Genomic DNA, 57,671 nt, shown 5'->3' with positions numbered 1-57,671 from the left:
GCCCGGAAAGTGATTGCCCGGCGTTCCGATCCGGGCAATTCCGGTGCAATCGCTGCCCAGATGGGCCGCTTAGAACGGGATGCGTTGCCTGCGAACTATTCTCGTCGCGGGAGGTGATTCTCTAGGTTGCACTCCTGTTCGAGGCGAAGGCTCGGCACGCGAAGGACGAGACGGAATTCCTCCGCGCGCCTCCTGCGATGGACGGCGCACGACGATCGCGGCTGTCCGAATGGCTGTCGCGAGTGCACCCCGTCATCCTCGGCTGGAGGCATTGTCGGATCGCAGGCGATCGGGGTCGGCGGCCACCCGAGCTGCCGCGAAGTGCTCGTAGTCCGAGCGCGACTGCAGGACGCAGAATTCATTGCCCTCCGGGTCGGCGAGCACGGTCCACCCGGTGATCTCCCGGCCCCAGTCGACGCGGGTGGCACCGAGGGCGAGTGCGCGATCGACGGTGCCGGCGCGGTCCTCCGGTCGGAGGTCGAGGTGCAGGCGGTTGTTCGCGGTTGGCGCCGGGGCGGCGGCGAAGAGCAGGACGACGCCGTCGCCGTCGGGCGGGCCGAGGCGTATCGAGTCGGTGAAGTTCTCGAGGCGGATGTAACCGAGAAGCTCGCCCCAGAAGGCGGCGAGGCGGGCGGGATCCCGGCAGGCGATTACTACACAGTCGATCCGAACTCCCCGCATCCTCACACCTCCGGGTTCGATTCGCGCCGACCATAACCCGTGATCAGCGCCGAACAGGTGCGCGCGAACTCGAGGCCGAGCGGGCGGTGGTGATCCTGGCGGTCCGGCGGGAACCGGACGCTACCGACGAGCCGCTAATCCCGGGGGCCGTTCCGGTGTCGCTGACCCGCGATCTGGTGGGGGCGAAGGAACACTCGGGGAACCACCCACTGCCAACGGATGAGCAGGTGCAGGACGCGGTCCGGCCGGTGGGGAAGCGACGCGAACTCCCTCGTCGTGGTCTACAGCACGGAGAATACGGCCTTGGCCTCGCGAGTCTGGTGGACGCTGCGCTGGGCGGGCGTGCCGGACGTGCGCTACCTTCGACGGCGGCCTCGAGGCATGGCAAGCCGCCGACGGGGAGCTGAGCTCGGAGCCGCCCCCCGAGCGAACCGGCACACTCACCGTCCGCACCGGATCGCCGCCGGTACTCGACACCGAGCAGGCGGGCGAGTCGGCGCGTACGGGCGTCCTGCTCGACGGGATCGTGCGCTGGTTCTTCGGCTGGGGGCGGTGGACGAGGCGAACCACACCTACATGTTCGGGGTCGGTGACCTGACCCGGCCGGGCATCACCCCGGAGCCGCTGCGGCGGGACGCGCTGGTGGCGCACCCGGACGAGCCCTCGCTGCTCGCGCTCTCCTCCGCCGTCGAGAAAGCGGCGAGCACGCCGGTGCCGGAGCCGTACCGGCGGCGCGCGCCACCGCCGCCGCGCTCATGACGGGTGGGGTCAGAGCCTGGTGCTCGACAGTATCGCGCAGGTCAGGGCACGGGCCGCGCTGTTCCTGCAGGTGCGGAGGCTTTCGCCGAAGGTGCGGACCGCGCGGTTCGAGCGGCTCGCGAGCTGACCGGCCGCCGAGCGATCAGCGGACAGCGACGAGTTTCAGTGGCGTCTCGAGCAGCGCCTCCGCTGACTCCGCCCAGGCCACGGTGGCGGTGGTGACGGGCGCGGGGTCGAAGCGGCCCGCGGCCACCAGGTCGAGCACCGCCGGTATCGCGGGGCGCGCGTGCGCCCGGCCGGTGTGGAAGGTGCAGCAGCGGTTGTACATGCCGAACACCGGCAGCGCGACGTCCTCGAACTGCACGCTGACGCTGGTGCACCAGCCGTCCCACCCCGTCGCCTCGATCGCCGCCCGCAGCGCCTCGCCGCCGCCGCGCGCCTCCACCGTGATCGGGAAGCGGCCCAGCTCCCGCCCCGGATCGCCGTCGAGGGCCTCGGCGCCCAGCGCCGCCGCGATCGCCAGCCGCTCCGATTCCCGGTCCACGTAGACGACCCGATCCGAACCGAGCGCGACCGCGAGCCCGGCCGCGTACAGCCCGATCGACGGCGCCGCGCTGCCGCCGACCACCAGCACCTCCGCGCCCGGCCGGTCCGCCAGCTGCGGGCCGACGGCGCGGTACGCGTCGGGGATATTGTCGCTGGCACTGGCCACGGTGGCGGGGTCGATGCCCGGTGGGAGCGGGACCAGCATGGCATCGGCATGCGGTACCAGGGCGAGGTCCGCCCAGAGCCCGCCCCAGCCCAGTCCGCCCAGCGTGCCTAGTCCGAAGGTGGAGAGCGGCGGGTGGCTCGCGCAGTTCCCGGTGCGCTCGCGGGAGCACGGCCCACACTTGCCGCAGGAGATCTGGAACGGCACCACCACCCGATCGCCCGGCCGCACCGCGCGCACCTCGTCTCCCACCGCAACCACCTCCGCGACGCCCTCGTGCCCGAACGGGTACGGGCCGGGCAGCGGGAACGCGCCGCGCAGGACCGCCGGATCGATATCGCACGTAGCCACCGCGATCGGCCGAACCAGCGCCTGATCCGGCTCGCTCAGGACGGGCTCTGCGGTCTCCTCCCACGCCAACGCCCCCGGACCATTCAGCAGCAGCCGCTTCATCCGTCGAGTATCACCGATCGCGTCACTTCTCGGCGGACTCGAGGAGTTCACACCACCGGCGGACGACCAGGTCCGTGTAGTCGTCGGCGGTGATGCCGAAGGCGCCCAGCGCATACCCGTCGTTCGCCTCGACCAGGGCGGTTCGCTTGTCTGCCAGCACACCGAAGTCGAGGCCGTAGGCGGCCGGCGCTGTCCCGGAGCGGTGGTAGGCGGCAACAGCGGAGCGCACGACGCCCAAGTCGAGCCGGACCGATTCGTCTCCGGCGTACCGGTCCACCGCCACGATCCGCTGATCGTTGACGTAGACGCGGTGCTCCGCGAGCCACTCGACGACCTCCGAGCACCACACCCGCTGCCGCCGGCTCACCGTGCCCAGCTCCGCGATGTCTCGCTCCGAGTAGCAGACGGCGCCGGTGAAACCCTTGCGCCGGTCGGCGGGCTTGACGAAGGTCGGTGGCAGGGAGCCGTCGCCGAGGGCGCGTTCGACCGCGCCGAGCGTTGCCGTCCACACCTCGCGGCGGCGGAACTCACGCAGGCTGCTCGGGTAGTCGTCGGGTGCGGGGATTGGTATCCCGAGCTGTCGCATGGCGCCGTGCATCGCATCCATGTCGCCCGCGATGAACGTCTCCGGGCTCAGCGGTAGCTGACGGCGCAGGATTCGCTTGATCGTGTAGTACCGCACCGGGATGCCGCGCCGCCGCAGGCACTCGTCCAGCAGCTGCTCCTCGTGCCGCATGGGTCCGCTGCCTGCGTACTGGAGGTAGGCGCTCGTGATCATGAGCCGCTCACTCGGTTTCTCGTCGCGCTGGTCGACGGCACGCACGGCGCCGATGCATACGGTCCGGACCCGAGGGGGCGTGAAGGATAGGCATCAGGCGGCATTCGTGCGCAGCCAGAGCACCGACCACAGGACCGCGCCGAGCACGCCGAGCACGATGCCGACCTGGGCGGTGGCGGGGCGCGGGTCGGCATTCCGCTTCTCCTCGGCCAGCCCGATCATGCCGAGCGGAATCGCCAGCGCCGCAGGGACTCCGCACGCGAGTAGCGAGAGGATTCCGAGCCATAAGGACGCCGTGGCGATCGGGTTCGAGCGGATCACGCGGGTGGGGGCGGCGGGTAGGGGGAGGGCGGGCCAGTCGATGGGCGGCAGGTCGGTGAGCAGGGCGTCGAGTTCGCGGACGGTGGTGGCGCCGAGCGCGGTGCCGACCCGCTCGGCGTACTCGGGCGGGCCGAGCCTGCCGTCGCGGAAGTTGCGGGCCAGGGCGGCGACCACGCGTTCACGGTCGGTGTCGGCGGCCCGGAGTTCGGGGTTGGTGTAGGGCGGCATCAGTCCTCCTCGGTCTCGCCGGCGGCCAGGAAGCGGTCCACCGCGTCGATGTCGTCGTCGCCGGGGTCGAGCAGCCGCTCGTTGAGGACCGGGATCGGGCGGTCGAGCCAGGCGGGGCCCGCGCCCTCGGCGGGGAGCAGGTCGTGCTTGGCGACGAAATCCTCAGCGAGGTGCCGTACCGATTCGCGCAGCGCGTTTAGCACCACGCCCTCGGCGACTCCGGTGAGCTCCTCGAGCAGCGCCCTGACCCGGTCGAGCTGGTCGGCGTCGGCGCTGTCGGCGCGGATGCGCGGCCAGACGGTGCGCTCGAAGATCTCGCCGAAATCGGCGGCGATCCGGTCGGTGTGCGCGCGCAGCCGCGCCATCTGCTCGAGCACCTCGGCGGGCGGGATCTCGAGTTCGGTGGTGCGCATCCCGGCGGTCAGCGCCCAGCGCCGCACCTGCGGGCGGCCGCGCCGCCAGCGCACCATGCCGAGCCGGGTCGCCCGGCGCAGCAGTGCGGGGCGCAGGTCGGCGGCCCGGATCATGGTGCGGATCTCGCGCAGGCCGAACGGCACCCAGTCCTCCGGGCCGCCGGGCAGCGCGAGCAGGTCGGCGACGGTCGCGCCCTGCTCCCTGGCGGCCAGCAGGTCCCCGATGGAGGTCAGCGAGAAGCCGCGCTCCTGGAGCCGCTGCACCAGTTCCATGCGCCGCAGGTGCGAGCTGTTGTAGCGGGCGGTGCGCCCGGCCCGGCGCGGCGGGTGCAGTAGGCCCTTGGTCTGGTACATCCGCACCGTGCTGGTGGGAACCCCGGTGTGCGCCGCCAGCTGCTCGACGGTCAGATCCGTGTCCTTCGTGCGCATGGGTCGAGAATGTCAGCGCGGAATCATCGAGTCAAGACTATTCGAGTAAATACTCGAATAGTCACCACCGTAGTGTGAGGTGACTGCGGGCTGCCCGGTGTAGCCGGGACCAGCGGTGTCGTCGGCGCCGAGGTAGGACGCCGAGAAGCGGAGCGTGGCCGGGCCGCGAGTGGTGACGAGGTGCCTGCGGCTGTCGTATCCGACTCCGGCCCTGCGCAATTCGGCGAGCACCGGGCGCGCGGCCGAGGAGCCGTCCCGGTGCCGGATACCGGCCGGGTCGAAATGCGCGGCGAGGGTTCCGCCGGGCGTCAGCCAACCGGCCATGGCGGTGAGCAGCGCCAGCTTGTCGCCGATGTAGTGCAGCCCGTGCACGCAGGTCACCAGGTCGGCGTCGCCGTCGGGGCGCCATTCGTGCGCGCTCGCGGTGACGAGCCGCAGCCGCGGGGTGCGCGGCGCACCCTGGAAATAGCCGACCAGGTCGATACCGAGCAGCGCGACCTCGGCCTCCGGATACTCGGCGGCGAACCGCGCCTCCGCCTCCAGCAGCGCCCGCCCCGACCCGCAGCACACATCGATCCAGCGCACCGGCGCGGGCAGCCGCTCGGCGAGCGACGCGAAGGGGTCGAGACCGAGATCCCGCGCGTAACTGTTCACCCCGGACAACCCGCGCTCGCGGTTCATCGCAGTGTTCGCCACTACCGAGGACCGTTCGAGCGCCGCGTGGTCGAGCAGCCGGGGATCGGTGCTCACGTCAGCGCGGCGGCCGGGTGATGCCGTGCGCCGGCTCGAACCCCGGGTCGGTGTCGACGAGCCGGTGGTGCGGGGTGCGGCGGTACACGGTCTCGGCGGTCGCCTCGGGATCGCGCGGCGGCGCGGGCACCGGCTCCGACGAGCGGTTGCGCTTGGCGTAGTAGAGCCCGGAATCGGCGGCGGCCAGCAGCGATTCGGCGCCGTTGCGGGCGATTCGGGCGGTGATGGTGCCGATGCTCGCGGTCACCGGAAGCCGGCGGCCGTCGGCGAGCACCGGGTCGCGGAAGACCGCGGCCAGCCGCCGCGAGACGGCGGCGACCCGCTCGGCGGTGGTGGGCGGGGCGATGAGCGCCACGAACTCGTCGCCGCCGATCCGGGCGATGAGGTGGTCGCCGTGCTCGCGGGTGTCGGCGTGCAGCCGGGCGGCGATCGCGGTGAGCACCCGGTCGCCGACGGTGTGCCCGAACCGGTCGTTGATCTGCTTGAACCGGTTGAGGTCCAGGAAGCACAGCCCCACCAGGGCGCCGTCGTCGGCGGTGGCGCTGTAGCGGTTGATGGTCTCCATCAGGTGCCTGCGGTTGGGCAGCCCGGTGAGCGGGTCGTGCCTGGCCTGGTGGTGCAGCTCGGCCTGGTGCCGGTACTGGTCGGTGACGTCGGCACCGACCGCGACCAGGTAGTCCGGGTCGCCGTCGGCGGTGCCCTTGGCGAGGGTGATGCCGATGTTCATCCAGCCGATCGAGCCGTCCGCGCGCACCAGCCGCTGTTTCAGCGAGACGGTGCCCTTCCCGGCCGGGATCAGCTGCTCGTAGAGCAGGGTGCGGATGTGGTCGTGGTCGTCGGGGTGCGCGAAGTCGTAGACCGAGATGCCGTCCAGCGCCTCCGGGGCGACGCCGATCATGTCGGCGAGGCTGCGGTTGGCCTCCAGGATGCGGCCCTCGGTGTCGCCGATGGCGATGGCGGCGGCCGAGTTGTCGAAGAGGATGCGGAGCCGCCGCGCCCGCTCGTCGGGGAGCACCGATTCGGTGCGCCGCGCCTGATGCCCCTGCCCCAGCGCCACCAGGTAGCCCGCCGCCACCTCGGCCCGGCCCATGCTGCCCGCGATGGCGAGCAGCACCGGCGCGGAGGCGATCGGCGCCGCCGGATCGGTGAGCCCGGCATCGACGAGCGCCGCGCCGAGCCCGGCGCCGACGGCGGGGGCGAACGGCTCGGCGCCGAAATCGCGGATCGCGTGCCCGGTGAGCACATCGAAGACGACCTCGGGGAGCGCGACCCCCGTGCTGCTCACCGCCTCCCGCCACGACCGAGCGAATACCGAGCGTTCGCCGCGCGTCACGTCAACCAGACCCTTCGAGCATCGCACGTGAACACCACCGGGAGATACCGCCGCGCTGCGGCCGGTGGAGTTCTCGCCCCCGGCGAGGCCGACCGGCGAGCAGCCAGAATAGCAGCGCGCGGGGGTGCGGAGGCGGGAATGCCGGTACGGTTCCGCGCTGCGGCACAGCGGAATAGCGCGGCCGCGCGGCGATCCCGGCATCCCCGCGGGGGACACCGGGATCGGCGGGTCAGCCCTTGACGACGGTGGTGCAGGCGAAGGTGATCTCGAAGGGGATGTTCTTCGGGCCGGCGAGGGGGTTGGTGAGGTCGACGCCGCCGATGCCTTCGCCGGTGACGGTGTAGGTGGTGCCGTTCTTGGTGAGCTTGGCGGTGCCGCCGGGGGCGCCTGCGCCGTAGCCGAGGGCGTAGGGGGTGCCGCTGTCGCCGCCCTTGGTGCCGGCGATGGCGACGGCCTGGACGGTGTCCCCGCCCTGGATGGTGGCCGAGACGCTGAGGTTGCCGTAGGTGGTGTTGTCCAGGTCGGTGAGGGCGAGGGCGAGGGTGCCGGCCTGTTCGGCGCAGGTGGTGTCGAAGCGGGCGTCGATGGTCTTGCCGTCGACCTGGGCGGTGGAGTTGCCGGTGGTGCTGATCGGGGAGGCGGGGGTGGTGGTGTTGTTGTCGCTGCAGCCGGTGACGAGCAGGGCGAGGGCGGCGGCCGCGGCGGTGGTGACGGCGGCGATGCGGTTGCTGCGCATGGGTTTCGTTCCTTCGATCTCGGGTGGTTCAGCCTCCGGTGAGGCCGTTGAGATGAAGGTAGGAGGGTTTCGCGCCCTACCGATCCCAGGTTTTCACCCTTCGAGGTAGGCGTCCAGCCGGGCCGCCGCGCGCAGCAGGGCGCGGCCGCGGGCGGTGAGCGCCCGCTGCCAGCCGTCGAGCGCGGCGGCGAGCTCCTCGGTTCCGCCCGCTGAGCGGACCTGCGCCACGACCGTGGCGATGTGGTCGAGCGGGTAGCCGCCGCGGCGCAGCAGGTGGGCGAGTTCGGCGTCGCGGACGTCGCTCGCGCGGAAGATCCGGTGCCCGGTCGCCCGGTCCCGGGCCGGGACGAGGATGCCCGCCCGCTCCCAGGTGCGCAGGGTCGCCGGGCTGAGGCGGAGGCGGTGGGCGAGTTCGCCGATGCTGCGGATGCTGGAGATTCCGGTGAGCTCCGGTTGTTCCGTGAGGGGGCCGATGGCGCGGCGGACCTGGTCGAGGGTGTCGCGGTCGCGGAGGAGGCGCGCGTGCCCGTCGGCGAGCACGGTCAGGGCGCGGTCCACGTCGCCGGCGTTGACCGCCGTCATGATCGTGCCGGCGGCGGCGTGGCCGGTGGCGGTGACGAGGGCGAGGTAGGCGCGGAGCGCGGCCGCGTGCCGCTCGGTGTAGATGCGGTAGCCGGTGGGGGTGCGCCCGGCGGGTGGGAGGAAGCCGTCACGCTCGTAGTTGCGGACGGCCTGGGTCGAGATGCCGTGTTCGCGGGCCAGGTGGGAGGGGCGCAGTGTTGTCACCGCTTGGAGACTTTACGCCGGATCCGCTCGATATTCGCGGCTCAACCTTCACCCGTTCGGTCAAGGATACGATTCAATGGCATGAGTCAGGACATTCGAGACTTCCTCACCCCGGCGTGCACGCTGCTCGGACTGGGGGAGCCGACCCATCAGGAGCCCGGCTTCGGGTTCCTCCGCAACGACCTCTTCGCCACCCTCGTGCGGGCCGGGTTCCGCTCCATCGCGCTGGAGACCGATCGGGTGGCCGCGCTCGCAGTCGACGACTTCGTGCGGGGCGGTATCGGAACGCTGGACGACGTTCTGCGCATCGGCTTCTCGCACGGCTTCGGTGCGCTGGAGCCGAACCGCGAGCTGGTCGCCCGCATGCGCGCCTACAACGAGGAACGCCCGGCCGGGGAGCGGCTCTCCTTCCACGGCTTCGACGCGCCGACCGAGAACACCACCGCGCCCAGCCCGCGCCGGTACCTCGAGTACGCGGCCGCCTATCTCGACATCGACTCGGACACCGCCGATTTCGGGCCCGACGACCGCTGGGACCGGCCCGAGGCGATCCTGGACGCCACCCGCTCGATCGGCGACAGCACCGAGGCCGCCCGGCTGCGCGCCCTCGCCGACGACCTGCTCGGCACCCTGCACGCCCGCGCCCCGGAGCTCATCGCGGCGACGTCCCGCGCCGCCTGGCACCGGGCCCGCATCCACCTCACCGCCGGGATCGGCGTGCTGCGCTACCACCGGCAGGCCGCGCGGCGGGTCGAGGAGGGCACCCGGATCTCCGGGCTGCTCGCCACCAGGGACGGCATCATGGCGCAGAACCTTCTCGATATCCGCGGCCTCGAGGAGGACCGCGGGCCGACGCTGGTGTTCGCCAACAATGCCCACCTGCAGCGCAATCCGAGCAGTATGCGGATGGCGGGGATGGAGCTCGGCTGGTGGTCGGCGGGCGCCATCATCGATGCGCTGCTCGGTGCGCGGTACCGGGTGCTGCTCGGGGCGCTCGGGAGCAGCGCGACGCTCGGGCTCGGCGCGCCGGAGCCGGGCACCTACGAGGAAGCGCTGCGGCGGCGGTTCCCAGCGTGGGGGCTGACCGCGACGGTCGCGCCCGCCCTGACCCGCACCGACACCCGGCCGGAGCAGGGGTACGCCCCGCTCGCGCAGCCGCTGATCGACGCCGCCGACGGCGTGCTGTACCTCGACAGCTGACCGGCATTGCCAGGAAACTCCCAGGGAACCGGGAGGTCATTGCCAAGCTGAGCCAGCACAATCCACGGATGCCCACCGCCGCGCCCGCGCCCGCCCGCCGGAACGAGCGGCTCGCGCTCGCCGCCCTGCTCGCCGGGACCGCCCTGGCCTACCTGTGGAACCTGAGCGCCAATGGCTGGGCGAACAGCTTCTACGCCGCCGCGGTGCAGTCCGGCACCAAGTCGTGGACCGCGTTCCTCTTCGGCTCCTCGGACTGGGGCAACGCCATCACCGTCGACAAGACACCGGCGGCGCTCTGGCCCATGGAGCTCTCCGGCCGGCTCTTAGGCTTCTCCAGCTGGAGCATGCTGCTGCCGCAGGTGCTGCTCGGGGTCGGCTCGGTGGCGCTGCTCTGGGTGATCGTGCGGCGGTGGTTCGGGGCCGCGGCCGGGTTCGTGGCCGGGCTGGTGCTCGCGGCGACGCCGGTGGCGGCGCTCATGTTCCGGTTCAACAATCCGGACGCGCTGCTGGTGTTCCTCATGATCGGCGCGTGCTGGGCACTGCTGCGGGCGGTCGAGGACGATCGCGTGCGGTGGCTGGTGCTCTGCGGGGTGCTGGTCGGCCTCGGGTTCCTGGCGAAGCAGTTGCAGGTCATGCTGGTGCTGCCCGCGCTGGTGGTGACCTACCTGGTCGCGGCGCGGGGCGGGTTCGGGCGGCGGGTCGTGCGGCTCGGCGCCGCCGCGGGCGGGCTGGTGCTCGGCGCCGGATGGTGGTTGCTGCTCGCGGTGCTCTGGCCCGCCGGGAGCCGGCCGTATTTCGGCGGCTCGCAGCACAACTCGACCATCGAGCTGGCGCTCGGCTACAACGGGCTGGATCGGCTCGGGAACTTCGGCTCGGCCGGCGGCGGTGGGCGGCCGCCGGGCGGCGGGCCGTTCGGGCGGGCGCCGGGGATCGGGCGGCTGTTCGACGCGTCGGTGGGCGGGCAGATCGCGTGGTTCGTTCCGGCGGCGATGGTGCTGGTGGTCGTGGGGCTGGTGCTGTGCAGGCGGGAGGGGCCGCGGCGGGCGGTGCTGCTGCTGTTCGGGGTGTGGGGGCTGGTCACCGGGGTGGTGTTCAGCTTTATGCACGGGATCTTCCACGAGTACTACACGGTGGCGCTCGCGCCCGCGGTGGCCGGCGCCGTCGGTGCGGGCGGGGTGGTGGCGTGGGGTGCGCGGGAGCGGCTGTGGGTGCGGGTCGCGCTTGCGGTGGCGATGGTGCTGACCGGGGTGACCGCGTTCGTGCTGCTCGGGCGGGCCGAGGGGTTCGTGCCGTGGTTGCGGTGGGTCGTCGTGGTGGCGACGGTGCTCGCGGTGGCCGGATTGCTCGACGTGTTCCAGCGGCGGGCCCTCGTGGTCGTGACGCTGGTCGCCGTGGCTGTCGGTGCGCTGGCGGGGCCGGTCGCGTATGTGGTGCAGACGGTGTCGAGTCCGCACCGCGGTGGCATCGTTCTGGCCGGGCCCGATACCGGCGGTGGGTTCGGCGGACCGCCCGGCGCGGGTCCCGGGGGCGCGCCGCCCGGAATGCCGGGGAGCGGGGGGCCGCCTTCCGGTGCGGTCCGGGAAGGTCCGCCGCCGGACGCCGGCGCGGGGCTGGACGCTGTGCCGCCGGGCCTGCCTCCGGCCTCCGGCGGCCCGTCAGCTGCTGAACCGGATGTCACGCACCCTCCTGCCGGCGGCGCCGCACCGAACGGCACTGGCGGACCGGGCCGCGCCGGTCCGCGTCGCGGCCCGATGGGCGCCCCGCCCGACCCCGGGGTGATCGCGAAACTCCGCGCCGACGCGGGGAACTTCCGCTGGGCGGGCGCGACCGTCGCCTCCATGGGCGCCGCCGACTACCAGCTCGCCGCCGACGTCCCGATCATGCCGATCGGCGGCTTCGCCGGCGGCGACCCCGCGCCGACCCTGGCCGAGTTCCAGCGGTACGTCGCCGACGGCGACATCCACTGGTTCCTCGCCCTCGGCCCCGGACGGAACCGGGAGTCGGAGGGCACCCGGATCACCGAGTGGGTGCAGGGCACCTTCACCCCGGTACCGCTCGGCGAGGTCACCCTGTACGACCTCACCGCACCGAGGTGAGCTACCGGGCCGGCGCCGCGGCGGCGAACGACTCCACCCGGGCCAGGTCGTACTCCCCGGCCCCGGTACCGACACCCTGCGCCACCTGCGCCGCGACCGCGCACCCGAGCCGCGCGGCCCGGCCGAGATCCCGGTACCTCAGCCAGCCGGTGACGAACCCGGCGGAGAAGGCGTCCCCGCACCCGGTGGTGTCGACGACATCGACGGCGAAGGCGGGGACCTCGAGTGTGGTCTCCGGCGTGACGACCAGTGCCCCCTCCGCACCGCGGGTGAGCGCGACACAGCCGGCCCCGTACTCCAGCAGCGCGCGGGCACCCGCCTCGAGATCGTCGGTGCCGGTGCAGCCGCGCACCTGCTCGTCGTTGGGCAGCAGGAAGTCGGTGTGCGGCAGCGCGCCCGCGATCCACTGCAGCAGCCCGGGATCGCCGGGCGCGAGGATATCGATCGAGGTGCCGATACCGCGCTCGCGGGCCCGCGCGAGCAGCTGCCCGGCCGCCTCGCCGCCGAGGAACTCGGGACCGCCGAGATGCAGGTGGTCGATGCCGTCGAGCGCGTCGGGGGCGAGGTCGGCGAGGGTGAAGGCCGCATTGGCGCCGACGCAGTGCCAGGCCGGGCGGTCCCCGTTGGGGCGCACCGGGATGACCGAGCCGGAGGTCTGCGCGGAGGTCGTGGTGATGAGGCCGCGGGTGTCGACGCCGTAGCCGGCGAGCAGCGTGCTGAGGGTCCGCCCGAGCGGGTCGGCGCCGATCGCGCCGTGCGTGCGCACCGCCGCGCCGAGCCGGGCCAGCACCACCGCGGTGCCGCCCGCCGTGCCGGCCGGGGAGAAGCCGATGGACTCGACCAGTGCGCCCTCCGAACCCTCCGGGATCGAGTCGATACCGACGACGTGCACATCCAGCACGTGAATGCCGACGGTGGCGATGGTGAACTCAGTCATGCGGGTTCTCCTGGATCGTTCCGTAGCGCAGGCGGATCGCCTGCTCGACCACGGCGGTCTGCTCGGCCGGGGTGAGCGCGCGCGGGGTGCCCATGGCGGTGGTCCTGGCGTACAGCGCCGCCGCCCACTCCAGCAGCAGCGCGTTGTCCAGCGCCTGCTCCAGGGTGTCGCCGAGCGCGACCGCGCCGTGGTTGGCGAGCAGCGCCGCCTGCTTGCCTGCCAGTGCGGCGCGGACGTGCGCGGCCAGCTCCGGCGTGCCGAAGGGGGCGAAGGGGGCGATTGGGATCTCGCCGCCGAGCAGCAGCTGCTGGTAGTGCAGGACGGGTAGGGCGGTGAGCCCGGCCAGGCAGGCGACGGCGGTGGAGGCGGGGGCGTGCGTGTGCACGACGGCGCCCGCCGCGGTGTCGCGGTAGATGCCGAGGTGCAGGTCGAGCTCCGAGGTGGGGCGGAGGCGGCCGGCGAGGAGCTCACCGTCCGGGGAGACCTCGGTGACGGTGTCGGCGGTGCACTCGCCGAGCACGACGCCGGTGCCGGTGACCGCGATCCGATCGCCCGCGCGCGCCGAGACATTGCCCGCCGTGCCGATCAGCAACCCCTCGGCGGCCAAGCGGCGGGCGGTGCCCGCGACTTGCTCCCGCAGATCGGCATCAATCATGCGCGGCTCCTCGTCGATGATTCCCCGGGGAACCTACCGCGCCGGTGGCCGCCGCGTGAGTGAGTAGCGGCTCAGCCGGAGAGGCGCGCCGAGCCGCGATGCCTCAGCGGCTAACTCGCCGCCGGCTTCGTCCGGCGGCACACGCGCGCTGCAGCACCGGGGAGTGCGCGGTCGCGCAACCGGACAGCTCGCCGCGGTCGCTCCGCGGGGAACTCAGCTGCCCCCGCCGCCCCCGCAACCACCGCCCCCACCGCAGCTCGATCCACCGCCGCAACCGGAGCCGCCCCCGGAATCGGAGCCGCCACCGTGGTGCCCGTGCCCGCCGTCGAAGAACCCGCCCGCGGCCCAGGAGCTGTCGCGCCCGGCCCGCCGCCGCGACGCCCCCCGCCACTGCGCCTGCCCGCGTTGCGCGCGGACCACCGCCACGACCAGGAACAGCACCGCCACCACGATCAGCGCGATGCCGGCGACCGGATGAACGGTGCTGCCGAGCAGGATTCCGACCAGCAGGGCGACGACCGCGAGTGCGTACAGCATGACTTTCCTCCCCCGTCCGCGCGCTCGCGCGGGCGACTTCGAGCCTACCCCCGGACCCCGGCCCCCTCCGCTGGGAATTCCCCCTGTCACCCGCACCCGCTACGGTCGCCGCACACCGCCGACGGGAGGCCCCATGACCACCGCACCGACCTTCACCCCCGACCCACCGGTCCCGGCCCCGCCGGTCCCACCCGGCCGCGACACCACACTGCGCGAACTGCTCACCGCCGAGCCGGAACTCGCCGCGGCCGGTTTCACCCCGCTCCCCGGCACCGAACGCGACGGCGGCAGCGTGTGGGTGGCCGAGGTCGAGCCCGGCTACCCGGCCTGCGACCGGTGGACCACCTTCCGTGATCGCTTCGAGCACACCGGCTTCTGGCCGATCCTCCTCGAGGCAACCACGCTGGACCACCCCGCCGAACCGGAGACCGTGTCGGGCCTACTCGACGGCGCCGCCGTGCTGACCGCCCGCGCCGACGACGACCCGGTGCGCAAGCAGGTCGACCTGAGCGACGCCGCCGACCCGGACCGTTACGACGGCTTCGACTGGGCCGACACCTGGGCCGTCATCGGCGACGACTTCGACCGCATCGCCCTGGTCCCGGTCGCCGCACCCTGGCTGGTCCCGGCCCGGCTGGGCTGGCAGGGCGCCTGCAACAACGACCTCGACGGCGCCGAGCACGCCGCGGTGCTGCGGCGCTGGCACCACCTGTACCGGGCCGAGCTGCTCACCCTCGGCTTCGACACGATGTGGTTCCGGCACCTGACCCCGCTGCCGGACGAAGCGACTGCGCTGGCCGCGGCGGCGGAGGTCTCCGCCTACTGCCCGGACGCGGTGCACCAGGACCACGGCTCCCTGGACGGGGTGGCCGAGCGGCTGCTCCGGCCGATCTGGCGGCTCTGGTGGGACTGACCGCGGCATGGTTGCGGATCAGTTGCCGACCCCGCAGAATGACACTCGATCGGGTGCACGGCGGCGACCGGTGAAGACGGGGTGAGGATCATGGTCAGGTCGGGGAGTTTTCTGGAGGCACTGGCCCGGCTCGCGCCGGAACCGCTGAACAGCGCCGGTTTCCCGCGCTGCCCGCACGGCTGGTGCGACCGCCCGTGGCACGGGCTCCCGGTTCTGGCGGGGGCCGAGGAGCCGCCGCGGCGGGGTGCGGGAACCGCCGCCCACGGCGATTCGCTGGTGCTCTGCCCCGGGTCCGGTTTGCCGGGACCCGACTTGCGGGTCGGGCGGACTCAGCTGCCCTGATCGATCAGGGGATCACCGTTCCCAGGGCCGGGGGAGGGAGGGGCGGGTCACCCCCGGCCCCGACCAGCATCCGCTTGAGGATCTTGCCGGTCTCGCCGCGCGGCAGCGCGTTCAGGAAGGTGACGTCGCGCGGCACCGAGAAGCGGCTCAGCCGGTGCCGCACGTAGTTGCGCACCATGTCCGAATCCAGCCCGGCGCCCTCCCGCTTCACCACGAAGGCGGCGAGCCGCTGGCCGTACTCCCGGTCCGGGACGCCGACCACCGCGACCTCGCTCACCTGCGGCAGGTGCGCCAGCGCCTCCTCGACCGGGCGCGGGAAGACGTTCTCGCCCCCCGAGATGATCATCTCGTCGTCCCGGCCCGCGATGAAGAGCTTGCCGGTGGCGTCGAGGTAGCCGAGGTCGCCGGTGTCGAGCATGCCGTCGGCCTCGTCCGGCGGCGCGGAGTTCACGTAGCCGTCGAAGAGCATGTGGTTGCCGACGAAGACCCGCCCGGTGCGGCCCACCGGCAGCGGCTTGCGGTCCGGGCCGAGTACCCCGAGCCGGGTGCCGAGCGGCGGGCGGCCCGCGGTGGTGGGGGAGACGCGCAGGTCGTCGGGGTCGGCGATGGTGGCCCAGGAGACCTCGGTGGAGCCGTAGACGTTGTAGAGGATGTCGCCGTAGGTGTCCATGAAGTCGAGCACGGTGGCCCCGGCCAGCGGGGCGCCGCAGCTCGCCACGATGCGCAGGCTGGAGGTGTCGTAGCGCTCGCGCACGGCCGCGGGCAGGTCGAGGATGCGGTTCACCATGATCGGCACCACGATGAGCGTGGTGATCCGGTGCTCGTGCACCAGGCGCAGGCACTCCTCGGCGTCGAACCGGTCGGGCAGTACCACGGTGGCCCGGATGGCGGTGCTCAGCTGCAGCGCGGCCAGTCCCCAGGTGTGGAAGAGCGGCGCCGGGATGAGCATGTTCTCGTCGCTGCGCAGCGGGATCCGGGACATGAGCGCGGCGACCGTGCCGAACCCCTTGGGGTGCGGGCGGCGGGCGCCCTTCGGCGTGCCCGAGGTGCCGGAGGTGAGCACCACCAGCCGCCCCGGCTGCCCCGGCTTGCGGTACTCGCGGTGCCCGTCGCCGATGAGGTCGTCGGTGGTGACGGTCCACCCGTCGCCCGGCGCGTTCTCGGTGCGGAAGCGCGGCAGGTCGGTGTGCAGGTACTGCACCAGGTGGTCGTACTCGGCGTCGACGAAGAGCGCCTCCAGCCGGTCGCGCTGCACGATCTCCTCGATCCGCCGCGCGGGCAGCCCGGTGTTCAGCAGCACCGCGTCCACCCCGAGCTTGCCCGCGGCCACCATGGTCTCCACCATGGCGCCGTGGTTGCGGGCCAGGATGCCGATGGCGTCGCCGGCGCCGAGCCCGGCCTCGGCCATGGCGGCGGCGAGCAGCTCGGTGCGCTCGTGCATCTCGGCGAAGCTGCGCGAGCCCCAGGCGTCGATGACGGCGGGGCGGTCCGGCACCCGGATCGCGCCGGAGGCGTAGCCGCCCGCCAGGTTGAAGCCGTACTCGGCCAGCCGGCGCAGCTGCCGCACCGCGGAATCGGGGCGGTAGGTGCGCAGCACGCCGCCCGCCACCACCTGCCTGGCGATATCGGCGCGCCGGCGCAGCGGGGCGTCCTCGCCGTTCACCACCACCGAGGTGGGGGTGCCGAGCACCAGGTCGGCCAGGCGCTTCAGGCCGCGCACGGCCCAGTCCACCACCGTGGAGTTGGGCAGCTCGGCCAGCCCGGGGTGCATGCGCGCGGGCGCGAAGAAGGTGACCGTGACCCGGGTCTTCCGCTGGTCGCCCTGCAGCCGGATGGAGGCGAAGCTGCCCTGCGCGGGGCAGTGCAGCTCGATGCTGTCGCCGTCGCGCGCGGTGGTCATGCGCACCACGTGGGTGCGGATCTCGGTCGCGGGCGTGCCGACCCGGAAACGGATCACCGGATCGCCCCCGACCGACTCCAGCGGGTCGCACGCGCCGATGCCGGGGAAGAGTCGGGGGTAGGTGTCCGGGATCCGCAGCAGATCCGATACAGCCTTGCGGTCGATCGGGAACTCCGTGACCACGTCGATAACGTCGGTAACCAAGCGCTTGCACTTCTCGTCGGCCGGTTCGAACAGCTCGGGTCGGCGGGAATTTTATTTGTAACCGTGGACACACACTTGGTCAAGTGCCGTCCCGTCGTACCTGGTCAGGCTGTCGGAGAGAGTGAAATTTCGGAGCAAGAACGGCGTTTCACCGTCTCGGACGGAGAAAGCGGCGCATAATTTGCCCGAGACGGCCCCGCACCCCTTTCGAAAAATTCGTGAAAGATACCGCGGCGACCGCTGTTTCGTTGTGAAACCGCACTGCCGGACCGGTTCGGCGAAGTTATGTCTCCGCGGGACAATAGCGCGCTACACTGCGGGCATGAGTGGCGACGACGATGTCGACCGCGACGGCCGCAGGCAGCGCACCAGGCGCAGCCGGACCGCGCTCTCGCGGGCCGCCTTCGACCTGCTGGTCGAGCGCGGGCTGGCCGGGGTGGCGGTGGAGGACATCGCGGGCAGGGCCGGGGTCACCCGGCGCACCTTCAGCAGGCACTTCGCCTCCATCGAGGACGCGGTGCTCGGCGATATCGACCGCGATGTCGACGTGTTCAACGCCGCGCTGCGGGACCGGCCGCTGCTCGAACCCCCGCTGCTCGCCTACCGCAACGCGGTGGATGCCTGGCTGGCCGCCGCCGGGCGGGCCGACGGCGGCGACGTCCCGCTCTGGACCCGGCGCTGGGTGGTGTTCCGCCGCTTCGACAGCGAGCCCCGGCTCTTCACCGGCTACCAGCGCATCCGGCTGTCCGGGCAGCGCGCCGCCGTCGAGATCCTGGCCGACCGGCTCGGCGTGGACCCGGCGGTGGACCGGCGTCCGGCCGCGGCCGTCGCGGCGGGTTCCGGCGTGCTGCTCGCCGCCTTCCAGACCTGGGCCATCGGGGACGACCCGGACGCGCTGCCCCGGCTGGTCGGCGAGTTCTTCGACGCGCACCTGCTGCTCGTGGCCGGTGCCGCGAGCGTCATCCCCGAGGAGTCCCTGACATGAGCCTCAGGCAGACGGGTCCGCTGCGCCGCACCTGCAGGCGCGCGGGGCTGGACCGCAACCCCATGCGCCGCCCGGAGGACCGCGTGCAGACGGTGCTGGCGGCGCTGCTGCTGCTCGCCTTCCTGGCCTCGCTGCCGCTGACCGCGCTGCTGGTCGCGGTGCCGGTGTACCGGGCGGAGGTGGCGGCGGTCGCGGCCGAGCAGGCGAGGCTGCGGCCGGTGACGGCGACCGTGCTCACCGCCGAGCACGCGCCGCTCTACGCCCCGGTCTCCAGCGCGACCGTGCGGTTCACCGGGCTCGACGGCGGTGAGCGCACCGCGGTGCACCGGGCCACCGGGCTGCTGCAGCCCGGCGCCTCGGTGACCGTCTGGCTGAACGCCGCGGGGGAGCCGGTGGAGCCGCCGCCCCCGGCCAAGCCGCTCGGGCGCGCGGTCCTGCTCACCGCCGGTGTGCTGCTCACCGCGCTGACCCTGTGCGCCAGCGGCTACCTCGCCGCGCGGCTCGCCCTCGACCGCAGGCGCTCGCGCGCCTGGGACCGCGAATGGGCCTGCGCGCCCTGGGCGGGCGCCTGACCCCCGGTCAGACCGGGAACAGCGAGTGCTTGCGCGGGTTGTGCCGCACCGTGAGCTCCTTCTCACGCAGCAGCCGCAGCGCGCGCCGGATCTCCAGCCGGGTGGTCGACGGCTCGATGACCGCGTCGATGTACCCGCGCTCGGCGGCGATCCACGGGGTGGCGGTGGTGGTGTTGTACTGGTCGATCATGTAGTCGCGCACGGCGGCCCGCTGCTCCTCGGGCACCTTCATGAGCTGCTTCTTGCCGACGATCCCGACCGCGCTCTCCGCGCCCATGACCGCGATCCGCGCGGTCGGCCAGGCCAGGCTGATGTCCGCGCCGAGCTGCTTGCACGCCATGACCGCGTAGCCACCGCCGTAGGCCTTGCGGGTCACCACGGTGATGATCGGGACCGTCGCCTCGATCACGGCGCGGAAGAACCGGCCCCCGCGCTTGATGACGCCGTTGCGCTCCTCCTCGACGCCGGGCAGCACGCCCGGGTTGTCGACCAGGAAGACCAGCGGCAGGCTGAAGGCGTCGCAGAGCCGGATGAAGTGCGTGGCCTTGTCCGAGGCCGCGGCGTCGATGGCGCCGCCGAGCACCATCGGCTGGTTCGCGACGACGCCGATCGCGCGGCCGTCCACCCGGGCGAAGCCGACGATCAGGTTGCGCGCGCTGTCCTCGGCGACCTCGTGGAAGTCGCCGTCGTCGAAGCAGCGCAGGATGATGTCGTGCATGTCGTAGCCGGAGCGGTCGGAGTCCGGGATGATCGAGTCCAGCTCGCGGTCGGAGTCGGTGAGCTCCGGCTCCAGCCCGGGGTTGACCAGCGGCGGGGTCTCCAGGCAGTTGGTCGGCATGTAGCTGAGGTACTTGCGGGCCCAGTCGAAGGCCTCGCGCTCGGTGGTGGCGACGTGGTGGATGGTGCCGTTGTCGGCCTGCACCCGCGCGCCGCCGAGCTCCTCCATGGTCACCTCCTCGCCGGTGACCGCCTTGATGACCTCCGGGCCGGTGACGAACATGTACGACTTCTCGGTGGCCACCAGGATGTCGGTGTTCACCGGGCCGTACACCGAGCCCGCCGCGCACTTGCCGAGCATGATCGAGACCTGCGGCACGAAGCCGGAGAGCTGCTCCTGGCGCCTGCTCATCTTCGCGTACCAGGCCAGCGAGGTGACGGCGTCCTGGATCCGGGCGCCGCCGGAGTCGTTGATCGCCACCACCGGGCAGCCGTTCTGCAGCGCGAAGTCCAGCGCCGCGGCGACCTTGCGGCCGAACATCTCGCCGACCGAGCCGCCGAACACGGTCTGGTCGTGCGCCACCACCACGACCGGGCGGCCGTCGATGTAGCCGCGGCCGGTGACCACGCCGTCGCCGTACATGGCGTTGGGGGTGTAGGGCTGACGGGCGAGCGCGCCGATCTCGACGAAGGTGCCCGGGTCGAGCAGCATCCGGACCCGCTCGCGGGCGCTCGGGATCTCCTTGTCCTTGCGCTTGGCGATCCCGGCCTCACCGGCCGGCTCCTCGGCCAGCTCCAGGACGGCCTGCAGCTGTTCCAGCTTCTCTCGGGTACCGCTCATCGTCTACTCGTCTACCTTCTTCGAACTGTCGGCGTCGCCCCTGCCCGTCGGCGGGCGAAGGCCCGATGCTAGCGGTGACCGCCCCGCGGTGCGGGGGCCGGGGTGATTCCTGGACACTTCACAGCCGCGGCCGCGCCGCGCGTTGTGCGCGGTCCCTGCGCCGCGCGGCGTCGCGTCATGAAGGTCTCCAGAATTGCCGGGCGGTACCGGGGGCCGGTGCGGGCCGGGTTTATCGTGGGCGCGACGCAGCGCCGGGAATGCGCGGCCGGCGCTGCGTCTCCACCGCGCTCCGGCAACAATGCGGCGAATGCCGGTCGGCTGGATCCAATTCCCGGCCAGGCCATTCCGGAATTACCGTTACCCCGCTGGACCGCTGGTCCCGCCTGGGATTCGGGCGCTCCGGCGGGTATCCTCGGCCCCGTTTCCCGCGGCCGCCGTGATCTGCTTGTGATTCCCCCCAGTGGCTCGGCGGCGAGCTGATGATTTTCCCGCAAGAAGGGTTCGGGGCGGGTGCATTCCGGCTCCGGATCGCTAGCCTTCGGTAGTCATGGTGGGCACACACGGAACCAGCGCGGCGAGCCTGGAATCGAAACTCGTCGAACATCTCACCCGCGGGCGGGGGCTGCCCGGCGGTGATGTCGCCGACGCCGCCCGCACCCTGATCGCCGAGGCGGCCGGTTCGCTGCGGCCGCGGAGCACCGCGGCGGTGGCCGCGACCGATCCGAGCGGGTCTGCGGCGCGCTGGGCGCGCGAGGGCATCGCGCTGGAGGCGGTGCTCGAGGCCTGCCACGACGGCGTGCGGGCCGGGCTGGAGCTGCTCGCCGCGGAGTCCGGGCCGGAGGCGCTGCCGGTGGTCGAGGGCGCCGAGCTGCTGCTGCGCGCGCTGGAGCGGGTGACGGTGCTGGCGTCGGCGGCCTACGCCGACGAGCACCGCGCGGTGGCCCGCGAGCACCAGACCGCCGCGCAGACCCTGGTGGCCGCGCTGCTCGGCGGGCACGGGGTGCACCGGATGGCGCGGCAGAGCGGGATCCGGGTGGCCGAGTCCTACCAGGTGATCGCGCTGGCTATCCCCCCGCATCCGGACGAGGAGCGCGGCTTCGGCGCCGCCTCGGTGGCCAGACGCAAGCTGCGCCGGGTGCAGGCGGCGCTCGCCATCCCCTTCGGCTCGCGGGCGCTCGCGCTGCTCGGCGCCGACGGCGGCACCGTGCTGGTGCCGCTGGACGCCGATGCCGCGCTCACCGCCGCGACCATGCGCACCGAGACGCTCGCGGTGCTCAGCGAGGCCGCCGAGGTGCCGCTCACCGCCGCCGTCACCGCGGGCGCCACCGGGCGCATCCCGGAATTGGCGGCGCGCGCGCACGACATGCTCGACGATATCCGGGAGGCGGGCCGCGGCCCCGGGTTGTATTCCATTCCGGATATCGCCGACGGCCGCGCTTGTGACGCGCCCCAGCAGCCGCGCAGGGGAGTCGTCACCTCGCCCAATGCCGCCCGGATCGGTCGCTCGGCCTGAGCGCCGTTGCCTATCGTGGCAGGTGGGCCCGGCGTTTCCGGGCCGGTGAGGAGTTTTCTGCCATGCCGACCGACCTGGCCGTCGCGCGTGATCTCGAACCGGTGGCCGGGCGCGCATTGCGCGATCATCTGCGCAAGGCGCGGGAATGGGATCCCGATGAGCACCGGCCGCGCGGCCGGGATATCGCCGACCGCACCGGAATTCGCTCGCTCGCACCGATTCCGGAATCCGATCCCGGTACCCGCCGCATGCTGATCGCGCTGGCGCTGCTCGAGCACGACCTGCCCGCCTGGCACCGCGCACTCTGCTCGGCGCTCGGCCGCGAGGGCGCCTGGGGCGCCTGGATCGGGCGCTGGACCGCCGAGCAGGGCAGGCACGCGATCGTGCTCCGCGAGCACCTCGTCGGCACCGGCGTCGCCGACCCCGCCGAGTTCGAGGCGGCCAGGCTGGCCCGCGCCGACGCCGGGGTGCGCTGGCCGGAGGTGGATGCCGGGCCGTTGCCCGCGCTGGTCTACGCGACCCTCGCGCACGCCGCCATCCGCACCGCCTACCGGCGGGTCGGCGCGCGCTGCGCCCAGCCCGGCACCGAGCGCATGCTGCGCCGGGTGGCCGCCGACGAGCACCTGCACCTCATCGCCTTCCGCGATCTCACCGCCGCCGCGCTGGCGCTGGCCCCGGACGCGGCCATGCGCGCGGTGGCCGCGGTGGTCGCGGAGTTCCGGCCGCCGCATGCCGCGCTGCCCGGATTCGGCAGGGAAGCCGCGATATTCGCCGCCTACGGTGGGTACGACTCCACCGTGCACCTGACCGAGGTTCTGCTTCCCACGCTGCGGATGTGGCGGGTCCGGGACCGGGAACTCGGTCCCGCGGGGGAGCGGGCCCGCGCCGCGCTGGACGCGTACCTCCGGGAGCAGGAGGCGCTGTGCGGCACCGGCTCCGCGCTACCGCTGGCGGTCGCCGGATGAGCCGCGCCACCCGCCGCCGCATTCCGCTCGGGGTCGCCGCCGCGGCGGCGCTCGCGCTCGCCGTCGCCTCCGGGACCGGGGTGGTGGCGGCGCCGTCCGGCAGCCCGCTGCCGCCGCCCGCGCCCGCGCCGCCGCTGCTCGGTCCGGCCGATCCCGCGGGCACGCCCGCCACCCCGCCGCCGATCGATCCGGCCATGACCAGGTCCGGGCTGGTCGAGCGGATCATGCGGAGCGACGGCAGGGAGACGCTGCGGATCGCCTCGGCGGGGATGCGGCGGATCATCTCGGTCGACGTGCTGCACGGGTCGGGATCGGGGCCGCGGCCGGTGCTCTACCTGCTCGACGGGGTCGACGGGGACGCCACCTCGGCGTGGCTCACCAAGGGGCGGGCCGCGGAGTTCTTCGCGGACAAGCCGGTCGACGTCGTCGTGCCCGGCGGCGGGACCGGGAGCATGTACAGCGACTGGGAGCGGACCGATGCCGCGCTCGGCTTGAACCGCTGGGAGACCTTCCTGACCGAGGAGCTGCCGCCGATCGTGGAGTCGCTGCTGCGCTCCGACGGGCGGCGCGCGGTCGCCGGGGTCTCCATGGGGGCGCAGGCCGCGATCATGCTGGCGCAGCGGCATCCGGGGATGTACCGGGCGGTGGCCGGGATGAGCGGGTGCTACTCGACCGCCGACCCGCTCGGGCGGGCGGTCACCACCATCACCGTCGCCTCGCGCGGGGGCGACGTGCAGAACCTGTGGGGGCCGCCCGGCTCCCCGGAGTGGACCGCGCACGACAGCGTGCTCGGCGCGGAGTCGCTGCGCGGCACCACGGTCTACCTCTCCGCCTCGCCCGGGCTGCCGACCCCCGCCGACCTGGTCGCGATCGCGCAGGCGCCGTCGGTGCCGGAGGCGCTGGCCGAGGCCGGGGGTGGAGCGGCGCTGGAGGCCGGGTCGCGGGCCTGCACCGAGCTCTTCGCCGGGCGGCTGGCCCAGCTCGGGATTCCGGCCACCGTGGAGTACGCGGCGGACGGTATGCACACCTGGCCCGATTTCGCCGCGCAGTTGCCGCGCACCTGGGCGGCGCTCGAGCCGGCCCTCACCGAGCAGGAACCCGCCTGATCCTCGCCGCGGCGAAAGCCGTTCCGGCGGTGCGGGTCAGGGGAAGCGGATCTCGGCGGCGGCGTAGCCGAAGAGGGGGCGGCCGCCGGAGCGCAGGTCGAGCGCGAGGGTGGCGCGGCGGGTGCGCGGGTCGAGCTGGTCGACCCGGCCGCGCAGCGTGACCGCGACCGCGCCGGCGGCGGGGATGCGGAGGTAGTGGGTGAAGCTGCCGAACTGGGCGCGGATCCGGGTGACGGCGCCGGGGTCGCCGAGCCAGTTGCTGACGTAGCCGGAGGCGAGCCCGAGCTGCAGCATGCCCGGCGCGGTGCCGCCCGCGTCGGGGCGGGCCGGTTCGCCGGTGGCGGCGGCGAAGCGGGCCAGGTCCTCGTGCGCGAGGAGCAGGGAGCCGGGCGGGATCTCGGCACCCGGCGTGAGTTCGTCGAAGCGCACGGCCGGACGCGGGGTGCGATCGGTGCGGGCGGGGAGCGGCGCCTCGCGGGCGGGGCCGTCGACGGGTGTGTAACCGCGCTCGGTGATGCGGCGCGCGACCTCGCCGAGCACCGATTCCCGCTCGCCGGTGCGGGCGAGCAGCGCGGCGGAGCCGGTCTGCACCACGGTCCCGTCGGCGGCGGTGAGCGCGCTGCGAATCGCCATGACGTCGTAGTCGGCGAACTGCCGGAACGATTCGAAGTAGATATCGCAGCCGAGCAGATCACCGGCGAAGAGCGGCCGCCCGATATCGATCACCTGGTCGGCGTGCAGAATTCGCGCGCTCTCCGGACCGGAGCCGACGATATCCAGGATCTCCCGCTGCACCCGCCCCAGCACGATCGAACTCCAGGTGGGCGGGGCGATGAGCGCCGGATACCCGAGTTCGGCCGCCGCGGCCGCGCTGACGTGCGCCGGGTGGACGTCGCGGACCGCGCGGGCGAATTCCCGGACGGCCGCCGCGGTCACCTCGACCTGGGCCGTTGCCCGGTAGCGGTGGCCGTCGATCCGGTGCACCGGCGCGGAAAGCTGCCGGGTGGCGGTGCTGCGCATTCGAACTCCTGTCGCCGTTCCCCCATTCGTGGACCGATTCCCACATGATCGAGCCGGTACCCAGGGCGGTGGCCCCCGCCGGGCATTGTCTGGAGAAGTCACCGAAACCCGCTGCGCCGATTGGTGGGACGCCACTTGGCCGCGGCGGAAAGGGCGTTCTCCGGTCCGCCGGGCGTTTTCCTGTGGTCCGTCACCGGAGCGCCGAAGCGGTGTTCGTGACTCGTCCAGGAACTTCCCGGAGCGGAGTGGAACCGGGTGGTCCGGGCCGTAGCGTCAGCCCGCGGTCACCAGGAGAGCCGTGCATCCGCGGACGGTCCGAAAGGCTCCCGATCCGCGCCGCGGATGCACCTGTGCCCGCGCGCCGCGCGGGCGGGGCGGCATCGCACGACCCCGCCACCCGCCCCGGCCCGCAGCGCGCGGGTGACCGGACCCACCGGGCCGCCCGGCCCGGTGGGTTCCGGCCGGAACCGGGAGCCCCCGAGAGAAACGGAAACGCCCATGCTCGGCCCGAGCCGATCCCGCCGCAGCCGCGGCCTGCGCGCCCTCGCGGTCGCGGCCATCGCCGCCGCGCTCACCGCGGGGCAGCAGGTGCCCGCGGGCGCCGCACCGGACGCCCCCGCCATCACCGGCCGCTGGGCCAAGGACGACCGCACCGTGCAGCTGCGGGTGTACTCGGCCGCCATGCGCCAGGACATCATGGTCGACGTGCTGCGCCCGGCCGATACCGGCGCCCCGCGCCCGGTGCTCTACCTGCTCAACGGCGGTGGCGGCGGCCAGGACTCGGCCACCTGGCAGCGCCAGACCGACGTGGTCTCCGGCTTCCTCGCCACCAAGGACGTCTACGTGGTGCAGCCGGTCGGCGGCCGCTGGAGCTACTACACCGACTGGCGCGCCCCCGACCCGAAACTCGGGCTGAACCGGTGGAAGACCTTCCTCACCGAGGAGCTGCCGCCGCTCGTCGACGCCGAGTTCGCCACCACCGGCGCCAATGCCCTGGCCGGGCTCTCCACCTCCGGCACCTCGGTGCTGCAGCTGCCCATCGCCGCCCCCGGGCTCTACGGAGCCGTCGCCGCCTACAGCGGCTGCGCGCAGATCAGCGACCCGCTCGGGCAGGAGTTCGTCAAGCTCGCGGTGGAGACCTGGGGCGGCGGCGACACCGACAATATGTACGGCCCGGCCGGTGACCCGGCGTGGGCGGCCAACGACCCCTACGTGAACGCGGACAAACTGCGCGGGCTGGAGCTCTTCGTCTCCACCGGCACCGGCGTGCCCGGGCTCTACGACGTCTACAACGGCGCGCACATGCAGCCCGGCCCGCGCGGCTACCTGAACCAGCTGGTGCTCGGCGGCGTCATCGAGGCCGCGGTCAATGTCTGCACGCAGAACCTGCGGCAGCGGCTGGACGGGCTCGGCATCCCGGCCACCTACGACTTCCAGCCCACCGGCACGCACTCCTGGGGGTACTGGCAGGACGCGCTGAAGGCGTCCTGGCCGGTGCTGGCGCGCGGGATGGGCGTGCCGGAGTAGCGGTCAGGGGTGGCGGTGGATGGGGTCGACCCAGTGTACCGTGTCCGGTTTCTCCACCGGCTCGATGTCCAGGTTCACCACCACCGCCGCGCCGCCGCTGCGCACCAGCACGCACTCCAGCGGCTCGTCGGTGCTGGCATTGATCTCCTGGTGCGGCACGAACGGCGGCACGAAGACGAAGTCGCCCGGCCCGGCCTCGGCCACGAACTCCAGCCGCTCGCCCCAGCGCATCCGTGCCCGGCCGCGCAGCACGTAGATCACGCTCTCCAGCTCGCCGTGGTGGTGCGCGCCGGTCTTGGCGTCCGGGTGGATCACCACCGTGCCGGCCCAGAGCTTCGCCGCGCCCACCCGGGCGGCGTCGATCGCGGCCGCCCGGTTCATGCCCGGGGTCTGCGCGGTATCGGTGTCGAGCTGGTCGCCCCTGATCACCCGGACGCCCGCGTTCCGCCAGTCGCTCACGCCGCACCCCGCAGCCGCCGGCCGGTGATCGAGCGGTAGTGCGCGGTGATGGTCTCGATCGCGGTGAGCTCGATATCGGGGCCGAGGCCGCGCCGGGTGACCAGCCGGACATCGATCGTGCCCATGGCCGGGAACCCGGCCACCTCGGCCAGGCCGTGCGGCACCGCGCCGTGGAACGGCAGCAGCGCCACCCCGAGCCCGGCCTGCGCGGCGGCGAGCACCCCGTCCAGGGTGCCGGACTCCGCCGTCACGCTGACGCTGTACCCCTGCTCGGCCAGCCGGTGCACCGCCCGCCTGCGCAGCCCGCACGGCTCCTCGAAGGCCACCAGCGGAATCTGCCCGCCGCTCGCCGCCGCCTGCCACCCCGGCGCCGCCACCCAGCGCAGCGCCAGCTCGCCCACCTCGGCGCCGGTCGGCTCGCTGTTGCCGCCGAGCACCACCGCCAGGTCGAGCGCGCCCTTGGTCACCGACTCGGTGAGGCTGGTCGAGCGGTCGATGCGGAAGCGCAGGTAGACATCGGGGTACGCGGCGCGCAGCACGCCGAGCAGCTCCGGGAGCAGCCCGTCGCCCGCGTGCTCGGTGGAGCCGATGGTGATCCGGTCCGGGTCGGCCGGGACGAAGCGGTCCAGCAGCCGATCGTGCGCGGCGAGCAGCGTGCGCGCCTCGCTGACGAAACGCTCACCGTCGGTGGTGAACCGGGAGCCGCGCCCCTCCTTCTGCACCAGCCTGCGCTTGAGCCGGCGCTCCAGCAGCCGGACGTGCTGGCTGACCGTCGGCTGGCTCAGGTGCAGCGCGTCCGCCGCCCGCCGGAAGCCACCGGTGTCGGCGATCGCGACGAGTGTTCGTAGATGCACCAGATCCAGCGGGTCCGCCATAGCCGTCACTTCACCCCTCGTCGAGAATCCCTGGACGATAATCGAACTACACATCTCGGGCGCTGCGCACCCTTTGAATCGTGACGATCCCAAGTGCTCCGGTTCCTCTCCGGAATTGTTAGGTGTAATTTCTCCGGGGGCGATCGTAAATAGGGTTCGATCGGAATTTCGTATCCGCGGGTATCGGTGAAGCCGATCGGTCTGTGCGGAAACCCCTGTCCAGCAGCGCTTTCTGGACTGTCCGGCGGCGCTGTGAGGCAGCTCATAGCGGGTTGCCGGGTTATTCCGGGCACCGCACAATTGCGAAAATCGACGGCAATTCCCCCGGATCAGAGGGAGATAATTCAAGTGGTTGACTTTCGTCCGATCGCGGTCGTCGGCGTGGCCTGCCGGCTGCCCGGCGCGAACAATCCCGACCGGTTCTGGGAACTCCTGCGCGCCGGGCGGAATTCGCTCGGGCACCCGTCGCCGCGCCGCGCCGCCGCCGACCCCCGGATCGCCGGGCTCACCGGCGGTTTCCTGGACGAGGTCGACCGCTTCGACGCGGCCTTCTTCGGGATAGCGCCGCGCGAGGCGGCCGCCATGGATCCGCAGCAGCGGCTGCTGCTCGAACTCGCCTGGGAGGCGGCCGAGGACGCACGGATTCCCGCGACCGCGCTGCGCGGCAGCGAGACCGGGGTTTTCGCCGGTGCCATCGCGAGCGATTACGCCGCGCTCACCGCCGAGGCCGGGGACGCCGCGGTCACGCGGTACACGCTGACCGGGTTGAACCACGGGGTGCTGGCGAATCGGCTCTCGCACGTTCTCGGGTTGCGCGGGGCGAGCCTGGCGGTGGATTCCGCGCAGTCGTCGGGGTTGGCGGCGGTGCACGCGGCCTGCGCGAGTATCGGGAGCGGGGAGTCGGCGGCGGCCTTCGCCGGGGCGGTGCAGCTGAACCTGACCGCGGGCGGTGCGCTGGCGGCCGAGCGGTTCGGCGGGGTTTCGCCGAGCGGGCGGGCGACCGTGCTCGACGCGTCCGGGGACGGATACGTGCGGGGTGAGGGCGGGGTCGTGCTGCTGCTCGAGTCGCTGGAACGGGCGGTGGCGGAGGGGCATCGGGTGCACGCGGTGATCCGCTCGACCGCGCTCGCGCACGACGGGGACGCGACGGCATTGACCGTGCCGGTGCGGGAGGCGCAGGTCGCCGTGATCCGGCGGGCACATGCCAGGGGCGGGGTGGCGCCGGGGCAGGTCCGCTACGTGGAGTTGCACGGGACCGGGACGGCCGTGGGGGATCCGGTGGAGGCGGCGGCGCTCGCCGAGGTGTTCGGCGGGGCCGGGGCGCCGGTCGCGGTGGGGTCGGTGAAGGCGAATATCGGGCATCTCGAAGGGGCTGCCGGGTTGGCCGGGTTGCTGAAGGTGGTTCTCGCGGTGCGGAATCGGGAGATTCCGGCGACCCTGGGGCACCTCGAGCCGCATCCGGCACTGGATCCGCGCGCGGTGCGGGTGGTGACGGCGGCCGAGGAGCTGCCGGAGTCGGTGCTGGCGGGGGTGAGCTCGTTCGGGATGGGCGGGACGAATGTGCACGTCGTCGTGGAGTCCGCGCCGGTGGCGGGGCGGTCGGCGGTGCGCGACGGTGAGTTCGGCGCAGTCGGCGCGGGAGCCGGCGGTACGGCGGAAACGGTCGCCGCGACACCCGGAACGGCTGGGGCGGTAGCGGTCGTGACGCCGTTCGTGGTGACGGCGAAATCGGCCGCGGCACTGCCCGCGCAGGCCGAGCGGTTGGCGGAGTTCGTCGCCGGTGCATCCGGCACCGCCGTCGCGCCCGCCGACCCGGCGGCTGTGGCCTCCGCGCTGGTGCGGGACCGGGCGGTGCTCGACGCGCGCGCCGTGGTCCTCGCCGCCGACGGCGCCGAGCTGCACGCCGGGCTGACGGCGTTGGCGGCGGGCACGGGCGGGCCCGGAGTCGTGACCGGGACGCGGGTGGACGGCTCGGTGGCGGTGCTTTTCGGCGGGCAGGGCAGCCAGCGCGCCGGGGCGGGCGCGGAGCTGTACGCGCGGTTCCCGGTGTTCCGCGCGGCCTTCGATGCCGCCGTCGCGCTGCTGGATCGGGAACTCGCGGCCGAGCACTCGATCCGCGCTGTCGCCTTCGGCGCGGACGGGCCGATCGATGCCACCGAGTACACCCAGCCGGTGATCTTCGCGGTGGAGACGGCGCTGTACCGGCTGCTCGAATCCTGGGGGATCGAGGTCGGCGCGGTCGCCGGGCACTCGATCGGCGGGATCGTCGCCGCGCACGTGGCCGGCGCGCTGTCGCTCGCGGACGCCGCCCGGCTGGTGGCGGCGCGGGGGCGGCTCATGGGGTCGCTGCCGCGCGGTGGCGCCATGATCGCCGTCGAGGGCACGGAGGCCGAGGTCAGGGCGGTGCTGGTCGACGGGGTGTCGATCGCGGCGGTGAACGGGGAGCGGGCGGTGGTGCTCTCCGGTGCGGAGCGGGGTGTGGCCGAGGTGGCCGCGCGGCTCGCCGCCGGGGGCAGCCGGACCAAGCGGCTCGCGGTGTCGCACGCCTTTCACTCCGCCGCCATGGAGCCGATTCTCGGCGAGTTCGCGGAGGTGGTCGCCGGGCTCGGCTTCCGGGCGCCGAGCGGACCGGTGCTGGTCTCGGATTCGACCGGGTCGGTGCTCACCGATGTCTCCGACCCGGCGTACTGGGTGGCGCACCTGCGCGGCACCGTCCGCTTCGCGGACGCGGTGCGGACCCTGCGCGGGCTCGGTGCGGAGGTGTTCGTCGAGGTCGGGGCCTCGCCGGTGCTGACCCCGCAGGCGGAGGGGCTGCCGGTGGCGGTCGGGACGCTGCGCCGCGGGCGGGACGAGGTGCGGACGGTGCTCACCGCCGCCGCGACGGTCTTCACCCACGGGCACGCCGTGAACTGGGCGGCCGTCGTCCCCCCGGCCGAGCCGGTGTCGCTGCCCACGTACGCGTTCCAGCGCGAGCGGCACTGGCTGGACACCGCCGCCCCGGTCGCCGGAAGCACCTCGCTCTCCGGCCCCGCCGCGGTGGCACAGCGCGCCGATGTCGATGCCGCCGGAGTGGCTCGCGGGACCGCCGCGGTGGTAGAGCGCGCCGATGTCGATGCCGCCGCAGCGGCTTCCGGCACCGCTCCGGTGGCAGAGCGCACTGCCGTCGACGTCACCGAGGCGGCTCCAGGGACCGCTGCGGTGGTAGAGCGCGCCGCCGGCCCGGCGTCCGGCACCGCGGTGGTGCCGGAGGTGGCGGTCGGGGCATCCGGGACCAGCTCCGAGCGGGCTCCGGTCGCGCGGACGACGGCGGACCCCGCCACCCTGGTCCTCGCGACCACCGCGGCGGTCCTGGGCCACCCCGACCCCGCCCGCATCGACCCCCGCCGCACCTACCGCGAACTGGGCCTGGACTCCCTCGGCGCCACCGAACTCGCCACCGCGCTCACCCGCGCGCTCGGCACCCGGGTCGACCCGACCGCCGTCTACGACCACCCGACCCCCGCCGCGCTCGCCGCCCACCTCGCCGGCGAGCGGCGGGAGAGCGCGGCGACCATGCCGGCCGACCCGTCGGAACCCCTCGCCATCGTCGCGGTGAGCGGCCGCTACCCGGGCGGCCTCGACACCCCGGAACAGCTCTGGGACCTGCTGGCCACCGCGGGCGAGGCGCTCACCGACTTCCCCGGCGACCGCGGCTGGGACCGCACCGACCTGTACGACCCGGCCGGCGCCCGCCCCGGCTCCAGCTACGCCCGCCGCGGCGGATTCCTGCGCGCGGCGGGCGATTTCGACGCCGCCTTCTTCGGCATCTCCCCGCGCGAGGCCACCGCCATGGACCCGCAGCAGCGGCTGGTGCTGGAGGCCACCTGGGAGCTGTTCGAGCGGGCGGGCATCGTCCCGGCAACGCTCGCGGGCACGCGGACCGCCGTCTACCTGGGCGCGACCCCGCAGGAGTACGGTCCGCGGCTGCATCGGATGCCGGGCGCGGCGGAGGGGCTCGGGCTGACCGGGGTGTCGCCGAGCGTGCTCTCCGGGCGCGTCGCCTACACCTTCGGGCTGGAGGGGCCCGCGCTCACCGTGGACACGGCGTGCTCGTCGTCGCTGGTCGCGCTGCACCTGGCGGTGCGGGCGCTGCGCGCCGGGGAGGCGGATCTCGCGGTGGCGGGCGGGGTGACGGTGATGGCGAACCCCGGCATGTTCACCGAGTTCTCCCGGCAGCGCGGGCTGGCGGCGGACGGCCGGTGCAAGGCCTTCGCGGCGGGCGCCGACGGGACCGGCTGGGCCGAGGCGGTGAGCCTGCTGCTGGTGGAGCGGCTCGCGGACGCGCGGCGCAACGGGCACGAGGTGCTCGCGCTGGTGCGCGGGACCGCCGTGAACCAGGACGGCGCGTCGAACGGGCTCACCGCCCCCAGTGGCCCCGCGCAGCAGCGGGTGATCCGGGCGGCGCTCGCCGATGCCGGGCTGGCGGCGGGCGAGGTGGACGCGGTGGAGGCGCACGGGACCGGGACCGCGCTCGGCGACCCCATCGAGGCGCAGGCTCTGCTCGCCACCTACGGGCGGGAGCGGGCGACGCCGCTGTGGCTGGGGTCGGTGAAGTCGAATATCGGGCACAGCCAGGCCGCGGCGGGGACGGTCGGGGTGACCAAGATGGTGCTGGCGCTACGCCACGGCGTGCTGCCCGCGACCCTGCACGTGGACGCGCCCTCGCCGCACGTGGACTGGGAGTCCGGCGCGGTGCGGTTGCTGACCGAGGGGCGGCCGTGGGTCCAGGGGGAGCGGCCGCGGCGGGCCGGGATCTCGTCGTTCGGGATCAGCGGGACCAATGCGCACGTCGTGATCGAAGAGGCGCCGCAGGTCGCGGAGGTGGGTGCGTTACGCACACCGGCCGAGCACACCGGCGACCTCGGTCGTCGGCCCGGTGTCGGAGTCGCCGAGGAGCCGGGGCCGGTGACCAGCCATCTGGCGTCGGCGGACGTCCGGGCGGCGGGGTCGCACCGATCGGCATCCGGTACGGAGTCTGCCGACGTGTCGCCCCGTCACCCCTTCGTACTGTCCGCCCGCTCCGAAGCCGGGCTGCGCGGCCAGGCGGCGAAGCTCGCCGCGAGCACCGCGGATCCCGGTGCGATCGCCTCCGCCCTGGTCCGCGAGCGGACCGTCTTCGACACCCGCGCGGTAGCACTCGACCGCACGGCCCTCGCCACCTTCGCGGCGGGCGAACCCACCCCGGACGTGGTCACCGGGACCCCGGTCACCGGCGGCCTCGCCGTCCTGTTCAGCGGCCAGGGCAGCCAGCGCGCGGGCGCGGGCCGCGAGCTGTACGACCACTTCCCGGCCTTCCGCACGGCCTTCGACGCCGCCGCCGGCGCCCTGGACGCGGCGGGCACCCTGCCCCACTCCATCCGCGAGGTCGCCTTCGGCCCGGACGGCCCGATCGACGACACCGAGTACACCCAGCCGGTCATCTTCGCCGTGGAGACCGCGCTCTTCCGGCTGCTCGAATCCTGGGGGGTGCGAGCGGAGTTCGTGGCCGGGCACTCCATCGGCGGGGTGGTCGCCGCGCACGTGGCCGGGGTGCTCACGCTGCCGGACGCCGCCCGCCTGGTGACGGCACGCGGCCGGCTCATGGGCGCGCTGCCGCGCGGCGGCGCCATGGTCGCGGTGGAGGCGACCGAGGGGGAGGTCGCGGCCGTCGCGCGCGGCGAGTACTCGCTCGCCGCGGTGAACGGCCCGCGCGCGGTGGTCGTCTCCGGCGCCGAGGACGCCGTCCTCGACCTCGCCGACGCCCTGCGCGCGGCGGGCCACCGGACCAAGCGGCTGACCGTCTCGCACGCCTTCCACTCCGCGCTCATGGACCCGGTGCTCGCCGAGTTCGAGCGGGTGGTGGCCGGGCTGACCTTCCACGACGCGGACCGCGCCATCGTCTCCGACAGCACCGGCGCGCTCATCGACCCGGCCGAGCTCGCCGACCCCGGCTACTGGGTGCGGCACCTGCGCGGCACCGTCCGCTTCGCCGACGCCGTGCGCACCGCCCACACCGCCGGTGCCGGGATCTTCCTCGAGGTCGGCGCAGAACCGGTGCTCACCCCGCAGGTGCTGAACACCCTGGACGCCGCGGTCGCCACCGGCACCCTGCGCGCGGGCCGGGACGAGGTACGCAGCCTGCTCACCGCCGCGGCCACGGTGTTCACCGCCGGGCAACCGGTGGATTGGGCCGCCATCGTGCCCCCGGCACCCCGGATCACTCTGCCCACCTACGCCTTCCAGCGCTCTCGCTACTGGATCGAGGAGCCCGCGGAGACCGAATCCGCCGCCGACCGCTGGTTCTGGGAACGCGTCCGCGCGGGCGACAGCGCAGCGCTCGCCACCACCCTCGGCGTCGGCGCGGAGCCGCTGGCCGGGTTGCTGCCTGCCCTGGACACCTGGCGCACCCGCCGAGCCGAGGCGGGCGCGCTCGAGTCCTGGACCTACCGCGTCGAGTGGCGCGATATCCCGGACCCCGCCGCCGTCCCGCACGGCACCTGGCTCCTCATCGCCCCCGCCGACGGCGCCGCCGATTCATGGTCGGCAAGCCTGACCGCCGCGCTCACCGCGCACGGCGTCACCGTGCGCACCCTGCGCCTGGAGCCGGGACAGGTACCGGAAATCACCGGCGACCCGAGCCGGATCGTCTCGCTCCTCCCGCTCTCCCCGCACACCGCGCTCGCGGACAGCGCCGCCCTGGCCCGCGCGGTCCCGCACCCGGACGCCCTCCGCGTGCTCACCCCCGACCCGGTACGCACCCCGGAAGCCGCCTGGCACCGCGCCTTCCTCGATGTCCTCGCCCTCGAAACCGGTTCGGCACCGGCCGTTCTGGAGATCCCGGACGCTCCGTCCACAGCGGATCGGGTCGTCGCCGCGCTGGCCATGAAGGAGCCGGGTGCGACCCGCATCGATCGAATCCGCCGCATCGTCCCCGTCTCCCCGGCGGCCCCACCGGCGCCCTGGCGCCCCACTGGCACCGTCCTCATCACCGGCGGCACCGGCGCCCTCGGCGCCCACGTGGCCCGCCGCCTGCACGCCAACGGCTGCACGAACCTGCTCCTCCTCAGTCGCCGCGGCCCGGACGCCCTCGGCGCCGCCGAGCTGGCCGCGGAGCTCGGCGCCACCGTCGTCGCCTGCGATATCGGCGACCGCGGTGCTCTGGCCGCGGTCATCGCCGCCATCCCGCCCGACCGCGCGCTCACCGACGTCGTGCACACCGCCGCCGTCCTCGACGACGCCCTCATCACCGGCCTGGACCGGGAACGGATCGACCGGGTGCACCGGGTCAAGGTCACCGGAGCGCTCAACCTGCACGAGCTCACCCGCGAGCTGCCGCTGCACTCCTTCGTCCTCTTCTCCTCCATCACCGGCACGGTCCCCGGCCCGGGCCAGGGCAACTACGCGCCGGGCAATGCCGTCCTCGACGCACTCGCCGAGCACCGCCACGCGCTCGGCCTCCCCGCCACTGCCATCGCCTGGGGCCACTGGGACGGCGACGGCATCGCCGGCGCCGACGCGGCCGAACAGCTGCGCCGCAACGGCCTCCGCCCCATGAACCCGGCCACGGCACTGGACGCCATGGAACGCGCGGTGGCGGACGGTGAGCCCCGGGTGATCGTCGCCGATATCGACTGGACCGCCACCCGCGCCAGGCCGGGGCTGCTCGCCGAACTCCTCCCGGAGCCGGAGCGCACCGACACCCCCGACCTCGCCGGCCTCGACCCCGCCGAAATCCGCGCGCACCTGCGACAACTCGTGCGCGGCGAGGTCGCCGCCGCACTCGGCCACATCGGCACCGCCGCCATCGACGACGAGCGCGGCCTGCGCGACCAGGGCTTCACCTCGCTCACCTCGGTGGAGCTGCGCAACCGGCTCGGCGCCCGCACCGGGCTCGAGCTCCCCGCCACCCTGGTCTTCGACCACCCGACGGTTGCCGCGCTCACCGACCTCCTGACCCACCGCCTCGCCCCGCCCCCGCCGCCGCTCCTCGACACCGTCCTCGCCGATCTGGAGCGGATCGCCGAGGTGCTGGCGGGCAGCGCCATCCCGGACGCCGACCGCGCCGTCGCGCTCGACCGGCTCCGCCGCCTCACCGAGACCGGTACCGGCGGCTCCGGCCGGACCGCCGCCCTGGCGAGCGCCTCCGACGACGACCTCATCGATTTCATCGGCTCCGAACTCGGCATCTCCTGACACCCGAAAGGTCACGCTGTGAACGACGTCGCCCCCGACGACAAGATGCGGCACCTGCTCCGGCGGGTGAGCGCGGAACTCTACAAGACCCGCGAGGAACTGCGCGAGGTCACCGCCGCCGCCCGCGAACCCATCGCCATCGTGGCCACCGGGCTGCGGCTGCCCGGCGCCGACACCCCCGAGCAGTTCTGGGAGCTGCTGGCCGAGGGCAGGGACGCGCTGCGCGACTTCCCGGCCGACCGCGGCTGGGACACCGAGGCGCTCTACCACCCGGACCCCGCGCACACCGGCACCACCTACACCACCCGCGGCGGCTTCCTGGACGGCGTCGCCGACTTCGACCCGGAGTTCTTCGGCATCTCCCGCCGCGAGGCGCTCGCCATGGACCCGCAGCAGCGGCTGCTGCTGCACACCACCTGGGAGGCGTTCGAGCGGGCCGGGATCGACCCGCGCGCGCTGCGCGGCAGCCGCACCGGCGTCTACACCGGCACCAACGGCCAGACCTACGTCACCGGCCCGGGCCCGGTGCCCGCCGCCGTCGAGGGGTACCTGGTCACCGGGACCGCGGCCAGCGTGCTCTCCGGGCGGATCGCCTACACCTTCGGCTTCGAGGGGCCCGCGCTCACCGTCGACACCGCCTGCTCGTCCTCGCTGGTGGCGCTGCACCTGGCGGTGCGGGCGCTGCGCGCGGGCGAGATCGACTTCGCGGTGGCGGGCGGCGCGACCGTGCTCGCCGCGCCCGATATCTTCGTCGAGTTCTCCCGGCAGCGCGGGCTCGCGGTGGACGGCCGGTGCAAGGCCTTCGCGGCCGGTGCCGACGGCACCGGCTGGGCCGAGGGCGTCGGGGTGCTGCTGGTGGAGCGGCTCTCCGACGCCGAGCGGCTCGGCCACCGGGTGCTCGCGGTGCTGCGCGGGTCGGCGGTGAACCAGGACGGCGCCTCGAACGGCCTCACCGCGCCCAACGGCCCGGCCCAGCAGCGGGTGATCCGGGACGCGCTCGCCGACGCCGGGCTGAGCACCGGCGATGTCGACCTGATCGAGGCGCACGGCACCGGCACCGCGCTCGGCGACCCGATCGAGGCACAGGCGCTGCTCGCCACCTACGGCCGGGACCGGGAGACGCCGGTGTGGCTGGGGTCGGTGAAGTCCAATATCGGCCACACCCAGGCCGCCGCCGGGGTGGCCGGGGTGATCAAGGCGGTGCTGGCGCTGGAGCGCGGCGTGCTGCCGCCGACGCTGCACGTGGACGAGCCGTCGCCGCTGGTGGACTGGGATGCCGGACGGGTCGAGCTGGTCACCGCGGGCCGGCCGTGGCCGGAGACCGGAAGGCCGCGGCGGGCCGGGGTCTCGGCCTTCGGGGTGTCGGGGACCAATGCGCACGTCGTGCTCGAGCAGGCGCCGGAAATCGCCGCCGGCGAGCCGGTTCCGCTGGCCGGGATCACGCCGTTCGTGCTCTCCGCCGCCACCGGGGAGGCGCTGCGCGGGCAGGCCGAGCGGCTCGCCGCGCACCTGGACGCGGCCGCACCGCTCGGCTCGGTGGCGTCGTCGCTGGTCCGGGATCGGGTGCGGTTCGGGGCGCGGGCCGTCGTGCTCGCCGCCGAGCACGGTGGATTGCGGGCGGGGCTGGCGGCGGTGTCCGGCGGGACCTCGGCCGCGAGCGTGGTGCAGAGTCCGGAGCAGCCCGCGACCGGTTCGGTGGCGGTGGTGTTCAGCGGGCAGGGCAGCCAGCGCGCCGGGGCGGGCGCGGAGCTGTATGCCCGGTTCCCGGTGTTCCGTGCGGCTTTCGACGAGGCGGCGGCGCTGCTGGACGCCGAACAGGCCGCGCCGCAGTCGATCCGCGATGTCGCCTTCGGCGCGGACGGGCCGATCGACGCCACCGAGTACACCCAGCCGGTGATCTTCGCGGTGGAGACCGCGCTCTACCGGCTGCTGGAGTCGTGGGGGATCGAGATCGGGGTGGTGGCCGGGCACTCCATCGGCGGGATCGTCGCCGCGCACGTCGCCGGGGTGCTGACGCTGCCGGAGGCCGCCCGGCTGGTCGCGGCGCGGGCCCGGCTCATGGGGGCGCTGCCCGCGGGCGGCGCCATGGTGGCGGTGCAGGCCACCGAGGACGAGGTGCGGGAGCTGCTCGGCCGCACCGCCATCGACACCGCGCTGGTCTCGGTGGCGGCGGTGAACGGCCCGCGCGCGGTGGTGCTCTCCGGCGCCGAGGAGCCGGTGCTGGCGCTGGCCGCCGAGTTCACCGCGGCGGGCAGGCGGACCAGGCGGCTCGCCGTCTCGCACGGGTTCCACTCGCCGCTCATGGATCCGGTGCTGCCGGAGTTCGCGGCGGTGGTGGCCGGGCTGAGCTTCGCCGAGCCCACCGGGCCGGTGCTGGTCTCGGACGCCACCGGCGCGGTCGTCACCGGTGCCGAGCTCGCCGACCCCGCCTACTGGACCGGCCACCTGCGCGGCACCGTCCGCTTCGCCGACGCCGTGCGCGGCGCGCGGGCGGCCGGTGCCGGGATCTTCGTCGAGGTCGGTGCCGGTGCGGTGCTGACGCCGCTGGTCGCGGCGACGCTCGAGGACGGGGTCGCCGCGGTGGCGACCGTACGCAAGGGCAGGGACGAGGTGGCGACCGTGCTCGCGGCGGCCGCGACCGTCTTCGCGCACGGCCACCCGGTGGACTGGGCGGCGGTGGTGCCCGAGGCGCCGCGGGTCCCGCTGCCCACCTACGCCTTCCGCGCCGAACGGTTCTGGGCCACCGTGGAAGCCGGGCAGCGCGCGACCGGCGGGCACCCGCTACTCGGCGCGGTCGTCGCGCTGGCGGGCGGGGACGGTGCGGTCGCCACCGGGCGGGTCGCGCTGCGCAGCCACCCGTGGCTGGGCGAGCACGTGGTGGCCGGTGCGGTGTTCGTGCCAGGGACCGCGCTGGTCGAGCTGGCGGTGCAGCTGGCCGACACGGTCGGCGCCGACACCGTGGACGAGCTGGTCATCGAGGCGCCGCTGGTGCTGCGGCCGGAGGGCGCGGTGGAGCTGCAGGTGCAGGCGCGCCGCAGTGGTGACGAGTTCGCCGTCGAGATCCACTCCCGCCCGGCCGACCGGCCGGAGACCCCGTGGACCCGGCACGCCACCGGCACGTTGCGCGGCACCGGTCCCGGCGCCGGTGCTGGCAGCGTCGGTGCCGGGTCGCCCGCTGCTTTCGCGCTCGACGCGACGCCGACGGGCGGCCCCGGCCGATCCCGGTCAGGGCCGGACACCGCCGCGCCCGGCACCGCCGGACCCTGGCCACCGGCCGGCGCCACCGCGCTCGACCCGGCCGAGGTCTACGCCCGGCTGCTCGCCGCCGGGCTGGACTACGGCCCGCTCTTCCGCGGCCTCACCGCCGTGTGGCAGCGCGGCGACACCCTCTTCGCCGAGGTCGCGCTGCCGGACGGCGAACCGGGCGGCTACACCGTGCACCCGGCGCTCTTCGATGCCGCCCTGCACCCGCTCGCCGTGCTCACCGGCGCTTCTGCCGCCCCGCGCATCCCGTTCGCCTGGACCGGCGTCCGGGTGCACGTCGGCGGCGCCACCGCGCTGCGCGTCACCTTCACCGCCACCGCCGACGGTCTCACCGCGCTCCGGGCCACCGACCCCGCTGGCCGCCCGGTGCTCACCGTGGACGCGCTCACCCTGCGCGCCGCCACCGGCACCGCCCCGGCCGTCGCCGACCTGTACGAGGTCGGCTGGACGAAGCACCCGCTGCCCGCGGCCACCCCGCTCGGACACCGCCTCTGGGATGCCGCGCTGCCGGAAACCCTCGCCGCCCTCCAGCACGCCGAGCCGGACCACCCGCTGGTCGTGCTCACGCACAGCGCCATCGGCGTGCTCGACGGCGACCGCCCGGACCCGGGCACCGCCCCGATCTGGGGCCTGGCCCGCACCGCCCAGGCCGAACGCCCCGGCGCGGTCATCGTGCTCGACACCGACGACACCGCCGCCTCCGCCGCCGTCCTCGACCACGCCATCGCCGCCGCGCTCGACGGCGAACCGCAGCTCGCGCTGCGCGCGGGCACCGCCTACCTGCCCCGGCTGACCCGCTCCACGACCGTCGCCGCGGGCCGGGCCTGGAATCCGGACGGCACCGTGCTCATCACCGGCGGCACCGGCGGGCTCGGCGCGGCGCTCGCCAGGCACCTGGTCGCCGCGCACGGGGTGCGGCACCTGCTGCTGGCCGGTCGGCGCGGAACGGCCGCCCCCGGCGCCACCGAACTCGCGGCCGAGCTGCGCGCCGCCGGCGCCACGGTGCTCGTGGTCTCGGCCGACGTCGCCGACCGGGACGCCGTCGCCCGGCTGCTCGCCGCCGTCGCGCCGGAGCACCCGCTCACCGCGGTCGTGCACACCGCGGGCATCGTCGACGACGGCGTGCTCGACGCGGTGACCCCGGAGCGGCTGAACGCCGTGCTCGCCCCCAAGCTCACCGCCGCCCGGCACCTCGACGAACTCACCCGCGACCTGGACCTGGCCGGCTTCGTGCTCTACTCCTCGGTCGCGGGCATCCTCGGCACCGCCGGGCAGGCCGCCTACGCCGCGGCCAATACCGGGCTCGACGCGCTGGCCGCGCGCCGCCGCGCCGACGGCCTGCCCGCCACCGCGCTGGCCTGGGGGCTGTGGGCCGAGACCACCGGCGTCACCGCCCATCTCACCGCCGCCGACCGGGCCCGGCTGGCCCGCCAGGGCGTCCGGGCACTGGCGACCGACGAGGGGCTCGCGCTCTTCGACGCCGCCGTCTTCCACCGGGACCGCGCCCTGCTGGTCCCGGCCCCGCTCGCACTCACCGGCACCGCGCACACGCCGCTGCTGCGCGGGCTGGTCCGGCGCACGAGGGCCAAGGCCGCGGCGGCACAGCAGGATTCGGGGCTGGCAGCGCTGCCGGCGGCCGACCGCCGCCCGGCCCTGCTCGAGCTGGTGCGGCGCGAGGCCGCCGCCGCGCTCGACCACCCGGACCCGGCCGGCATCCGCGGCGACCGCGGGCTCACCGATCTCGGCATCGACTCGCTCACCGCGGTCGAGCTGCGCAATCGGCTGGCCGCCGCCACCGGGCTGAGACTCCCGGCCACGCTCACCTTCGACCACCCCACCCCGGACGCCATCGCCGCCTTCCTGGACGGGCTGCTCGGCGGCGGCACCGGCGAGCGGGCGGTGGTCGCGCAGCGCGGCGGGGGCGACGACCCGATCGCCATCGTCGGGGTCGCGCTGCGGCTGCCGGGCGGGATCGCGAGCCCGGAGGCGCTCTGGCGGCTGCTGGAGTCCGGCGGTGACGCGGTCGGCGAGTTCCCGGACGACCGCGGCTGGGACCTGGCCGCGCTCTTCGACGACGACCCCGCCACCGCGGGCACCTCCTACACCCGGCACGGCGGCTTCCTCACCGACGTCGCCGACTTCGACGCCGCCGCCTTCGGCATGTCACCCCGCGAGGCGCTCGCCACCGACCCGCAGCAGCGGCTGCTGCTGGAGACCTCCTGGGAGGCGCTGGAACGCGCGGGCATCGACCCGAACTCGCTGCGCGGCAGCCGGACCGGCGTCTTCGCGGGCACCATGTACCACGACTACGCCCCGCACCTGCAGGACGCGCCCGCCGACCTGGAGGGGTACCTGGTGAACGGCAGCGCGGGCAGCATCGCCAGCGGCCGCATCGCCTACACCTTCGGGTTCGAGGGGCCCGCCATCAGCGTGGACACCGCCTGCTCCTCCTCGCTGGTCGCGCTGCACCTGGCCGCGCAGTCGCTGCGGTCGGGGGAGAGCGAGCTGGCGCTGGCGGGCGGGGTCGCGGTCATGTCGAGCCCGGCCACCTTCGTGGAGTTCTCCCGGCAGCGGGCGCTCGCCCCCGACGGGCGGTGCAAGGCCTTCGCCGCCGCCGCGGACGGCACCGGCTGGGCCGAGGGGGTCAGCATCCTGGTGCTGGAGCGGCTCTCCGACGCGCGGCGCAACGGGCATCCGGTGCTCGCGCTGGTGCGCGGGTCCGCGGTGAACCAGGACGGTGCGTCGAGCGGGCTGACCGCGCCCAACGGGCCCGCGCAGCAGCGGGTCATCCGGCAGGCGCTGGCCAATGCCGGGCTCACCGCCGCCGAGGTGGACGCGGTCGAGGCGCACGGCACCGGGACCACGCTCGGCGATCCGATCGAGGCGCAGGCGGTGATCGCCGCCTACGGGGCGGGCCGGGATCCGGAGCGGCCGCTGTGGCTGGGGTCGCTGAAGTCCAATGTCGGGCACACGCAGGCGGCGGCCGGCGGGGCCGGGATCGCGAAAATGATCCTGGCGCTGCGGAACCGGACGCTCCCGCGCACGCTGCACGTGGACGCGCCCACCCCGCACGTGGACTGGTCGGACGGGGGAGTCCGGCTGCTCACCGAGCCCGTCCCCTGGGAGCCGGGTGACCGCCCGCGCCGCGCGGGCATCTCGTCCTTCGGAGTCAGCGGCACCAATGCGCACGTCATCATCGAGGAGCCGCCCGTCGCTCCCGAGCCGCTCGGCAGCGGCACGCCGAATAGTGCCGTCGGCCCGGCTGTGCCCGGCATCGGTGCCGCGGACACGTCCGTGGGCACGGTGGCGGGGACCCGCGGAGCCGCGGTACCGGCCGAGAAGCCGCTGCCCTGGGTGCTCTCGGCGCACACTCCGGCGGCGCTGCGGGGGCAGGCGGTCGCGCTCGCGACGTACCTGCGCTCGCGGCCGGAGGTCGACGCCGCCGACGTGGCCCGCACCCTGCTGACGGGCAGGGCGGCGCTGGCCGAGCGCGCGGTGCTGGTCGGCGACGACGCGGCACTGCGCGCCGGGCTGGAGGCGCTCGCCGCGGGCGGCCCGCTCCCCGAGCACGCCGCGCGCGGCACCGCCGACGTGGCCGGGCGCACCGTCTTCGTCTTCCCGGGCCAGGGCGGCCAGTGGCGCGGTATGGCCGCCGAGCTGTACCGCACCGCCCCGGTCTTCGCCGAACGGCTCACCGAGTGCGCCGCGGCCCTGGCCCCGCACGTGGACTGGGACCCGCTCCCGGTGCTGCTCGGCGCGGCCGAGATCGACGACGAGCGGGTGGACGTGGTGCAGCCCGCGCTCTGGGCGGCCATGGTGGCGCTCGCCGCGCTCTGGCGCGCGCACGGCGTCGAGCCGGACGCCGTGGTCGGGCACTCGCAGGGCGAGATCGCCGCCGCCGTCGTCGCGGGTGCGCTCTCGGTCGCGGACGGCGCCAGGGTGGCGGCGCTGCGCAGCCGCGCCATCGCCGCCACCGCGGGCCCCGGCGCCATGGCCGCGGTGCAGCTGCCCGCCGCCGCGGCGGCCGAGCTCATCGAGCCGTGGGCCGACCGGGTGGCGCTCGCCGTGGTCAACTCACCCACCTCGGTGGTGCTCTCCGGCGAGATCGCGGCCATCGAGGAGATCCTGGCCCGGCTGGAGGCCGACGGTGTGCGCAATCGCAGGGTCGCCGTCGGCTACGCCTCGCACTCGCCCACCATGGAGGCGCTGCGCGCCGAGCTCGGCACCGCGCTCGAACCGGTGCGCCCGCGGGAGTCGGCCATCCCGCTGCTCTCCACGGTGACCGCCGAGTGGATCGACGGCACCGCGCTCACCGGCGGCTACTGGTTCGACAACCTGCGCGGCACGGTCCGCTTCGAGGAGGCCACCCGCGCCCTCGCCGAGGCCGGATACCGGGCCTTCGTCGAGATCGGCCCGCACCCGGTGCTCGCCACCACCGTCGAGGAGACGCTGGAGGCGGCGGGCGCCCCCGCGAGCGCGGTCGTCGGCACCCTGCGCCGCGACGACGGCGGCCTCGCCCGCTTCGGCACCGCGCTCGCCGCCGCGCACACCAGGGGCATCGCGGTGGAGTGGGCCGTTCCGCCCGGCAACCGGATCGAGCTGCCCACCTACGCCTTCCAGCGCACCCGCTACTGGATCGACGCCGACCGCTCCGGCGCCCGCCGGGACGACCGCGCCCCCCGCACGGCGGCGCCGGAACCGGCCCCGATCACCATCGACCGCTTCACCGGGCTGGACACCCCGGCCCGCCGGGCGGCGGTGCTCTCGCTGGTCCGGGACGAGACCGCGGCCGTCCTCAAACACCCGAGCGGCGACGAGGTCGCGGTCTCCCGCGCCTTCCGCGACCTCGGCCTGGACTCGCTCACCGCGGTCGACCTGCGCAACCGGCTGCGCGCGGCCACCGGGCTCGCGCTGCCCGCCACGCTCATCTTCGACCACCCCTCCCCGGAGGCGGTCGCCGAATTCGTGGTCGCCGCCCTCCCGGACGGCGGGGAACCGGAGCCGCGCGACCCCGAATCGGTGCTCCGCACCCTGGAATCCGCGCTCACCACGGTGAACGGCGAGGCGGGTGCGCTGGCGGAGCGGCTGCGCGCCCTCGCGGACCGGCTCGACGGCGGGTACGGCCCGGCCGCCGGCGACCTCGACTCCGCCTCCGACGACGAACTCTTCGACCTGGTAGACAGGACCTGACGCATGGCAACCGAAGCCAAACTCCGCGATTACCTCAAGCGCTCCATCGCCAAGGAGCAGAAGCTGCAGCAGCGCCTCGACGACCTGCAGGCGAGATCGCGGGAGCCGATCGCGATCGTCGGCACCGCCTGCCTGCTGCCCGGCGGCATCGAGTCCCCGGAGCAGCTGTGGGAGCTGGTGGCGGCCGGCGGCGACGCGGTCGGCGAGTTCCCGGCCGACCGCGGCTGGGATCTGGCCGCGCTCTACGACCCCGACCCGGACCGCCCCGGCACCTCCTACACCCGGCACGGCGGCTTCCTCACCGGCGTCGCCGACTTCGACCCGGACTTCTTCGGCATCTCGCACCGCGAGGCGCTCGCCATGGACCCGCAGCAGCGGCTGCTGCTGCGCACCACCTGGGAGGCGTTCGAGCGCGCCGGGCTGGACCCGCATGCGTTCGGCGGCAGCCGGACCGGGGTCTACGCCGGGCTGGCCGGGCACGACTACGGCTCCCGGCTGGATCCCGTCCCGGAGGAGCTCGAGGGGTACCTGGCGATCAACAACCTGGGCAGCGTGGTCTCCGGGCGGATCGCCTACACCTTCGGGTTCGAGGGGCCCGCGGTCACGGTGGACACGGCGTGCTCGTCGTCGCTGGTCGCGGTGCACCTGGCGGTGCGGGCGCTGCGCTCGGGGGAGATCGACCTCGGGGTGGCGGGCGGGGCGTCGGTGATGGCGACGCCGATCGGGTTCACCGAGTTCTCCCGGCAGCGCGGGCTCGCCACCGACGGCCGGTGCAAGGCCTTCGCCGCGGCCGCGGACGGCACCGGGTGGGCCGAGGGCGTGGGAACCGTGCTGCTGGAACGGCTCTCGGACGCGCAGCGGCTCGGGCACCCGGTGCTCGCGGTGATCAGGGGGAGCGCGGTGAACCAGGACGGGGCGTCCAACGGGCTCACCGCGCCGAACGGCCCGGCGCAGCAGCGGGTGATCCGGGAGGCGCTCGCCGATGCCGGGCTCGGCGTCGGCGAGGTGGACGCGGTGGAGGCGCACGGGACCGGCACGGTGCTCGGTGATCCGATCGAGGCGCAGGCGCTGCTCGCCACCTACGGCGCGCGGGACGGGGGTGAGCCGCTGTACCTGGGGTCGCTCAAGTCCAATATCGGGCACGCGCAGGCCGCTGCCGGGGTGGCCGGGGTGGTGAAGCTGGTGCAGGCGCTGGCGCACGGGTGGTTGCCCGCGTCGCTGCACCTGGACGCGCCGTCGCCGCTGGTGGACTGGGATTCCGGGCACGTCGCGCTGCTCAGCGAGGCGCGGCCGTGGCCGGAGACGGGCCGCCCCCGGCGGGCGGGGATCTCCGCCTTCGGGGTGTCGGGGACCAATGCGCACGTCGTCCTGGAGCAGGCACCGGCTGTCGCCGCCGAACCCGCCCCCTCGGCGGCTGCCGGTGTCCCACGCGCCTCCAGAACGGAACTCCCGTTCGTGATCTCCGGCGTCGGCCGAGCCGGACTCGCCGCGCAGGCGGCCCGGCTGGCCGAGTTCGTCGCGGCGGGAGCCGATCTCGACGCCACCGCCTCGTCCCTGCTCCGGCACCGGGTCGAGCACGACACCAGGGCCGTGGTCCTCGCCGCCGACCGCGAGTCCCTGATCACCGGCCTCACCGCCATCGCCGAGGACCGCCCCGCCCCGAACGCCATCACCCGGGCCCCCCACTCGGGTACCAAGCTCGCCGCCGTGTTCGCCGGACAGGGCAGCCAGCGCGCGGGCGCCGGCCGCGAACTCTACGACCGCTTCCCGGAGTTCCGCACCCCCTTCGACGAGGCCGTCACCCTCCTGGACCGCCACCTCGCTCCGGTCGCCGGACACTCGGTCCGCGACGTCGCCTTCGGCGCACCGGGCACCGAGGGGCTCATCGACTCCACCGTCTACACCCAGGCGGTGATCTTCGCGGTCGAGACCGCCCTGTACCGCCTGCTGCGCGCCTGGGGCCTGACCTTCCACACCGTCGCCGGCCACTCCATCGGCGGCATCGTGGCCGCCCACGTCTCCGGCGCGCTCTCGCTCGCCGACGCCGCCCGGCTGGTCGCCGCCCGCGGCAGGCTCATGGGCGAGCTCCCGCCCGGCGGCGCCATGGTCGCCGTCGAGGCCACCGAGGCCGAGGTGCTCGACGCCCTCGCTCAGCACCCGGCCGGCGCCGAGGTGGCACCGGCCGCGGTGAACGGCCCGCGCGCGGTCGTGCTCTCCGGCGCCGAGACCCCGGTGCTGGCGATCGCCGCGGGGCTGGCCGAGCGGGGCCGCCGCACAAAGCGGCTCACCGTCTCGCACGCCTTCCACTCCCCGCTCATGGAGCCGGTGCTCGCCGACTTCGAGAAGGTCGTGGCCGAGCTGGTCTTCACCGAACCCACCGCCGCCACCCTGGTCTCGGACTCGACCGGCGCCGTCCTCACCGCCGCCGACCTGGCCGGCCCCGGCTACTGGGTGCGGCACCTGCGCGGCACCGTGCGCTTCGCCGACGCCGTGCGGACCCTGCGTGAGCAGGGCGCGGGCACCGTGCTGGAACTCGGCGCCGACGCCGTCCTGACCCCGCTGCTGCGCGCCCCCGAGACCGTGGTCGCACCGGTCCTGCGCCGCGGCCGCGCCGAGCCCGGCACCGCGCTCACCGCCGCCGCCACCGCCTTCGCCCAGGGGCACCCCGTGGACTGGGCCGGGCTCGTCCCGGAGACCCCGCGCACCCCGCTGCCCACCTACGCCTTCCAGCGCACCCGCTTCTGGGCGGAGCCGGAGGCGGGCCGGGCCCGCGGGACCGTCCCCGGCATCGACCACCCGCTGCTCACCGGCGCGGTCACCCTCGCCACCGGCGACGGGGTCCTGCTCACCGGACAGGTCTCGCTGCGCAGCCACCCGTGGCTGGCCGACCACGCCGTGCTCGGCACCGTCATCGTGCCCGGAACCGCGCTGCTCGACCTGGCCGCCAGGGCAGGCGCCGAGACCGGCGCCGACGGGGTGGCCGAACTCCTCGTGGAGGCGCCGCTGGTGCTCGGCGACGACCCGGTCGACCTCCAGGTCACCGCGGTCGGCGCCGAGGTGCGGATCCACTCCCGCCCGTCCGGCGGCGCGTGGATCCGGCACGCCACCGCCCTGCTCGGCGCCGAGCCCGGCGAACCCTTCCCCGACCTGCGCACCTGGCCACCCGCCGACGCCACCGAGGTCGACGTCACCGGCATCTACCCCGAACTGCTCGGCACCGGCCTCGCCTACGGCCCCGCCTTCCAGGGGCTGCGCCGCGCCTGGGAACGCGGTGGCGAGCTGTACGTCGAGGTGGAGCTGCCCGAGCCGGAGCGCGCCCGCGCGGCCGCCTTCGCCGTGCACCCCGCGCTGCTCGACGCCGCCGTGCACCTGCCCGCCCTGCGCGCGCTCGCCGACATCCCGCCGGGGACGAACCGGCTCCCGTTCGCCTGGAACGGGGTCCGGGTGCACGGGACCGGCGCCGCCGCCCTGCGCGTGCGGATCGCCGAGATCGCGCCGGACACCGTCGCTCTGCACGCCACCGACCCCACCGGCGCCCCGGTCCTGACCATCGACAGCCTCGTGGCGCGGCGCGTCTCCGCGGCCCAGCTGCGTGCGGCGCGTTCGGAACTGCGGGACGCGCTCTACGAGCCCATCTGGGTTCCGGTCCCGGCAACGCCCGCCGCGCCCGGCACCTTCCTGGTGCTGAACGACGGCGAGATCGCCACCCGCCTCCGCGCGCTCGGCCACCGGGCCGACGAGGAATCCGCTCCGGCCGCCGACTACACCGCCGCCCTGCTCACCGCGAGATCCCTCGACGAGACACTCCCCGTCCTGCAGGAATGGCTGGCCGACCCGGCCCGCGAAGCCCTGCCGCTGATCGTCGCCACCGCCGAGGCCGCCATCGGCGGTCTGGTCCGCTCGATCCAGGCCGAACAGCCCGGCCGCCTCATCCTCACCGACCTCGACGGCACCGACGAGTCCCTCCGCGCCCTCGCGGCCCTGCCCGCGCTCGCCGCCGCGGACGACCCGCAGACCGTCATCCGCACCGGCGAGATCTCGGTACCCCGGCTGAATCGCTGGGCGCCGGAAGCCGAACCGCGGGAATGGGACTCGAACGGCACCGTCCTGATCACCGGCGCTTTGGGCGGTGTCGGCGCCGAGATCACGAGACACCTGGTCACCACGCACAATGTGCGGCACCTGCTCCTGCTCGGCCGCCGCGGCACCCAAACCCCGGGCGCCCCGGAGCTGATCGCCGAACTGGAAGCGGCGGGCGCCACGGTAGAGGTGCGTGCCACCGACATCGCGAAGCGCGAGGAAGTAGCCGCCGCACTCGCGGACATCTCACCCGCACACCCGCTCACCGCCGTGGTGCACGCCGCCGGCGTGGTCGACGACGCCCTCTTCGCCGACCTCACCCAGGAACGCCTCGCCACCGTGCGCGCCGCGAAGGCCGAAGGGGCTCGGCACCTGCACGAACTCACCGCGGAGCTCGGAACCGTCACCCGCTTCGTCCTCTTCTCCTCGGTCTCCGCCCTGCTCGGCGGCCCCGGCCAGAGCGCCTACACAGCGGCCAATGCCGAACTCGACGCCCTCGCCACCGCCCGCCGCGCGGCCGGCCTCCCCGCGACCGCCATCTCCTGGGGTCTCTGGGAGCGGCCGAGCGGCACCACCGCCCACCTGACCCCCGCCGACCGCGCCCGGATCGCCCGCGGCGGCCTCCGCTCCCTCCCCACCGAGCTGGCGACCACCCTGTTCGACGCCGCCCTCGCGGGCGAGCTCCCGGTGGTGGTCGCCGCCCGCTTCGACCCCGCCGCCCTGAGCAGGCGCGCCGAAACCGACGCCGTCCCCCCGATCCTGCGCACCCTGACCGGCACCCGCCGTGCCACGAAGCGCTCGATCGCCACCGACCTCGCCGGCCTCGACCCCGACGCCAGGCAGGCGGCCCTGCTCGACCTGGTCCGCACCGAAACCGGCGCGGCACTGGCCCACCCCGACCCCGCCGCCATCGAACCCGGCCGCGCCCTGGTCGAACTCGGCCTGGACTCCCTGAGCGCGGTCGAACTCCGCAACGGCCTGGCCCGCGCCACCGGCCTGCGCCTGCCCGCCACCCTCACCTTCGACCACCCCACCCCGGAGGCCATCGCCACCTTCCTCGCCACCCGCATCGAGACCCCGGCCGCCGCGGCCGCGGAACCGGCGCCGACCGGGCTCGCCGCACTGCACCGCCGCATCCACGAGAGCGGCAAGCACGCCGAGGCCGCCCAGCTGCTCATCGCCGCCTCGCACGCCCGCGCCACCTTCCCGGTGGCCGAGCGGGAACGCCATGCCCTGGCACCCATCCGGCTCGCCACCGGCCCCGCCCCGACCGCCGTCGTGGCCTTCCCGGCGCTGAGCGCCATCTCCGGCCCGCACGAGTACTCGCGGGTGGCGCAGGAGTTCCGCGGCGAGCGCGATTTCCTGGTGGTGCCGTGGCCGGGCTTCACCGCGGGCGGCGACGACCTGCCGGACTCCATCGAGACCCTGGTCCGGCTCGGGATCGACGGGCTGCGCGCCGCGCTCCCGCCGGACCGGCCCTTCGTGGTGCTCGGCCGCTCCATGGGCGGCTGCGCCGCGCACGCCGTCGCCGCGGCGCTGGAGGACGAGGGCATCCGGCCGCGCGGGCTGGTGCTGGTGGACAGCTACCCGATCGACGCCGCCACCCAGCCCGGCATGGAGTGGTGGGTCGGCGCCATGATCGGCGGCATGCTGGAGCGGGTGGACCGCTTCGACCTCGCGGTGCAGGACGACCGGCTCACCACCATGGGCACCTACAACCGCATCTTCGCCGACTGGCGCCCCGGGCCCATCGCCACCCCCATCCACCTGCTGCGCGCGCGGAACGCGCTGCCGGGCACCACCGTCGGCGGCGAGCGGGACTGGCGGGCCTACTGGCCGGTGCCGCACGGCACCGCCGACATCCCCGGTGACCACTTCACCGCGCTGGAGGAGCACGGCCCGACCACCGCCGCGGCCGTGCGGGAGTGGCTGCGGCAGCTGGAGTCCTGATCCACGACGAGGGGCCTCCCGATCGGATCGGGAGGCCCCTCGTCGTCGGCGGGATCAGCCCGCGAGCTGGGCGATGATCCCGGCCCGGTCCGGCAGCACCGAGTACTCCACGATCCGGCCGTCCCGGAAGCGGAGGGTGCTGATGCTGAAGCCGGTGAAGCGCCGCCCGGTATCCGGCACGCCGAAGAGCTCGCCGCGCTGCCTGCCCTCGATGGTCCAGTAGACGACGACCCGGTCGTCCTCGGCCACGGTGTCGACCACGGTGGCGGTGACGTTCTCGACATTGGCCCGCAGCCAGGTGATGTGCTCGACGAAACCGCCGCGGCCCTTGACGTTCCCGGCCGGGACGGCGCTGTCGGTGCCGTCGTCGGCGATGATCTCGTCCAGCAGGTGCAGCTGCCCCTCGGTGATCACCTCGTGGTAGAAGCGGCGCGCGACGTCCCTGTTGGTCTGCGTGGTGGTGGTCAACAGTCTCTCCTTCTGGTGCGGTGCGGGGTTCAGAACGGCTGGCCGGGCAGCGGGAGGATGCCGAGGTTGGCGTCCAGCCCGCCGTCCACCACCAGCGTGGTGCCGGTGATGTAGCCGGCCGCGGGGGAGGCGAGGAACCAGATGGACTCGGCCTGCTCGCGCGGTTCGGCGAAGCGGCCGAGCGGGATCCGGCGCTCGATCACGGCGAGCAGCTCCGGGTCCCGGTGCACATTGGCGGTGATGCCGGTGCGGGTGAGGCCGGGGGCGAGAGCGTTGATCCGCACGCCCTGCGCGGCGTAGTCGATGGCGAAGGCGCGCACCAGGTTGACGAGCGCGCCCTTGGAGGCGTTGTAGGCCCAGTTGCCCGGGTCGCCGCGCAGCCCCGCCACCGACGAGGTGATGATCGCCGAGCCGCGGGCTTCGCGCAGCGCCGGAATGGCGGCCTTCAGGCCGTGGATGGGGCCGCGCAGGTTGACCCCGAAGATCCGGTCGGCGGCCTCCACCGAGCCGGGGGTCTCCAGCGGCGGGGTGCCGCCGGTGCCCGCGTTGAGCACCACGGTGTCCAGGCGGCCGAACCGCTCCAGCGCGGTCCGCACCGCGGCCCGGTTGACCTCCTCGGCGGAGACGTCACCGACCAGGGTGACGATGCCGTCGCCGAGCGATTCCAGGCCGCGCGCGGAGACGTCGACCGCCACCACGTGCTCGCCGCGCTCGGCGAAGAGCTCGGCGGTGGCCCGGCCGATGCCGGAGGCGGCGCCGGTCACGAGCACCACGCGGGGTGCTCCGGTGGGGGAGGGTGCGCTCACATCGATCCTTTCGGGAGGGAAACGGGGACGGCCGCGCGCGGGACGGCGGCCAGCAACTGGCGCGTGTACGGGTGCCGCGGGTCGGCGAAGAGCCGCTCGGTAAGCCCGGCCTCCACCACTCGGCCATCCCTGGTGACCAGCACCCGGCGGCAGAGCCTGCGCACCACCGCCAAGTCGTGCGAGATGAAGAGCAGCGCGGTGCCGGTATCCCGCCGCACCCGGTCGAAGAGCTCCAGGATCTGCGCCTGGATGGTGACGTCGAGCGCGGAGACCGGCTCGTCGGCGACGATCAGCGCCGGCTCGGTGGCCAGCGCCCGCGCAATCGCCACCCGCTGCCGCTGCCCGCCGGAGAGCTGCGCCGGACGTCGCCGCACCAGCTCCGGATCGAGCCCCACCGACACCAGCAGCGCCGCCACCCGCGCCTCGGGGGACCGCTCCCGGTGCAGCGCCTCGGCCACGATCCGGCCGACGTTCCAGCGCGGGTCGAAGGCGCTGAGCGGGTCCTGGTCGATGAGCTGGACGCGCGGCCGCAGCGGCCTGCGCGAGCGTTCGGAGCGGTCGCTCCACGGCTCGCCGTCGAAGTGCACGGTGCCCGCGGCCGGGGTCAGGTGGGCAAGGGCGAGCCGGGCGATGGTGGACTTGCCGGAGCCGGATTCGCCGACCACGCCCAGGGTTTCACCGCGGGCCAGGGTGAAGGACACATCCTCGACGGTCCGCCGCCGAGCGCCGCCGGGCAGCCGGTACTCGTGCGCCACCGCCCGGAACTCCAGCAGCGGCGGGCCCTCCGGCGCGGGCGGCTCCGCCGGGGGCGCGAGCCGGGCGCGCGGGCGGTGCTCGCCGGGGTGCAGGCAGCGCACCGCGTGGCCGGCGCCGAGCTCGGTCAGCGCGGGCAGCGCCGTCCGGCAGCGCGGCTCGGCCAGCGGGCAGCGGGTGGCGAACGGGCAGCCGGACGCCGCGGGCGGCGCCCACGGCGCGAGCGCGGGGTGCTCGGCCGGGCCGTCCACCCGGGGCGCGGCGGCGAGCAGCTCGACGGTGTAGGGGTGCGCGGGTGCGGCGAAGAGCTCCGCGGTGCTGCCGCGCTCCACCACCACCCCGGCGTAGAGCACCGCCACCTCGTCCGCGCTGCCCGCGACCACCGCCAGATCGTGGCTGATCAGCAGCACGGCGCTGCCCGCGGCCCTGCGCTCGTCCAGCAGCCGCAGGATCTGCGCCTGCACCCCGACATCGAGCGCGGTGGTCGGCTCGTCGGCGATGATCAGCTCCGGCGCGGCCGCGACGGCGGAGGCGATGAGCACCCGCTGCCGCAGCCCGCCGGAGAGTTCGTGCGGGTACTGCAGCAGCCGATCATCGGGGTCGGGAATACCGGCGGCGCTCAGCAGCTCGAGCACCGCGTCGTCCAGTTCATCCGGTTTCGCCAGCCCGTGGATCTGCAGCGGCTCGGCCACCTCGTGCCCGATCCGGCGCAGCGGATCGAGCGAGGTCAGCGCGTCCTGCAGCACGAAACCGATGCGCCTGCCCCGGATTCGGCGCCACGCCCGCCCCGGCAGCGCGCGCAGGTCGGTGCCGTCGAAGCTCAGCCGCTCCGCCCGCACCTCCGCGTTCGCCCCCGCCAGCCCGAGCAGCGCCCTGGCCACCACGCTCTTGCCGGAGCCGGACTCGCCGACCAGCGCCAGGCAGCGCCCGGGTGCGAGCTCCAGCCCGACCTCGCGCACGGCGGGCGCGCCCTCCCCGAACCGCACGGACAGCTTCCGCACCTCCAGCAGCGGGCCGGTCACGACGCTCCCTCCGAACGAGCCTGCAGTGCCCGGCCCAGCACGCTCACGGCCAGCACCGTCACCGTCACCGCGAGCCCGGGGAAGACCGCGAGCGTCCACTGCGCGGAGAGGTAGTTGCGCGACTGCGCGAGCAGCGAACCCCACTCCGGCACCGAGGACTCCGCGACCAGCCCCAGAAAGCTGAGCGAGGCGCCGATGATGATCGCGGTGCCGATATTGATCACCACCAGCACCCCGAGCGGGATCAGCACATTCGGCGCCACGTGCCGCAGCACCACCCGGACCGGTGCGATGCCGAGATCCAGCGCCGCCCGCACGTACGCGAACTGCCGCACCAGGTGGGTCCGGATCCGCACGATCCGGGCGAACCCCGGCGCCAGCGCCACCGACACCGCGATGGCGACATTCCCGGTGCCCGGCCCGAGCACCGCCACCACCAGCAGCGCCATCAGCACCGCCGGGAAGGAGAGGAAGACATCGGCGAGCCGCATGCCGACCTGGTCGGCCACCGGCCCGCCCAGCGCCGCGAGCAGCCCCCACACCGCGCCGGCCAGGCTCGCCGCCAGCGTCGAGCCGATCCCGACCAGCAGCGTGGCCGCGGTGCCGTGCACCACCCTGGCGTAGACGTCGCGGCCCAGCCAGTCGGTGCCGAACGGGTGCGCCACGCTCGGCGGCCGCAGCGCGATCGCCGGGTCGATGGCGTCCGGCGAGCCGGCCAGCAGCCCCGGCGCCACCGCCGCCAGCAGGACAAGCACCAGCACCGCACCGGCCGTCAGCACCCCGAACCCGGGCAGCCGGACCGAGCGGCCCGGCGTGATCGCCGCGGTGTCGCTCACCGGACCACCGCCCCGACCCGGGGATCGACGATCCGGTACAGCTGGTCCAGCGCGATCCCGATCAGCGAGAAGGCCGCCGCGGTGAGCACCACCAGCCCGGTCACCACCGGGTAGTCGCGGCCGCGCACCGCCGTCACCAGCACCTGGCCCAGCCCCTGCCGGGCGAAGACGGTCTCCACGACCACCACCCCGCCGAGCAGATTGCCGAACATCCAGCCCGAGATGGTGAGCACCGGCAGCGCCGCGTGCCGCAGCGCGTGGTGCAGCCGCACCCGGGTCTCGGTGGCGCCGCGGGCCCGCGCGGTGAGCGCGAAGGGCTGCGCCAGCGCCTCCTCGATCCCGTCCCGCGCCACCTGGGAGAGCACCCCGGCGATCGCGATGGCGAGGGTGATCCAGGGCAGCACCAGCGCGGCCGGGCCGCCGTTGCCGAGCACCGGGAACAGGTGCCAGCGGAAGGAGAAGAGCGCGAGCAGCAGGAACCCGATCCAGAAGGTCGGCATGGAGAGCGCCCCGAACTCCGCCACCCGGGCGAAGGCCCGCGGCCGCGGCCTGCCCGCGGTGGCCACCGCCACCGCGACCGCGAGCAGCAGCCCCAGCGCCATCCCGCCCAGCGCCAGCGCCAGCGTCGCCCCGGCCTGGTCGGCCACCACCGTGAGCACCGGCTGGTTCAGCTGGTACGAGCGGCCGAGATCGCCACGGACCAGCCTGCTCAGGAAGCGCAGGTACTGCAGCAGCACCGGATCGTCGAAGCCGTAGTCGGCGCGGATCCGGGCCAGCACCTCCGGCGAGGCGGTGGCCGCGACGCCGCCCGCCACCGCCCGCGCCGGATCGCCCGGAATGAGCAGCAGCCCGGCGAAGGTCACCGTGGCCGCGCCCCACATGACCAGCAGCGCCAGCGCGAGCCGCCCGGCCAGCCAGCGCAGCGGCTCCGGCACCCGGCTCAGGGGGCGAGCCAGACGTCGGCGAAGCGCGGGTAGGTCTGCGCGTCGAACACCACCCCGCGCACCGAATCCGCGAACCCGGTCAGGCTCACCGGCGTGTAGACCGGCACGATGTACGCCTGCTTCAGCACCTCGCGCTGCACCGCCGAGTAGGCCGCGCTCGCCTTGGCCGGGTCGGCCGCCGCCTCGGTCACCCAGGCGTCGATCTCCGGCGAGTTCACCAGCGCCACATTGCCGCCCGCCTTGGCGTAGGTATTGGCGGAGAAGAAGGCGAAGCGCAGCACGTCCGGGGTGGGGCGGGCGAAGCTCACGTCCACCAGGTCGTACTCGCCGCCGATCAGGTAGCGGTCCACGTAGGTGCCGGTGTCGACGGTCGGCCTGGCGATCTCGATGCCGACCGTGCGGGCCTGCGCCTTGAACCCCTCGGCGATCACCTCGCGCTGGTCCTTGGTGCCCTCCGGCCAGTACGGCCAGACCAGGGTGAGCCGCCTGCCGTCCTTGACCCGGTACCCCTCGGCGTCGGTGCCGGTCCACCCGGCCTGGTCGAGCAGCCTGCGCGCGGCATCCGGGTCGTGCTTCGCCAGCTCGGCGCTCGCGCCGCCGTCGTAGTCGGCGGTGATCCGGCTCAGCGCGTTGTCGGCGACCGGGTAGCGGCCGAAGTAGACGTTGCGCACCAGCGCGTCCACATCCACCGCCGAGCTCAGCGCCCGGCGCACCAGCGGATCCTGCAGCGCGCCCCTGGACCGGTTCAGGTAGACGTTGTAGTTCAGCCCGGGTGTCTCGGTGCTGTAGAGCTCGAAGCCGTCCAGGCCGTCCAGGTCGGCGGCGGAGACCGGCGGCACCCCGGCGATGCCCTGCACCTGGCCGCTGGTCAGCGCGCCGTAGCGGGTGGCGTCCTCCGGGACGAACTCGAAGACCAGCCGGTCCAGGTAGGCGGCGCCCTGATTCTCGGCGCCGGTCGGCGGCGAGCTGTAGGTCTCGTTGCGCACCAGCGTCTCCCGCTTGCCCTGCTCCCACTGCTCGAAGGCGAACGGCCCGGTGCCCACCGGGCGGTACTCCGGCGCGGTCAGCGCGAGCGGGCTCTGGATGCCGAGGCTCGGGGTGGAGAGCGCCTGCAGGAACGGCGTGAACGGCTGCTTCAGCACGATCTCGAGCCGCCGGGCGTCGAGCACCCTGGTCTCCTGGTACGGGGTGATGAGCGAGGCCGCGTAGGCCGACTTGGTCTTCGGATCCACCACGTGGTCGAGGGTGGCGCGCACCGCGGCGGCGTCGAGCGGGGTGCCGTCGTGGAAGGTGACCCCCTCACGCAGGGTGAAGGCGTAGGTGCGGCCGTCGGGGGCGACGGTCCACGCGGCGGCCAGCCACGGGGCGAAGCTCTCCGGGCCGGTCTGCACCACCAGCGAGTCGAAGATGTTCCGGTTGATCACGCTGGTCACCGCCGTGGCGGCGACCGCCGGGTCCAGCGAGACCTGGGTACCGGCCACCGCGTAGGTCAGCGTCCCGCTGCGGGCCGGGGCCGCGGCCGCCGAATCGGAGCCCGATCGGGTGGCCACCACGATCCCGGCCACCGCCACCGCGACGACCGCGATCACCGCCGCGATCGGCCATGCCCGGCGGCGGCCCAACCTGTTCCCGGACCGCCGGGGCGCTTCGTGCTCTGCAGACATGGGACCGACTCCAGCACGCCCGATCCGGCACGGTCAATGATTGGCGCACAACCGAATTCGTATTTCGCCAACACTGATCGGTGCTGATCGGAACACCCGATCGAAGATCGGAATCACGGTGCGCGCAGCGCTGTACCCGCCCGGAAATCGGCTGCCGGGAGCGGCGCCGCGCTCTACGATCCCGGCATGACCGGACCCGGCAGGATCTTGGCCCGCGCCTTCCACGACGACCCCATGTTCACCTACATCCAGCCCGACCCCGCCCGCCGCGCGGCGGTGCTGCCGTGGTTCTTCGGCGCCGCCGCCCGGCTCGGCGCGAAGTACGGCAGGCTCGACGAGCGGCCCGGCGCGGGCGCGGCCATCTGGCTGCTGCCCGGGCGCGGGCTCGGCCTGCGCGAACTGGCGGGCGCCGGATTGCTGGCCGCGCCGGTGCGGCTCGGGCTCGGCGCCTTCCGCCGCTTCGGCGCCTTCACCTCCGAGCTGGAGCGGGCCCAGCGCGCGGTGCTCGAGCAGCCCTTCCTGCACCTGTTCATCCTCGGCGTCGACCCGGACGAGCAGGGGCGCGGGCACGCGGGCGCGCTCATCGACCCGGTGCTCGCCGAGTCGGCCCACCCCGTCTACCTGGAGACGGTGAACGAGGCGAATGTGCCGTTCTACGAGCGGCACGGCTTCGACGTCGCGTCCACGCACCGGCCGGACGGCATGCCGCGCTTCTGGACCATGATCCGCCGGCCGTGAACGGC

Annotated in this window: 37 protein-coding genes; 14 read left to right on the top strand and 23 right to left on the bottom strand. The window is 74.5% G+C overall.

Annotation, left to right across the window (positions count from 1 at the left end; translation table 11 throughout):
- Positions 1–252 precede the first annotated feature (252 nt).
- Positions 253–681: a VOC family protein gene (locus AB0H71_RS05500; protein ID WP_357015118.1), complete on the bottom strand. Its 429-nt coding sequence runs from the start codon at positions 679–681 to the stop codon at positions 253–255.
- Positions 682–1,233: 552 nt separating this feature from the next.
- On the opposite strand from AB0H71_RS05500, the gene AB0H71_RS05495 reads away from it, so the two are divergent.
- The gene (locus AB0H71_RS05495) at positions 1,234–1,440 is read left to right on the top strand and encodes a hypothetical protein (protein WP_357015116.1); all 207 of its coding nucleotides are present in this window, start codon (positions 1,234–1,236) and stop codon (positions 1,438–1,440) included.
- Positions 1,441–1,582: 142 nt separating this feature from the next.
- Here the strand turns inward: AB0H71_RS05495 and AB0H71_RS05490 are convergent, their stop codons facing one another.
- The 8 genes from AB0H71_RS05490 to AB0H71_RS05455 all read right to left on the bottom strand — a co-directional run bounded on the left by AB0H71_RS05490 (position 1,583) and on the right by AB0H71_RS05455 (position 8,376).
- Positions 1,583–2,602, bottom strand: coding sequence for an alcohol dehydrogenase catalytic domain-containing protein (locus AB0H71_RS05490; RefSeq protein WP_357015115.1), 1,020 nt, complete (start codon positions 2,600–2,602; stop codon positions 1,583–1,585).
- A gap of 22 nt (positions 2,603–2,624) precedes the next feature.
- The gene (locus AB0H71_RS05485; protein ID WP_357015114.1) at positions 2,625–3,425 is read right to left on the bottom strand and encodes an ATP-grasp domain-containing protein; all 801 of its coding nucleotides are present in this window, start codon (positions 3,423–3,425) and stop codon (positions 2,625–2,627) included.
- A gap of 48 nt (positions 3,426–3,473) precedes the next feature.
- Positions 3,474–3,929: a DUF1707 and DUF4190 domain-containing protein gene (locus AB0H71_RS05480; RefSeq protein WP_357015112.1), complete on the bottom strand. Its 456-nt coding sequence runs from the start codon at positions 3,927–3,929 to the stop codon at positions 3,474–3,476.
- Positions 3,929–4,771 carry a MerR family transcriptional regulator gene (locus AB0H71_RS05475; protein ID WP_357015110.1) on the bottom strand — a complete coding sequence of 281 codons (843 nt, stop codon included), beginning with the start codon at positions 4,769–4,771 and terminating at the stop codon, positions 3,929–3,931. The genes AB0H71_RS05480 and AB0H71_RS05475 overlap by 1 nt, the downstream gene beginning before the upstream one ends.
- Before the next feature lie 12 nt (positions 4,772–4,783).
- Positions 4,784–5,521, bottom strand: coding sequence for a class I SAM-dependent methyltransferase (locus AB0H71_RS05470; protein ID WP_357015109.1), 738 nt, complete (start codon positions 5,519–5,521; stop codon positions 4,784–4,786).
- Between the two features lies 1 nt (position 5,522).
- Positions 5,523–6,806, bottom strand: coding sequence for a sensor domain-containing diguanylate cyclase (locus AB0H71_RS05465; protein ID WP_357015107.1), 1,284 nt, complete (start codon positions 6,804–6,806; stop codon positions 5,523–5,525).
- A 277-nt stretch (positions 6,807–7,083) separates the two neighbouring features.
- Positions 7,084–7,590 carry a lipoprotein LpqH gene (locus AB0H71_RS05460; RefSeq protein WP_357015106.1) on the bottom strand — a complete coding sequence of 169 codons (507 nt, stop codon included), beginning with the start codon at positions 7,588–7,590 and terminating at the stop codon, positions 7,084–7,086.
- 93 nt (positions 7,591–7,683) lie between these two features.
- On the bottom strand, positions 7,684–8,376 hold the full coding sequence (locus AB0H71_RS05455; RefSeq protein WP_357015104.1) for a MerR family transcriptional regulator: 693 nt from the start codon (positions 8,374–8,376) through the stop codon (positions 7,684–7,686).
- An 81-nt stretch (positions 8,377–8,457) separates the two neighbouring features.
- Between AB0H71_RS05455 and AB0H71_RS05450 the strand changes: the two genes are divergently transcribed.
- Positions 8,458–9,576 carry an erythromycin esterase family protein gene (locus tag AB0H71_RS05450; protein ID WP_357015103.1) on the top strand — a complete coding sequence of 373 codons (1,119 nt, stop codon included), beginning with the start codon at positions 8,458–8,460 and terminating at the stop codon, positions 9,574–9,576.
- Between the two features lie 68 nt (positions 9,577–9,644).
- Positions 9,645–11,672 carry a glycosyltransferase family 39 protein gene (locus AB0H71_RS05445; RefSeq protein WP_357015102.1) on the top strand — a complete coding sequence of 676 codons (2,028 nt, stop codon included), beginning with the start codon at positions 9,645–9,647 and terminating at the stop codon, positions 11,670–11,672.
- Position 11,673: 1 nt separating this feature from the next.
- On the opposite strand, the gene AB0H71_RS05440 is transcribed toward AB0H71_RS05445, so the two are convergent.
- The 3 genes from AB0H71_RS05440 to AB0H71_RS05430 form a co-directional block, all read right to left on the bottom strand.
- On the bottom strand, positions 11,674–12,609 hold the full coding sequence (locus AB0H71_RS05440; protein ID WP_357015101.1) for a carbohydrate kinase family protein: 936 nt from the start codon (positions 12,607–12,609) through the stop codon (positions 11,674–11,676).
- Positions 12,602–13,264: a class II aldolase/adducin family protein gene (locus AB0H71_RS05435; RefSeq protein ID WP_357015099.1), complete on the bottom strand. Its 663-nt coding sequence runs from the start codon at positions 13,262–13,264 to the stop codon at positions 12,602–12,604. Before AB0H71_RS05435 ends, AB0H71_RS05440 begins: the two co-directional genes overlap by 8 nt.
- A gap of 213 nt (positions 13,265–13,477) precedes the next feature.
- Positions 13,478–13,801 (bottom strand): hypothetical protein, encoded by a 324-nt coding sequence (locus tag AB0H71_RS05430; RefSeq protein WP_357015098.1) that lies wholly within the window; start codon positions 13,799–13,801, stop codon positions 13,478–13,480.
- A 133-nt stretch (positions 13,802–13,934) separates the two neighbouring features.
- Between AB0H71_RS05430 and AB0H71_RS05425 the strand changes: the two genes are divergently transcribed.
- Positions 13,935–14,714: a DUF4253 domain-containing protein gene (locus AB0H71_RS05425; RefSeq protein WP_357015096.1), complete on the top strand. Its 780-nt coding sequence runs from the start codon at positions 13,935–13,937 to the stop codon at positions 14,712–14,714.
- A 346-nt stretch (positions 14,715–15,060) separates the two neighbouring features.
- Here the strand turns inward: AB0H71_RS05425 and AB0H71_RS05420 are convergent, their stop codons facing one another.
- Positions 15,061–17,160, bottom strand: a complete 2,100-nt coding sequence (locus tag AB0H71_RS05420; protein WP_357015094.1) for an AMP-binding protein — start codon at positions 17,158–17,160, stop codon at positions 15,061–15,063.
- A 322-nt stretch (positions 17,161–17,482) separates the two neighbouring features.
- On the opposite strand from AB0H71_RS05420, the gene AB0H71_RS05415 reads away from it, so the two are divergent.
- Positions 17,483–18,145 carry a helix-turn-helix domain-containing protein gene (locus tag AB0H71_RS05415; protein WP_357015092.1) on the top strand — a complete coding sequence of 221 codons (663 nt, stop codon included), beginning with the start codon at positions 17,483–17,485 and terminating at the stop codon, positions 18,143–18,145.
- Positions 18,142–18,717, top strand: a complete 576-nt coding sequence (locus tag AB0H71_RS05410; RefSeq protein WP_357015090.1) for a hypothetical protein — start codon at positions 18,142–18,144, stop codon at positions 18,715–18,717. The genes AB0H71_RS05415 and AB0H71_RS05410 overlap by 4 nt, the downstream gene beginning before the upstream one ends.
- A 7-nt stretch (positions 18,718–18,724) precedes the next feature.
- On the opposite strand, the gene AB0H71_RS05405 is transcribed toward AB0H71_RS05410, so the two are convergent.
- A complete protein-coding gene (locus AB0H71_RS05405) occupies positions 18,725–20,275 on the bottom strand; it encodes an acyl-CoA carboxylase subunit beta (RefSeq protein ID WP_357015088.1) in 1,551 nt (516 codons plus the stop codon).
- Positions 20,276–20,822: 547 nt separating this feature from the next.
- Between AB0H71_RS05405 and AB0H71_RS05400 the strand changes: the two genes are divergently transcribed.
- From AB0H71_RS05400 to AB0H71_RS05390, 3 genes are all read left to right on the top strand, one after another.
- On the top strand, positions 20,823–21,788 hold the full coding sequence (locus tag AB0H71_RS05400; RefSeq protein WP_357015087.1) for a transcriptional regulator: 966 nt from the start codon (positions 20,823–20,825) through the stop codon (positions 21,786–21,788).
- Positions 21,789–21,850: 62 nt separating this feature from the next.
- Complete coding sequence (locus AB0H71_RS05395) at positions 21,851–22,753, top strand: acyl-ACP desaturase (protein WP_357015085.1); 903 nt, start codon at positions 21,851–21,853, stop codon at positions 22,751–22,753.
- Positions 22,750–23,859: an alpha/beta hydrolase family protein gene (locus AB0H71_RS05390; protein WP_357015083.1), complete on the top strand. Its 1,110-nt coding sequence runs from the start codon at positions 22,750–22,752 to the stop codon at positions 23,857–23,859. The genes AB0H71_RS05395 and AB0H71_RS05390 overlap by 4 nt, the downstream gene beginning before the upstream one ends.
- 36 nt (positions 23,860–23,895) lie before the next feature.
- Here the strand turns inward: AB0H71_RS05390 and AB0H71_RS05385 are convergent, their stop codons facing one another.
- Positions 23,896–24,879, bottom strand: a complete 984-nt coding sequence (locus AB0H71_RS05385) for a MaoC family dehydratase N-terminal domain-containing protein (RefSeq protein WP_357015081.1) — start codon at positions 24,877–24,879, stop codon at positions 23,896–23,898.
- A gap of 498 nt (positions 24,880–25,377) precedes the next feature.
- Between AB0H71_RS05385 and AB0H71_RS05380 the strand changes: the two genes are divergently transcribed.
- Complete coding sequence (locus tag AB0H71_RS05380) at positions 25,378–26,406, top strand: alpha/beta hydrolase family protein (protein ID WP_357015079.1); 1,029 nt, start codon at positions 25,378–25,380, stop codon at positions 26,404–26,406.
- A 3-nt stretch (positions 26,407–26,409) separates the two neighbouring features.
- On the opposite strand, the gene AB0H71_RS05375 is transcribed toward AB0H71_RS05380, so the two are convergent.
- Entirely contained in the window at positions 26,410–26,865 is a 456-nt protein-coding gene (locus AB0H71_RS05375; protein WP_357015078.1) for a cupin domain-containing protein, read from the bottom strand.
- Positions 26,862–27,740, bottom strand: coding sequence for a LysR family transcriptional regulator (locus AB0H71_RS05370; protein WP_357015076.1), 879 nt, complete (start codon positions 27,738–27,740; stop codon positions 26,862–26,864). Before AB0H71_RS05370 ends, AB0H71_RS05375 begins: the two co-directional genes overlap by 4 nt.
- Positions 27,741–28,088: 348 nt before the next feature.
- Between AB0H71_RS05370 and AB0H71_RS05365 the strand changes: the two genes are divergently transcribed.
- Genes AB0H71_RS05365 through AB0H71_RS05355 form a run of 3 tightly spaced genes read left to right on the top strand, consistent with a single transcriptional unit; the run spans position 28,089 to position 50,435 of the window.
- Positions 28,089–35,951 carry an SDR family NAD(P)-dependent oxidoreductase gene (locus tag AB0H71_RS05365; protein WP_357015074.1) on the top strand — a complete coding sequence of 2,621 codons (7,863 nt, stop codon included), beginning with the start codon at positions 28,089–28,091 and terminating at the stop codon, positions 35,949–35,951.
- 18 nt (positions 35,952–35,969) lie between these two features.
- The gene (locus AB0H71_RS05360) at positions 35,970–44,405 is read left to right on the top strand and encodes a type I polyketide synthase (RefSeq protein ID WP_357015072.1); all 8,436 of its coding nucleotides are present in this window, start codon (positions 35,970–35,972) and stop codon (positions 44,403–44,405) included.
- A 3-nt stretch (positions 44,406–44,408) separates the two neighbouring features.
- On the top strand, positions 44,409–50,435 hold the full coding sequence (locus AB0H71_RS05355; RefSeq protein WP_357015071.1) for a type I polyketide synthase: 6,027 nt from the start codon (positions 44,409–44,411) through the stop codon (positions 50,433–50,435).
- A 54-nt stretch (positions 50,436–50,489) separates the two neighbouring features.
- Here AB0H71_RS05355 and AB0H71_RS05350 read toward each other — a convergent pair whose 3' ends face one another.
- The 6 genes from AB0H71_RS05350 to AB0H71_RS05325 are packed head-to-tail and all read right to left on the bottom strand — an operon-like array spanning position 50,490 to position 56,928.
- Positions 50,490–50,903: an ester cyclase gene (locus tag AB0H71_RS05350; protein WP_357015069.1), complete on the bottom strand. Its 414-nt coding sequence runs from the start codon at positions 50,901–50,903 to the stop codon at positions 50,490–50,492.
- Positions 50,904–50,932: 29 nt separating this feature from the next.
- Positions 50,933–51,709, bottom strand: coding sequence for an SDR family oxidoreductase (locus AB0H71_RS05345; protein WP_357015067.1), 777 nt, complete (start codon positions 51,707–51,709; stop codon positions 50,933–50,935).
- Positions 51,706–53,484, bottom strand: coding sequence for an ABC transporter ATP-binding protein (locus AB0H71_RS05340; protein WP_357015065.1), 1,779 nt, complete (start codon positions 53,482–53,484; stop codon positions 51,706–51,708). Before AB0H71_RS05340 ends, AB0H71_RS05345 begins: the two co-directional genes overlap by 4 nt.
- Positions 53,481–54,320 (bottom strand): ABC transporter permease, encoded by an 840-nt coding sequence (locus AB0H71_RS05335; protein ID WP_357015063.1) that lies wholly within the window; start codon positions 54,318–54,320, stop codon positions 53,481–53,483. The genes AB0H71_RS05340 and AB0H71_RS05335 overlap by 4 nt, the downstream gene beginning before the upstream one ends.
- Entirely contained in the window at positions 54,317–55,255 is a 939-nt protein-coding gene (locus tag AB0H71_RS05330) for an ABC transporter permease (protein WP_357015061.1), read from the bottom strand. Before AB0H71_RS05330 ends, AB0H71_RS05335 begins: the two co-directional genes overlap by 4 nt.
- A 5-nt stretch (positions 55,256–55,260) precedes the next feature.
- Positions 55,261–56,928, bottom strand: a complete 1,668-nt coding sequence (locus AB0H71_RS05325) for an ABC transporter substrate-binding protein (RefSeq protein ID WP_357015059.1) — start codon at positions 56,926–56,928, stop codon at positions 55,261–55,263.
- Between the two features lie 186 nt (positions 56,929–57,114).
- Here AB0H71_RS05325 and AB0H71_RS05320 point away from each other — a divergent pair, with 186 nt between their 5' ends.
- Entirely contained in the window at positions 57,115–57,666 is a 552-nt protein-coding gene (locus AB0H71_RS05320; RefSeq protein ID WP_357015057.1) for a GNAT family N-acetyltransferase, read from the top strand.
- The last annotated feature ends 5 nt before the right edge of the window (positions 57,667–57,671 follow it).

Origin of the sequence: Nocardia sp. NPDC050697 (assembly GCF_040654395.1) — a bacterium.
Taxonomy (GTDB): Bacteria; Actinomycetota; Actinomycetes; order Mycobacteriales; family Mycobacteriaceae; genus Nocardia.
Note: the sequence above shows the minus strand (reverse complement) of the source record. Positions and strands in the feature narration are given on the sequence as shown.

Excerpts from the sequence above, each read along its gene's own strand:
- AB0H71_RS05460 (WP_357015106.1), bottom strand. The coding sequence starts at position 7,590 with ATGCGCAGCAACCGCATCGCCGCCGTCACCACCGCCGCGGCCGCCGCC.
- AB0H71_RS05415 (WP_357015092.1), top strand. The coding sequence starts at position 17,483 with ATGAGTGGCGACGACGATGTCGACCGCGACGGCCGCAGGCAGCGCACC.
- AB0H71_RS05425 (WP_357015096.1), top strand. The coding sequence starts at position 13,935 with ATGACCACCGCACCGACCTTCACCCCCGACCCACCGGTCCCGGCCCCG.
- AB0H71_RS05395 (WP_357015085.1), top strand. The coding sequence starts at position 21,851 with ATGCCGACCGACCTGGCCGTCGCGCGTGATCTCGAACCGGTGGCCGGG.
- AB0H71_RS05380 (WP_357015079.1), top strand. The coding sequence starts at position 25,378 with ATGCTCGGCCCGAGCCGATCCCGCCGCAGCCGCGGCCTGCGCGCCCTC.
- AB0H71_RS05445 (WP_357015102.1), top strand. The coding sequence starts at position 9,645 with ATGCCCACCGCCGCGCCCGCGCCCGCCCGCCGGAACGAGCGGCTCGCG.
- AB0H71_RS05400 (WP_357015087.1), top strand. The coding sequence starts at position 20,823 with ATGGTGGGCACACACGGAACCAGCGCGGCGAGCCTGGAATCGAAACTC.
- AB0H71_RS05430 (WP_357015098.1), bottom strand. The coding sequence starts at position 13,801 with ATGCTGTACGCACTCGCGGTCGTCGCCCTGCTGGTCGGAATCCTGCTC.
- AB0H71_RS05390 (WP_357015083.1), top strand. The coding sequence starts at position 22,750 with ATGAGCCGCGCCACCCGCCGCCGCATTCCGCTCGGGGTCGCCGCCGCG.
- AB0H71_RS05435 (WP_357015099.1), bottom strand. The coding sequence starts at position 13,264 with ATGATTGATGCCGATCTGCGGGAGCAAGTCGCGGGCACCGCCCGCCGC.
- AB0H71_RS05385 (WP_357015081.1), bottom strand. The coding sequence starts at position 24,879 with ATGCGCAGCACCGCCACCCGGCAGCTTTCCGCGCCGGTGCACCGGATC.
- AB0H71_RS05450 (WP_357015103.1), top strand. The coding sequence starts at position 8,458 with ATGAGTCAGGACATTCGAGACTTCCTCACCCCGGCGTGCACGCTGCTC.
- AB0H71_RS05405 (WP_357015088.1), bottom strand. The coding sequence starts at position 20,275 with ATGAGCGGTACCCGAGAGAAGCTGGAACAGCTGCAGGCCGTCCTGGAG.
- AB0H71_RS05320 (WP_357015057.1), top strand. The coding sequence starts at position 57,115 with ATGACCGGACCCGGCAGGATCTTGGCCCGCGCCTTCCACGACGACCCC.
- AB0H71_RS05355 (WP_357015071.1), top strand. The coding sequence starts at position 44,409 with ATGGCAACCGAAGCCAAACTCCGCGATTACCTCAAGCGCTCCATCGCC.
- AB0H71_RS05475 (WP_357015110.1), bottom strand. The coding sequence starts at position 4,771 with ATGCGCACGAAGGACACGGATCTGACCGTCGAGCAGCTGGCGGCGCAC.
- AB0H71_RS05440 (WP_357015101.1), bottom strand. The coding sequence starts at position 12,609 with ATGACTGAGTTCACCATCGCCACCGTCGGCATTCACGTGCTGGATGTG.
- AB0H71_RS05500 (WP_357015118.1), bottom strand. The coding sequence starts at position 681 with ATGCGGGGAGTTCGGATCGACTGTGTAGTAATCGCCTGCCGGGATCCC.
- AB0H71_RS05370 (WP_357015076.1), bottom strand. The coding sequence starts at position 27,740 with ATGGCGGACCCGCTGGATCTGGTGCATCTACGAACACTCGTCGCGATC.
- AB0H71_RS05480 (WP_357015112.1), bottom strand. The coding sequence starts at position 3,929 with ATGCCGCCCTACACCAACCCCGAACTCCGGGCCGCCGACACCGACCGT.
- AB0H71_RS05325 (WP_357015059.1), bottom strand. The coding sequence starts at position 56,928 with ATGTCTGCAGAGCACGAAGCGCCCCGGCGGTCCGGGAACAGGTTGGGC.
- AB0H71_RS05410 (WP_357015090.1), top strand. The coding sequence starts at position 18,142 with ATGAGCCTCAGGCAGACGGGTCCGCTGCGCCGCACCTGCAGGCGCGCG.
- AB0H71_RS05490 (WP_357015115.1), bottom strand. The coding sequence starts at position 2,602 with ATGAAGCGGCTGCTGCTGAATGGTCCGGGGGCGTTGGCGTGGGAGGAG.